The 55,744-nt window shown below is 69.1% G+C and carries 55 protein-coding genes and 1 pseudogene (1 of these 56 cut by a window edge); 29 read left to right on the top strand and 27 right to left on the bottom strand.

Features of this window, described 5'->3' with window-relative positions; genetic code table 11:
* The 4 genes in view from SK803_RS17075 to SK803_RS17060 are tightly spaced (at most 59 nt apart) and all read right to left on the bottom strand, a layout consistent with a single transcriptional unit that may run on beyond the window.
* A protein-coding gene (locus SK803_RS17075; protein ID WP_319966994.1) for a DUF1214 domain-containing protein crosses the window boundary here: on the bottom strand, positions 1-1,037 show its 5' portion. It extends 16 nt beyond the left edge of the window; the window shows 1,037 of its 1,053 coding nt (coding positions 1-1,037); its start codon is at positions 1,035-1,037; the stop codon falls past the left edge of the window.
* A 59-nt stretch (positions 1,038-1,096) separates the two neighbouring features.
* Entirely contained in the window at positions 1,097-2,872 is a 1,776-nt protein-coding gene (cysC, locus tag SK803_RS17070; protein ID WP_319966993.1) for an adenylyl-sulfate kinase, read from the bottom strand.
* Complete coding sequence (gene cysD, locus SK803_RS17065) at positions 2,872-3,768, bottom strand: sulfate adenylyltransferase subunit CysD (protein ID WP_319966992.1); 897 nt, start codon at positions 3,766-3,768, stop codon at positions 2,872-2,874. Before cysD ends, cysC begins: the two co-directional genes overlap by 1 nt.
* Positions 3,765-4,433 carry a 3'(2'),5'-bisphosphate nucleotidase CysQ gene (locus SK803_RS17060; RefSeq protein ID WP_319966991.1) on the bottom strand — a complete coding sequence of 223 codons (669 nt, stop codon included), beginning with the start codon at positions 4,431-4,433 and terminating at the stop codon, positions 3,765-3,767. The genes cysD and SK803_RS17060 overlap by 4 nt, the downstream gene beginning before the upstream one ends.
* 73 nt (positions 4,434-4,506) lie before the next feature.
* Between SK803_RS17060 and SK803_RS17055 the strand changes: the two genes are divergently transcribed.
* Positions 4,507-5,136, top strand: coding sequence for a TetR/AcrR family transcriptional regulator (locus SK803_RS17055; protein WP_319966990.1), 630 nt, complete (start codon positions 4,507-4,509; stop codon positions 5,134-5,136).
* On the opposite strand, the gene SK803_RS17050 is transcribed toward SK803_RS17055, so the two are convergent.
* From SK803_RS17050 to SK803_RS17020, 7 genes are all read right to left on the bottom strand, one after another.
* Entirely contained in the window at positions 5,123-5,764 is a 642-nt protein-coding gene (locus tag SK803_RS17050; protein ID WP_319966989.1) for a hypothetical protein, read from the bottom strand. The genes SK803_RS17055 and SK803_RS17050 overlap by 14 nt on opposite strands.
* A 78-nt stretch (positions 5,765-5,842) precedes the next feature.
* The gene (locus tag SK803_RS17045) at positions 5,843-6,370 is read right to left on the bottom strand and encodes a cysteine dioxygenase family protein (RefSeq protein ID WP_319966988.1); all 528 of its coding nucleotides are present in this window, start codon (positions 6,368-6,370) and stop codon (positions 5,843-5,845) included.
* 27 nt (positions 6,371-6,397) lie between these two features.
* Complete coding sequence (locus tag SK803_RS17040; RefSeq protein WP_319966987.1) at positions 6,398-7,393, bottom strand: YeiH family protein; 996 nt, start codon at positions 7,391-7,393, stop codon at positions 6,398-6,400.
* Between the two features lie 69 nt (positions 7,394-7,462).
* Positions 7,463-8,368: a LysR family transcriptional regulator gene (locus SK803_RS17035; protein ID WP_319966986.1), complete on the bottom strand. Its 906-nt coding sequence runs from the start codon at positions 8,366-8,368 to the stop codon at positions 7,463-7,465.
* A gap of 57 nt (positions 8,369-8,425) precedes the next feature.
* Positions 8,426-10,144, bottom strand: a complete 1,719-nt coding sequence (locus tag SK803_RS17030; protein ID WP_319966985.1) for a S8 family peptidase — start codon at positions 10,142-10,144, stop codon at positions 8,426-8,428.
* Positions 10,145-10,289: 145 nt separating this feature from the next.
* On the bottom strand, positions 10,290-11,369 hold the full coding sequence (locus SK803_RS17025) for an alpha/beta hydrolase (protein WP_319966984.1): 1,080 nt from the start codon (positions 11,367-11,369) through the stop codon (positions 10,290-10,292).
* Positions 11,370-11,472: 103 nt separating this feature from the next.
* Positions 11,473-13,212: an AfsR/SARP family transcriptional regulator gene (locus SK803_RS17020; protein WP_319966983.1), complete on the bottom strand. Its 1,740-nt coding sequence runs from the start codon at positions 13,210-13,212 to the stop codon at positions 11,473-11,475.
* 149 nt (positions 13,213-13,361) lie between these two features.
* Between SK803_RS17020 and SK803_RS17015 the strand changes: the two genes are divergently transcribed.
* The 5 genes from SK803_RS17015 to SK803_RS16995 all read left to right on the top strand — a co-directional run bounded on the left by SK803_RS17015 (position 13,362) and on the right by SK803_RS16995 (position 16,951).
* Positions 13,362-13,568 (top strand): hypothetical protein, encoded by a 207-nt coding sequence (locus tag SK803_RS17015; RefSeq protein ID WP_319966982.1) that lies wholly within the window; start codon positions 13,362-13,364, stop codon positions 13,566-13,568.
* A 71-nt stretch (positions 13,569-13,639) separates the two neighbouring features.
* Positions 13,640-14,164 carry a TlpA family protein disulfide reductase gene (locus SK803_RS17010; protein ID WP_319966981.1) on the top strand — a complete coding sequence of 175 codons (525 nt, stop codon included), beginning with the start codon at positions 13,640-13,642 and terminating at the stop codon, positions 14,162-14,164.
* Positions 14,161-15,993 carry an ABC transporter ATP-binding protein gene (locus tag SK803_RS17005; protein ID WP_319966980.1) on the top strand — a complete coding sequence of 611 codons (1,833 nt, stop codon included), beginning with the start codon at positions 14,161-14,163 and terminating at the stop codon, positions 15,991-15,993. Before SK803_RS17010 ends, SK803_RS17005 begins: the two co-directional genes overlap by 4 nt.
* Positions 15,990-16,412, top strand: coding sequence for a S26 family signal peptidase (locus SK803_RS17000; RefSeq protein ID WP_319966979.1), 423 nt, complete (start codon positions 15,990-15,992; stop codon positions 16,410-16,412). The genes SK803_RS17005 and SK803_RS17000 overlap by 4 nt, the downstream gene beginning before the upstream one ends.
* A 5-nt stretch (positions 16,413-16,417) precedes the next feature.
* On the top strand, positions 16,418-16,951 hold the full coding sequence (locus SK803_RS16995) for a MauE/DoxX family redox-associated membrane protein (protein WP_319966978.1): 534 nt from the start codon (positions 16,418-16,420) through the stop codon (positions 16,949-16,951).
* On the opposite strand, the gene SK803_RS16990 is transcribed toward SK803_RS16995, so the two are convergent.
* Positions 16,948-18,327, bottom strand: coding sequence for a hypothetical protein (locus SK803_RS16990; protein WP_319966977.1), 1,380 nt, complete (start codon positions 18,325-18,327; stop codon positions 16,948-16,950). The two genes, SK803_RS16995 and SK803_RS16990, sit on opposite strands and share 4 nt — an antisense overlap.
* Positions 18,328-18,636: 309 nt before the next feature.
* Here SK803_RS16990 and SK803_RS16985 point away from each other — a divergent pair, with 309 nt between their 5' ends.
* Positions 18,637-25,047 (top strand): RHS repeat-associated core domain-containing protein, encoded by a 6,411-nt coding sequence (locus SK803_RS16985; RefSeq protein ID WP_319966976.1) that lies wholly within the window; start codon positions 18,637-18,639, stop codon positions 25,045-25,047.
* Positions 25,047-25,304, top strand: coding sequence for a hypothetical protein (locus tag SK803_RS16980; RefSeq protein WP_319966975.1), 258 nt, complete (start codon positions 25,047-25,049; stop codon positions 25,302-25,304). Before SK803_RS16985 ends, SK803_RS16980 begins: the two co-directional genes overlap by 1 nt.
* A gap of 26 nt (positions 25,305-25,330) precedes the next feature.
* Here the strand turns inward: SK803_RS16980 and SK803_RS16975 are convergent, their stop codons facing one another.
* Complete coding sequence (locus SK803_RS16975) at positions 25,331-26,650, bottom strand: cytochrome P450 (protein WP_319966974.1); 1,320 nt, start codon at positions 26,648-26,650, stop codon at positions 25,331-25,333.
* A 100-nt stretch (positions 26,651-26,750) separates the two neighbouring features.
* Here SK803_RS16975 and SK803_RS16970 point away from each other — a divergent pair, with 100 nt between their 5' ends.
* Complete coding sequence (locus SK803_RS16970) at positions 26,751-27,887, top strand: HEAT repeat domain-containing protein (protein WP_319966973.1); 1,137 nt, start codon at positions 26,751-26,753, stop codon at positions 27,885-27,887.
* Here SK803_RS16970 and SK803_RS16965 read toward each other — a convergent pair.
* Entirely contained in the window at positions 27,884-28,624 is a 741-nt protein-coding gene (locus SK803_RS16965) for a DeoR/GlpR family DNA-binding transcription regulator (protein ID WP_319966972.1), read from the bottom strand. The two genes, SK803_RS16970 and SK803_RS16965, sit on opposite strands and share 4 nt — an antisense overlap.
* A 49-nt stretch (positions 28,625-28,673) precedes the next feature.
* On the opposite strand from SK803_RS16965, the gene SK803_RS16960 reads away from it, so the two are divergent.
* Positions 28,674-29,036: a DUF4406 domain-containing protein gene (locus SK803_RS16960; protein ID WP_319966971.1), complete on the top strand. Its 363-nt coding sequence runs from the start codon at positions 28,674-28,676 to the stop codon at positions 29,034-29,036.
* A 34-nt stretch (positions 29,037-29,070) separates the two neighbouring features.
* On the opposite strand, the gene SK803_RS16955 is transcribed toward SK803_RS16960, so the two are convergent.
* Positions 29,071-29,667: a phosphoribosylanthranilate isomerase gene (locus SK803_RS16955; RefSeq protein ID WP_319966970.1), complete on the bottom strand. Its 597-nt coding sequence runs from the start codon at positions 29,665-29,667 to the stop codon at positions 29,071-29,073.
* Positions 29,668-29,775: 108 nt separating this feature from the next.
* Here SK803_RS16955 and SK803_RS16950 point away from each other — a divergent pair, with 108 nt between their 5' ends.
* The gene (locus SK803_RS16950) at positions 29,776-31,500 is read left to right on the top strand and encodes an L-aspartate oxidase (RefSeq protein ID WP_319966969.1); all 1,725 of its coding nucleotides are present in this window, start codon (positions 29,776-29,778) and stop codon (positions 31,498-31,500) included.
* Positions 31,501-31,658: 158 nt separating this feature from the next.
* Here SK803_RS16950 and SK803_RS16945 read toward each other — a convergent pair whose 3' ends face one another.
* Positions 31,659-32,093, bottom strand: coding sequence for a cupin domain-containing protein (locus SK803_RS16945; RefSeq protein ID WP_319966968.1), 435 nt, complete (start codon positions 32,091-32,093; stop codon positions 31,659-31,661).
* A 47-nt stretch (positions 32,094-32,140) separates the two neighbouring features.
* On the bottom strand, positions 32,141-33,181 hold the full coding sequence (locus tag SK803_RS16940) for an acyltransferase family protein (RefSeq protein WP_319966967.1): 1,041 nt from the start codon (positions 33,179-33,181) through the stop codon (positions 32,141-32,143).
* Positions 33,182-33,286: 105 nt separating this feature from the next.
* Between SK803_RS16940 and SK803_RS16935 the strand changes: the two genes are divergently transcribed.
* On the top strand, positions 33,287-34,531 hold the full coding sequence (locus SK803_RS16935; protein ID WP_319967147.1) for a glycosyltransferase 87 family protein: 1,245 nt from the start codon (positions 33,287-33,289) through the stop codon (positions 34,529-34,531).
* Here SK803_RS16935 and SK803_RS16930 read toward each other — a convergent pair.
* Both SK803_RS16930 and SK803_RS16925 read right to left on the bottom strand, forming a co-directional pair.
* On the bottom strand, positions 34,518-35,114 hold the full coding sequence (locus tag SK803_RS16930; RefSeq protein ID WP_319966966.1) for a DUF4360 domain-containing protein: 597 nt from the start codon (positions 35,112-35,114) through the stop codon (positions 34,518-34,520). The two genes, SK803_RS16935 and SK803_RS16930, sit on opposite strands and share 14 nt — an antisense overlap.
* 113 nt (positions 35,115-35,227) lie before the next feature.
* Complete coding sequence (locus tag SK803_RS16925; protein ID WP_319966965.1) at positions 35,228-36,052, bottom strand: class II glutamine amidotransferase; 825 nt, start codon at positions 36,050-36,052, stop codon at positions 35,228-35,230.
* Positions 36,053-36,148: 96 nt separating this feature from the next.
* Here SK803_RS16925 and SK803_RS16920 point away from each other — a divergent pair, with 96 nt between their 5' ends.
* The 4 genes from SK803_RS16920 to SK803_RS16905 all read left to right on the top strand — a co-directional run bounded on the left by SK803_RS16920 (position 36,149) and on the right by SK803_RS16905 (position 39,171).
* Positions 36,149-36,736: a hypothetical protein gene (locus SK803_RS16920; protein WP_319966964.1), complete on the top strand. Its 588-nt coding sequence runs from the start codon at positions 36,149-36,151 to the stop codon at positions 36,734-36,736.
* Positions 36,737-36,915: 179 nt separating this feature from the next.
* Positions 36,916-37,332 carry a hypothetical protein gene (locus tag SK803_RS16915; RefSeq protein WP_319966963.1) on the top strand — a complete coding sequence of 139 codons (417 nt, stop codon included), beginning with the start codon at positions 36,916-36,918 and terminating at the stop codon, positions 37,330-37,332.
* Positions 37,332-38,165, top strand: coding sequence for a hypothetical protein (locus tag SK803_RS16910; RefSeq protein WP_319966962.1), 834 nt, complete (start codon positions 37,332-37,334; stop codon positions 38,163-38,165). Before SK803_RS16915 ends, SK803_RS16910 begins: the two co-directional genes overlap by 1 nt.
* Before the next feature lie 496 nt (positions 38,166-38,661).
* A complete protein-coding gene (locus SK803_RS16905) occupies positions 38,662-39,171 on the top strand; it encodes a hypothetical protein (protein ID WP_319966961.1) in 510 nt (169 codons plus the stop codon).
* Positions 39,172-39,224: 53 nt separating this feature from the next.
* Here SK803_RS16905 and SK803_RS16900 read toward each other — a convergent pair whose 3' ends face one another.
* Positions 39,225-39,713, bottom strand: a complete 489-nt coding sequence (locus SK803_RS16900) for a GlcG/HbpS family heme-binding protein (protein ID WP_319966960.1) — start codon at positions 39,711-39,713, stop codon at positions 39,225-39,227.
* A gap of 111 nt (positions 39,714-39,824) precedes the next feature.
* Between SK803_RS16900 and SK803_RS16895 the strand changes: the two genes are divergently transcribed.
* A complete protein-coding gene (locus SK803_RS16895; RefSeq protein WP_319966959.1) occupies positions 39,825-40,787 on the top strand; it encodes a sensor histidine kinase in 963 nt (320 codons plus the stop codon).
* A complete protein-coding gene (locus SK803_RS16890; protein WP_319966958.1) occupies positions 40,784-41,389 on the top strand; it encodes a response regulator transcription factor in 606 nt (201 codons plus the stop codon). Before SK803_RS16895 ends, SK803_RS16890 begins: the two co-directional genes overlap by 4 nt.
* On the opposite strand, the gene SK803_RS16885 is transcribed toward SK803_RS16890, so the two are convergent.
* On the bottom strand, positions 41,386-41,943 hold the full coding sequence (locus SK803_RS16885; RefSeq protein ID WP_319966957.1) for an ester cyclase: 558 nt from the start codon (positions 41,941-41,943) through the stop codon (positions 41,386-41,388). The genes SK803_RS16890 and SK803_RS16885 overlap by 4 nt on opposite strands.
* Before the next feature lie 215 nt (positions 41,944-42,158).
* Here SK803_RS16885 and SK803_RS16880 point away from each other — a divergent pair, with 215 nt between their 5' ends.
* From SK803_RS16880 to SK803_RS16860, 5 genes are all read left to right on the top strand, one after another.
* Entirely contained in the window at positions 42,159-42,812 is a 654-nt protein-coding gene (locus SK803_RS16880) for a TetR/AcrR family transcriptional regulator (RefSeq protein ID WP_319966956.1), read from the top strand.
* A gap of 44 nt (positions 42,813-42,856) precedes the next feature.
* Positions 42,857-43,687 carry a phosphatase PAP2 family protein gene (locus SK803_RS16875; protein WP_319966955.1) on the top strand — a complete coding sequence of 277 codons (831 nt, stop codon included), beginning with the start codon at positions 42,857-42,859 and terminating at the stop codon, positions 43,685-43,687.
* 75 nt (positions 43,688-43,762) lie between these two features.
* Positions 43,763-44,644: a class A beta-lactamase gene (bla, locus tag SK803_RS16870; RefSeq protein WP_319966954.1), complete on the top strand. Its 882-nt coding sequence runs from the start codon at positions 43,763-43,765 to the stop codon at positions 44,642-44,644.
* Positions 44,645-44,892: 248 nt separating this feature from the next.
* Entirely contained in the window at positions 44,893-46,590 is a 1,698-nt protein-coding gene (locus SK803_RS16865; protein ID WP_319966953.1) for a cellulase family glycosylhydrolase, read from the top strand.
* A 27-nt stretch (positions 46,591-46,617) separates the two neighbouring features.
* Entirely contained in the window at positions 46,618-47,484 is an 867-nt protein-coding gene (locus SK803_RS16860) for an NAD-dependent protein deacetylase (RefSeq protein ID WP_319966952.1), read from the top strand.
* On the opposite strand, the gene SK803_RS16855 is transcribed toward SK803_RS16860, so the two are convergent.
* On the bottom strand, positions 47,481-47,837 hold the full coding sequence (locus SK803_RS16855; RefSeq protein WP_319966951.1) for an RNA-binding S4 domain-containing protein: 357 nt from the start codon (positions 47,835-47,837) through the stop codon (positions 47,481-47,483). The genes SK803_RS16860 and SK803_RS16855 overlap by 4 nt on opposite strands.
* 107 nt (positions 47,838-47,944) lie before the next feature.
* Positions 47,945-48,268 carry an STAS domain-containing protein gene (locus tag SK803_RS16850; RefSeq protein ID WP_319966950.1) on the bottom strand — a complete coding sequence of 108 codons (324 nt, stop codon included), beginning with the start codon at positions 48,266-48,268 and terminating at the stop codon, positions 47,945-47,947.
* A 269-nt stretch (positions 48,269-48,537) separates the two neighbouring features.
* Here SK803_RS16850 and SK803_RS16845 point away from each other — a divergent pair, with 269 nt between their 5' ends.
* From SK803_RS16845 to SK803_RS16825, 5 genes are all read left to right on the top strand, one after another.
* Positions 48,538-48,957, top strand: coding sequence for a nucleotide disphospho-sugar-binding domain-containing protein (locus SK803_RS16845; protein ID WP_319966949.1), 420 nt, complete (start codon positions 48,538-48,540; stop codon positions 48,955-48,957).
* A gap of 132 nt (positions 48,958-49,089) precedes the next feature.
* Entirely contained in the window at positions 49,090-50,745 is a 1,656-nt protein-coding gene (locus SK803_RS16840; RefSeq protein WP_319966948.1) for a peroxidase family protein, read from the top strand.
* 58 nt (positions 50,746-50,803) lie between these two features.
* Positions 50,804-51,265 carry a DoxX family protein gene (locus tag SK803_RS16835; RefSeq protein WP_319966947.1) on the top strand — a complete coding sequence of 154 codons (462 nt, stop codon included), beginning with the start codon at positions 50,804-50,806 and terminating at the stop codon, positions 51,263-51,265.
* Between the two features lie 72 nt (positions 51,266-51,337).
* The gene (locus tag SK803_RS16830) at positions 51,338-52,567 is read left to right on the top strand and encodes an MFS transporter (protein ID WP_319966946.1); all 1,230 of its coding nucleotides are present in this window, start codon (positions 51,338-51,340) and stop codon (positions 52,565-52,567) included.
* Positions 52,568-52,600: 33 nt separating this feature from the next.
* Positions 52,601-53,194, top strand: coding sequence for a hypothetical protein (locus tag SK803_RS16825; RefSeq protein WP_319966945.1), 594 nt, complete (start codon positions 52,601-52,603; stop codon positions 53,192-53,194).
* A 9-nt stretch (positions 53,195-53,203) separates the two neighbouring features.
* On the opposite strand, the gene SK803_RS16820 is transcribed toward SK803_RS16825, so the two are convergent.
* Genes SK803_RS16820 through SK803_RS16810 form a run of 4 tightly spaced genes read right to left on the bottom strand, consistent with a single transcriptional unit; the run spans position 53,204 to position 55,219 of the window.
* Entirely contained in the window at positions 53,204-53,794 is a 591-nt protein-coding gene (locus SK803_RS16820) for a nitrile hydratase subunit alpha (protein ID WP_319966944.1), read from the bottom strand.
* Complete coding sequence (locus SK803_RS46545; protein WP_406601543.1) at positions 53,787-54,053, bottom strand: SH3-like domain-containing protein; 267 nt, start codon at positions 54,051-54,053, stop codon at positions 53,787-53,789. The genes SK803_RS16820 and SK803_RS46545 overlap by 8 nt, the downstream gene beginning before the upstream one ends.
* Positions 54,046-54,297 (bottom strand): hypothetical protein, encoded by a 252-nt coding sequence (locus SK803_RS46540; RefSeq protein WP_406601542.1) that lies wholly within the window; start codon positions 54,295-54,297, stop codon positions 54,046-54,048. The genes SK803_RS46545 and SK803_RS46540 overlap by 8 nt, the downstream gene beginning before the upstream one ends.
* A gap of 1 nt (position 54,298) precedes the next feature.
* Positions 54,299-55,219 (bottom strand): TIGR01777 family oxidoreductase, encoded by a 921-nt coding sequence (locus tag SK803_RS16810; RefSeq protein ID WP_319966943.1) that lies wholly within the window; start codon positions 55,217-55,219, stop codon positions 54,299-54,301.
* A 171-nt stretch (positions 55,220-55,390) separates the two neighbouring features.
* On the opposite strand from SK803_RS16810, the pseudogene SK803_RS16805 reads away from it, so the two are divergent.
* Positions 55,391-55,744, top strand: a pseudogene (locus tag SK803_RS16805) (DUF222 domain-containing protein); the annotation flags it as partial.

Raw genomic sequence — 55,744 nt, 5'->3', positions numbered from 1 at the left:
AGGGTTACCACGCGGCACTTGGGGATCGGGTGGTCGGCCGCGCCGAGCCAGCGCAGCAACGCGGTGCCGGAGCTGTGGCCGCAGGTGTCGATCCAGTTCCCGACGCCCGGATCGCGTTCTGCCACCACGATCGTGAGCCTGCCGTCGGCGTCCAGCACCGCCGTGTGCTTGTTGACGGTGATCTTGCGGCGGTGGTCGAGCGACTCCATCCACCAGTTGTCCAGCTGGAAGTTCCAGTACGGGCAGTCCGGCACCTCGGTCTCGATCACCCACGCCTCGCCCGGCCGCAGCGTCCAGTACCCGTGCAGGTAGAAGATCTCCGGATCGCCGCCCGCGCGCTGGAACATCTCCTGGCCGAAGTCGGGAAGTTCGTTGGGGCGTGCCATGAACGTGCGGGTCCAGTGCGCGAACGTGGCCGCGGTGCCGTGCACGGACAACGCCGCCCGCCCCAGCGCTTTGCTGAGGAACTCCGGGGTGAGCTCGGCGGGCTCGGCCGGGCCGCCGATCTGCTCGATGTGCCACTCACCGGGCACTTCGGCGGCCCGGTCGAGATAGGTCTGGCGGACGACGAGTCCGGTGGAGTCCGGCGCCAGCGGCAGCCAGTTCCCGCTCTGTTCGGCGGCACTCGCGATGATCTCCACCGTGCCGTCCGGCGCGACCACGAGATCCGCGTCGGTCAGCTCGCCGGTGGACGCCATGGTGCCGTCCTTGGCGTACCGGTTGGCCTTGGAACCGATGCTGAAGTACGCGATCGTGCCGCGGGTGCCAGTGATCCGGTAGGTCCGGTCGCCGCGGATGTTCGCGGACAGGTAGACGTTGTCCGGGTTGTCCGCGCCGATCTTCACCAGGTCGAGCTCGTGGAAGCGCGGGAAGTCGGGATCGGCGTTGTCCAGGCAGGAGTACAGCATCTCGCGGGTCAGCCGGGCGAGATAGCGGTAGCCCTCCGCGCGGTCCAGCGCGGTGTCCGGACCGGAGAAGACCACCTCGCCGGCCTTCTCCAACGCCCGGCAGAACCTCGACCACGCCTGATCCGGCACGACGGCCCTCCCGAATTTAGAACGTGTTCTAGCGGAACATACCCGATTCTGGACAACGTTCAACAGACGCCGAGCGTGCGAAGTCTCGCCACCACGACCTCGGCGGCGGCCTCCGGGCTCAGCGCCGTGGTGTCGAGCCTGACCTCGGGGTTCTCCGGTGTCTCGTAGGGCGAGTCGATGCCGGTGAAGTTCGCCAGCTCACCTCGCCTGGCCTTGCGGTACAGGCCTTTGGGGTCACGCTGCTCCGCGACCTCCAACGGCGTGTCCACGAAGACCTCGCAGAACTCGTTCTCACCGACCAGGTCGCGGGCCAGTGCCCGCTCGGCCCGGAACGGTGAGATGAACGAGACGAGCACGATCAGGCCCGCGTCGACCATCAGCGCGGCGACCTCGGCGATGCGCCGGATGTTCTCGACCCGGTCGGCGTCGGTGAAGCCGAGGTCGGAGTTCAGCCCGTGCCGGACGTTGTCGCCGTCCAGCAGGAACGTGTGCCGGCCGTCCGCGTGCAGCGCCTTCTCGACCAGGTCCGCGATGGTCGACTTGCCGGCGCCGGACAACCCGGTCAGCCACACCACGCACGGCCGATGCCCGTTGCGCGCGATCCTGGCCTGCTTGTCGACCGTCACGGCCTGCCACCGCAGGTTGGACGACGCGAGCGCGAAGTCGATCATCCCGGCGCCGACCGTGGCGTTGGTCAGCCGGTCGAGCACCACGAACGAGCCGAGATCGCGGTTCGTCCGGTAGCCCTCGAACGGCACGGGTGCGTCGAAGTGCACCTTGTCGACGCCGATCTCGTTGAGCTGCAACGCCTTCGTGGCGGTGAACCCGACGGTGCGGGCGCCGATCTTGGCCAGGTACTGCCGGCCGGGCAGCAGTCCTGTCTCGTTCAGCCAGACCAGATGCGCCTGGAAGGAGTCCGCGACTCCCGGCGGTTCGGCAGCGGCGGCCAGCACGTCGCCGCGGCTCGCGTCCACGTCGTCCGCCAGCACCACGGTGACCGACGACCCGGTCGGCGCCTCGGCCAGGTCGCCGCCCATGGTCACGATCCGGTCCACAGTGGAGGTTCGGCCCCCGGCGCACACCTCGTCACCCTGGCGCAACGTCCCGCGCAGCACCCGGCCGGAGAAGCCGCGGAACGTCGCGTCCGGCCGATTCACCCACTGCACGAGGAACCGGGACGGGCCGTGCCGCTGAGCCGCGACCTCCACCGTCTCCAGCCACTGCAACAGGGTCGGCCCGTCGTACCACGGAGTCAGCTCGCTGCGCCCGACCACGTTGACGCCCTCGGTCGCGGACATCGGCACGCAGGTGATCCCGGCGAAGTCCAGCTCCGCCGCGAACTCCGCGAACTCGGCACGGACATCGTCGAACACCTCCTGCGAATAGCCGAGGAGATCGAGCTTGTTCACGGCCAGCGCGATGTGCCGAATGCCGAGCAGTGAGGCGATGCGGGCATGCCGCCGGGTCTGGCTGAGCACGCCTTTCCCGGCGTCGAGCAGGATCACCGCGGCCTCTGCGGTGGACGCGCCGGTGACCATGTTGCGCGTGTACTGCTCGTGGCCGGGGGTGTCCGCGACGATGAACCGCCGCGCTTCCGTCGCGAAATAACGATAGGCGACGTCGATCGTGATGCCCTGCTCGCGTTCCGCCGCCAGCCCGTCCACCAGCAGCGCGAAGTCCAGCTCGCCGCCGCGGGTGCCGACCCGCCTGGAGTCCGCTTCGAGTGCGGCGAGGTGGTCCGCGTAGAGCAGTTTCGACTCGTACAGCAGCCGGCCGATCAGCGTGCTCTTGCCGTCGTCGACGCTGCCGCAGGTGATGAACCGCAGAAGCTCCATCAGAAGTACCCCTCCCGCTTCTTGCGCTCCATCGACCCGCTCTGGTCGTGGTCGATCAGCCGGCCCTGCCGCTCGGACGTGGTCGCGGCCCGCATCTCCTCGACGATCTCCGGCACCGTCCTGGCCTCACTGCGCACGGCACCGGTCAGCGGATAACAGCCCAACGTGCGGAACCGGACCAGCTCGGTGCGCGGTGGTTCGTGCAACGGCATCCGGTCGTCGTCGACCATGATCAGCATGCCGTCGCGGTCGACCACCGGCCGCGGGGCCGCGAAGTACAGCGGCACCACCGGAATCCGCTCACGCTCGACGTAACGCCACACGTCCAGCTCGGTCCAGTTCGACAGGGGGAACACCCGGATGCTCTCGCCGGGCGCGACCCGCGTGTTGTAGAGCCGCCACAACTCGGGGCGCTGGTTCTTCGGATCCCACTGGTGCTGCGCGGTGCGGAACGAGAAGACCCTTTCCTTGGCACGAGAGGCTTCCTCGTCCCGGCGCGCGCCACCGAACGCGAGGTCGAATCGGTGCTCGTCGAGCGCCTGCCGCAGTCCCTGGGTCTTCCACAGGTCGGTGTGCCGCGCGGAGCCGTGGTCGAACGGGTTGATGCCCAGCGCGACGCAGTCCGGGTTGCGGTGCACGATCAGGTCGAGGCCCAGTTCGGCGGCGGTCCGGTCGCGGAACTCGATCATCTCGCGGAACTTCCACGTGGTGTCGACGTGCAGCAACGGGAACGGCGGTTTCGACGGGTAGAAAGCCTTGCGCGCCAGGTGGAGCAGCACCGAGCTGTCCTTGCCGATCGAGTACAGCAGCACCGGACGATCGGACTCCGCGACGGCCTCGCGGAAGATGTCGATGCTGTCTGCTTCCAGCTGGTCGAGGTGGTCCAGGTGGTTCATGCGAGCACCCCCGCGAGCTCCGGGCGGCAGATCAGCAGGTCGGGCAGCCACGGATCGGGCTGGTTGTAGACCAGCGGCCGTCCGTCGGCGCGGGAGGCGTGCAACCCGGCCGCGCGGGCCACGAAGACCGGTGCGGCCGAGTCCCACTCGTACATGCCGCCCGCGTGCAGGTAGGCGTCGGCCTCGCCGCGCACCACGGCCATCGTCTTCGCGCCCGCGCTGCCCATGGGCACCAGCACGGCGTCGAGCGCTTCTGCCACCCGTTGCGCGAACGCGGGCGGGCGGGTGCGGCTGACCACGATCCTGATCCGGCGGTCGCGTCGTGCCCGCGGGGCGTGGCTCTGCGCGGGCACCGCGACCGCTCCGGCGACGAGGTCTCCTCGCTCCCACAGCGCCACGTGCACGGCCCAGTCGGTGCGGCCGGGCTCCGCGTACTCCCGGCTGCCGTCCAGCGGGTCGATGATCCACACCCGGTCCGCGGTGAGCCTGCTGGGGTCGTCGGGGGCCTCCTCGGACAGCACCGCGTCGTCCGGCCGGTGCTGTTTCAGTTGCGCGGCAAGGAAGATCTGCGCGGTCAGGTCGCCGTCACCCGGTCGCACCCTGACCAGCAACCGGCCCGTCTCGATGGCCAAGCGTCTTGCCAACTCGCCGTCGGTCTCCGCCATGGCACCGACTGTAGGACCAAACCGAACAACGTTCAATATGCGTTCTGAACGTTGTTCAAAGTAGGCTTGACGGGTGAGCACCGAGCAGGCGAATGCCAAGAACACGGCGTGGGGTGACGCGGAAGGCAGGCGGCGCGACATCCTGTCCTCCGCCGAGCTGATCCTCGAACAGCACGGCTACGCGGGTCTGACCATGCGCGCGATCGCGGTGGGGGCCGGCGTCAGTTCCGGCACCGTGTACCAGTACTTCGCCGGCAAGGAGGACGTGTTCGCGGCGCTGATGGAACGCCGGCTGGACGAGTTGCAGCGCACGCTCGCGCAGGTTGACCGTGGCCTCGGGATCGCGGGTGTGCTGCGCGAGATCGAGCCCCAGGTGACGGACCTGTGGCGGCGGTTCGGGCGGTCGGCCGCGCAGTGGGAGGCGAAGGTGCTCTCCGGTGGCCGCCGCGGCAAGGAGGTCGCCGGGTCCGCGCAGGACTACCGCAAGACGATCAAGGCACTAGCCAGGGCGTTGCACGAGACCGCGGAGGCCTCCGGGCAGGTGCTGATCGACGACCCGGCGCTGCCGCACTGGGTGTGGGACTCGCTGATCGGGCTGGCGGACGACCTGCTGCTGCAGGGCGCGCGGACCAACCGGGTCAAGCCCGCTGCGCTGATCGCGTTCGCGACCGGGGCGATCGAGCGGGGGATCATTTCCCGGTGACGAGTGAGTCCAGCGTGGCGTTGCCGTGTTCGCCGCAGTGCCGGCGCGACGCGTCGAGCGTGGCCGGTTTGTTCGCTTCGTCCGGTCTGCCGACCTGTCCGAACAGCCGTCTCAGCAGCTCGGCCTGTTCGTCCAGGCCGACCCGCAGGAAGTCGCTGCAGGTCGAACGCACGGTGAGCCGGTTGTCCTCCGGCATCAGGTCCACCGGGCCGAGGATGAAGAGCAGCGCGACGATGATCGCGAGGCCACCCGCGATGATGGCGCCGCTCGACGAGGTCCTGCGCGGCGCGAGCCACGCCTCCGCCTGTTCGATGAACGGCTCGACCGGCGTGAGGTCGTTGTCGACCCAGAACTCGAAGCTGTCGCTGCCCGTCACGTCGAACTGGGCGTGACCTGCGGCGATCAGGATGCGAACGACCTGTTTGCGCTCGTAGGACCCCGTCCAGAACGGGTCGGGCCGCACGAGCACGAGCCGGTCCGGCAACAGGAACACCACGTCGCGCTCGCCGCGAGCGAGGCGCTGGGTCTGTCCCGGCTGCACGACCATGCCGCCCAGCCGCGCCAGCACCTGGTCGCGTTCGTGCTCGCCGAGAGCCTGGGCGGCCGTCGACCACAGATCGGGTTCCACGTCACTGCTATCGCTGGAGCACCGGAGGTTGGTTAGCAACCTGAACCGATGTTCGTCCCAATGGCTCCGAACTGTTGTCTAAGACGCGACCGGAAGGTCGTAACGGCGCCGGATGCTGCTGCCGAGCAGGCCGATGTCGGCGCCGTAGACGTGGATCGAGATCGCGGCCGAGTTCGAGCTGTTGCACACCTTGTGGATGTCTCCCGGCGGCACCAGGTATGAGGCCACGCCCTGAGGCGTCCGGTTGGTGCGCAACTGGACCAGACGGTCGCCCACAAGCCGGTAGGTGGTCTCTTCTTCTTCGCCGACGTACGTGCCCACCACGCACCACGACACGTGGTCGTGGATGCACGTTTCCTGGCCCGGCAGCCACACGAGGGCAACGACCGAGAAGCTGCCGTCGGGCTCCACGTGCAGAACGTGCTGGCGGTAGGCGTTCGGGTCGGGCTCGCGGTGTTCGGCGTCCAGCAGCCGCGGATCGGAGAGATGCCTGGTCAGGGCTTTGGTCACGCGGGCGGCGACGGCGTGGTCGTCACCGCCGGCGGTCACCGCGGTGCGGATGGCGCCGACCAGGAGGGCGGCGGTCGGTGAGAGCAGACGAGGCATCGGTCACTCCTTCGCTCACGACGGGGATCACATGATCAACAAGGCTCCGGTCAGCGCGACCGCGGCGATCAGGACGGTGGAGAGCAGACCCAGCGTCAGCGCGGGCAGACCGGAACGGATGAGAGAACGCAGGCGCACGGCCGTGCCGAGCGCGAACATGCCGGCGGCCAGCAGCAGGTTGTCCACGAACGTCGCGGCCGACAGCACGACGTCCGGGAGGAGATCGGTGGCGCGCACGGCCGCCGCGACCAGGAAGCCGACGACGAACAACGGCACGATCGGCGGGCGCTTGCCTGCGGACGGGAACCTGCGGCGTTCGGCGATGCTCACCGCGGCGAGCATCGGGGCCAGCAGCACGACCCTGGTCAGCTTCACCGCGACCGCGATGGCGAGCGCGCCGGTGACCGGTCCGGCGGCGGCGACCACCTGGGCCACCTCGTGCACGCTGCCGCCCGCCCACACGCCGTAGGCGGCGGGGGACAGGCCGGTGAACGGGTACAGCGCCGGCAGGCTGAACATCGCGACGGTGCCGAAGAGCGTGACGAGCCCGAGCGCCCTGGCGACGTCCTCCTCGTCCTGCTCGCGCACGCCGTTCATCGCGGCGACGGCGGACGCGCCGCAGATCGAGAACCCGGTGGCGATCAGCAGCGACAGGCCTTCACCGACCCCCAGCTTCCGCCCGAGCCAGCGGGTCACGACGAACGTCACCACCACGGCGACCATCGCGAGCACCAGCACCTCGTAGCCGAGTGCCAGCACGTCCCGGAAAACCAGCTTCAGCCCGAGCAGCACGATGCCGATCCGCAGCAGACGGCGTCCGGCGAGCTTGATCCCGGGGGTGAGCGACGACGGGAGCGTGACGACGTTGGCCACCACGGCCCCGAGCAGGACCGCCGCCGTCAGCGCGCTGACCGAGGGCACCAGCCAGGCGACGATCATCGCGACGACGACACCGCCGCCGACCAGCGTCAGGCCGGGCACCGGTGAGTCGGTCGCGTGCGCGGTCGTCCTGATGCTGCCCATACCCGCAACCATGACCGGGCTCAGCTATGTGCAGAAGATGGCCATTGCTTGGTGGGGCATAAGCGGCGGTTATACGTTCCGCTGGGCCGCGGTGATCAGGGCGTCCACCGTGGCGCGCACGATCGGCAGCCGGATCAGGTCCGGCCACGTGTACAGCGCGGTCTGCCGGTGCGCGCACGCTTCCACGTCGACCGTGGTCAGGCCGGGGTGCCGCAGGAACGACAGCACCAGCCGCGGCACGAGCGCGACGCCCAGCCCGGCGCTGACCAGGCTCTGGATGGCCAGGTTGTCGTCGGTGGAACAGGTGATGTCGGGCGTGAAGCCGGCCTCGGCGCAGGCCTGGTCGAGGGCGTGCCGGCAGCGCGGACAGCCCGCGATCCAGCGTTCGTTCTCGGTCTCGGCCAGCGACACGCGCTCGCGGCCGGCCAGCCGGTGGCCGACGGGCACGAGCAACGCCATCGGCTCGCGCAACAGCGGCACGTGCAGCATTCCGGCGACGGCGGCCTCGTCCTGCGGCTCACCCTCGTAGCTGAAGCTGATCAGCAGGTCGGCGGCACCGCGCCGGAGCAGGCCGAACGAGTCGGGCGGTTCTTCCTCGACGAGCTCGAGCCGCAGGTGGGGGCGTTCCCCGGCCAGGATCGCGGCCGCCGCCGGCACGAGCGAGACCGTCGCGCTGGGGAAGGCGCAGATCCGGATGGTGCCGATGTCGTGCGTCGCGATCGCGCTGATCTGCTGATGGGTCGCCGCCAGCTCGTCCAGCAACGCCGTGCCGCGTTCGGCGAGGATGCGGCCGGCCTCGGTGAGGTGCAACCCGCGGCCGGTGCGCACGAACAACGGGCCGCCGACCTGCCGTTCCAGTGCCCGCATCTGCTGGCTGATCGCAGGCTGGGTGCAGTGCAACTCCCGCGCGGCGGCGCTGAACGACCCGGTCCTGGCCACGGTCGCGAACACCTCTAGCTGGCGGGTATCGAGCACTTCCGCACTGTATGCCTGATCGGCCGCCCGATCCGGGCGGCCGATCAGGTGTCACTTCTAGAAGGTCAGCTTCCAGGAGTTGATGTAACCGGTGTCCACCCGTGCGACGTCCTGGACCTTGAGGTTCCAGACGCCGTTCGCGACCTCGCTGGACGCGTTGACCGTGTAGGTCGTCACGATGTTGTCGGCGGAGTCGCCGCTGGAGGCCTTGAGCCGGTACGCCGTGCCGTCCGGGGCGATCAGGTCGATGACCAGGTCACCGCGGTAGGTGTGCACGATGTTGACGTCGACCTTCAACGTCGCCGGGGCGTTGCCGGTGACGCCGGAGACCGTGATCGGGCTGGTCACGGCCGCGCCGGCGTCCGGGATGGCGACGTCGGCGGTGTTCTCGAACGAGGGGCCGGGAGGGGTGCCGGTGTCGACTGCGGCGAACGCGTCGACGCGGCCCTCGCCGAAGAAGTTGTTCTTGGCCGTGGTGCCGCTGCACCGGCTGTCGGTGCAGTTCAGGTCGTCCGCCTGGGTGGCGAGCAGCTGACGCAGCTGGGCCGGGGTGGCGGTCGGGTTGACCGACTTGAGCAGCGCCGCCACACCCGCGACGTGCGGGGAGGCCATCGACGTGCCGTCCTTCCTGCCGTACCCGCCGCCGGGGACGGTCGAGTAGACCTGGTTGCCGGGCGCGGCGATGTGGACCTTGTCGGTGCCGTAGTTGGAGAACGCCGACTTGCCGTTCGCCGAGGTGATCGACGCGACGGTGACGACGCCGGCGACCTCGGTCGGCACGCTCAGGCACGCGTTGGTGATGTTGCGCTGCACTGCCGTGGAGTCGTTGGGGCTCTTGGTGTCCCGGGTCTTGTTCGCGAGGTTGTAGTTCTCGTTGCCCGCCGCGGCGACGTTCAGCACGCCCTTGCCCTCGGCGTAGGCCACGGCCCGCTTCACGCCCTCCAGGATGGCGTCCTGGTCGGCGTTGTCCGGGCAGTTGAACAGCCACGGGTCGGTGTAGTAGCTGTTGTTGGTCACCTCGAACCCGCGGTCACCGGCGAAGACCATCGCGCAGATGGTGTTCTCCGGGAAGAACAAGGTGGTCACCGGCTCCGCGATGCGCACAGAGGCGATCTTCACCCCCGGCGCCACGCCGATCGCGCCACGCCCGTTCTTGGCTGCCGCGACCGTGCCCGCGACGTGCGTGCCGTGGGTGTCGACGTCCCGCCACGAGCCGGCGCGCGTGTCGAGCTTGCCGTAGGCGCAGGAGGCGGAGTTGGCCGCGTCGAAGTTCGCCTTGAGGTCGTCGTGCAGGTCGTCGACCCCGGTGTCGAGCACGCCGACGGTCACGTTCGGCGAGCCGGGGTTGACCGCCCACGCCCTGTCGGCGCCGATCTGGGTCATGTCCGTCTGCAACGGCTCTGACGTGGCGGGCGGCGTCGTCTGTGGCTTCGCGTCCGGGATCGCCGGGTTGGCCGCGGCCGCCGGGACGTCCGACGTGCGGGTGGCGCCGACCTTCTGCACGCCGGAGACGGTGCGCATCTTGCTCGCGAAGTCAGCGGCACCCGAGTGGGCGACGATGACGCCGATCGCGTCGTAGCTGCTGAACACCGTTCCGGCGTTGCTGCCCACCGCCGTCTTCGCCGCGGCGGTGTCGCCGGGCGCGGTGATGACCAGATATGCGCGCGTACCTGCGGCAGGTGCCGCTGCGGCGGGGGTGGCCGCCGTCAGCACACCGGCGCCCACGGCCGCGGCGATGACCGCGGTGCGCAGGCGTGCTCGTGAACCCAGGAACACGATTCCTCCAAAACTCCCTAGCGGGCGATGCCCACGCGAGTCGCGCGGGTGCAGGGGCCCGTCAAACGCACTAGAGGAGGTCAGGACGGGTTCGGGACGCGCCGTTCCAGAAATGCCCCGTTCGGCTCACGCCGAACGTCGCACGTCAGGCGTGCTGCAGCCGTTGCGTTATCAGCCCGACGAAGTGGTTCATGTCCGCCTGCACGCAGGGTTCGTCGGCGTGCTTGCCGGTGCAGCCCGGCGCCCACCCGCTGCCGTCGCCGTAGTCGGAGAAGTGGAACGGGATGCCCGCGGCGGTGAGGTTCGCGGCGGTCACCAGGTTCGTCTCCCTGGCCCGGTGCTCGAGCACCGCCTGGATCGGGTTGACGGTCAGGTCGCCACCGTTGCCGGTGTACAGGGCGACGCCCATGCCTCGCAGCGACCCGACGTGGTGGGCGGGGCTCTGCGCGTTCCAGACGCCGTCGAACGGCCAGACCGGCGGTCCGAAGATCGCGTCGACGCCCACGGTCGGACTGCCGGAACCGGGGTTGACCTCACTGGCCACCACCGCCGCGCGCACCTCGGAGTTGCGCAGGTCGAGGCCGCCGGAGAAGCTGCCGGCGTAGCTGAACAGGTCTGGTCGGTGCTCGGCGTAGTGCAGCGCCCCGAAGCCGCCCATCGAGTGCCCGACGATCGCGCGACCGGCCCTGGTCGCGATGGTGCCCAGGTTCGCGTCGACGAACGGGATCACCTGCTCCAGGTGGAACGTCTCCCAGTTCTGCGGCCCGGCCGCCCCGGGATTGACCCAGTTCGAGTACCAGCCGCGCCCGCTGCCGTTGGGCTGCACGGTGATCAGCGGCACGCCCCTGGTCGCGTTCTCGACGACGCGCTGACCCCACTGCGCGTCGGGACGGTCGGGGTGGCCGTGCAGGTAGTACTGCACCGGGTAGCGGGCCGCGGTGTCGTAGTCCTCTGGCAGCGTGACGACGATGGCGTGCCTGCCGGGTTCCTGGCCGGGCAGCAGCGTCGGCGTGGGCACCTGGTTCGTGGAGACGCTGAAGACGAACGTGCGGTGGTTGTCGTCGACCCACCTCGGCTGGCTCGTCACCACCAGACCGAACCCGTCGGTGAACTGGGGCGGCGACTCGGCGGCTTTCGCCTGCGGGCTCGACAACGTCGTCGCGGCGGTCAGGGCGGCGATCAGGCAGGCTCCGCGTTGTCGCGCGGTGCGGAATCGGCTCGTCATGGAAGTCCCCCTCGGTTGCGGTGACCTGATCATGGCGTCGCGCCAGGTCCGGGAGCCAGGCCACCCGACCGGCCATCGGTGGCCGGGTGGCCTCACCAGCGGGTTACCGGAACACCACGGCGTGCGCGACCGGGTTCTGGTCGGCGGCGAACAGGCGCATCAGTCCCGGCAACCGGTAGGTGTCGCCGTCGCCCCACTCCGCGAGACCGAGGTCGACCAGCCGGTCCAGCGCCGCCTCGGTCTCCAGCACGTCCGCGCCCAGCAGGGTCGCCGCGGCGGTGACGTCGCACAGCTCGTGCCCGCCGAGGAGCCGGAACGCCGCGGCCGTCAGCGGGTCGGTGACGGCGCTGACGGCGGTGGCGCACGCCGCGCGCACCGACTCGCCGCCGAAACTCAGCTCGTCCAGCCTGCGCTGCCGCGGTGCGAGCCGGCGGGCGAGCCACGACAGCGGGCGCGCCGGGCGGTGCGCGAGGATCGTGCCGGCGATGTGCAGCGCGAGCGGAATCCCGTGGCAGCACTGGACGATCTGGCCCGCGGCGGCGGGTTCGGACTCCGCTCTCGGTGCCAGCCGGGTCAGCAGTTCGAGGCCGTCCGCGTCGGACAGCGGGCCGAGCCGGAGGTGTTCCGCGCCGTCCAGCAGCAGCGGCGCCCGGCTGGTGATCAGCACCGCGCACGGGCCGGTCGCGGGCAACAGGTCGCGCAACGGCGCGGGGTCGGTTGCTCCGTCGAGCACCATGAGCACCGCGCGGTCCGCCAGCCGGGACCGCAGCAGCGCGGCCGCCTCGTCCACCGCGTGCGGCACCTCGGAGACGCCGAGGTGCCGCAGCAGCCGGTGCGGGACGCGCGTCGCCTGACGGAGGTCGACGTAGAGCTGGCCGTCGGGGAACACCGGGGCGGCGCGATGTGCGGCCTCCAAGGCCAGCGCGCTCTTGCCGACGCCGCACGGTCCGTGCACCACGGCCACGGCGGGCGCGTCCCTGGCGAGCAGGGCCTGCAGCCGCGCCACCTCGGATCCGCGGCCGGAGAACGACCGGCAGGGCGCCGGGAGCTCTCTGGGCGCGGGCACCGAGGAGACGCGCACGGCGACGGCCGCGGTCAGCTTCGGGTCTCGGTCCAGCACGGCCTGGTGCAGTTCGACGAGCTTCGGTGAGGGCTCCAGGCCGAGCCGGTCGGCGATCACCCTGCGGTAGTCGGTGTAGACGGCGAGGGCTCCTGCCAGGTCGCCCGCGCGGTACAGCGCGGTCACCAGGTGCGCCCGCGGCCGTTCCCGCAACGGGTGATCGGAGACGAACTCACGCAGTGGAGCGATCAGCTCGTGGTGCTCACCGAGTCCCAGCCGGGCGTCGAAGTGGTCCTCGGACACCGCCAGCCGCAGCTCCTCGACCGGCGCGATGGACGCGGCCAGCGCGGCGCAGCCGGCCAGGTCCTCCAGCACCGCGCCCCGGCACGTGGAGAGCGCCTCGCCGAGGTGCCGTGCGGCGGTGGCGTGATCACCGCGGGACAACGCCGCCCGGCCCGCGTCGGCGCGTTCGGTGAACAGGTGCAGGTCCAGTTCGCCCGGCCGCAACGTGAGCTCGTAGCCCGCCTGCCGTCCGACGATGCGCTGCCCACCGCCGGGCAGCACCTGGCGCAGGCGGTTGACGTAGGTGCGCAGGTTCGCCACTGCGGACATCGGCGGTTCGTCGGCCCACAGCGCGCGGACCAGCCTGCGGATCGGCACCGTCCGGCCGGGGTTGAGCAGCAACGTGGCGAGCAGGAGGCGTTGTTTGAGCGAGCCCAGCGCGACATTCGTGCCGCGGGCGCGCACCTCGATCCTCCCGAGAACCCTGAACTCGACTGACACGCCGCCGATCCTGGCTGTGGCCGCTGACACACCGCCGACACGGCCTACACGCGGCCGTGTACGCGCGCTGGCTCTCTCCGTGTACCTGCCGTTTCTACGTTGGCGCCATCGACGCCACCCGGCGTGGAGGAAGTGAGGGAGCGCGACACATGCGCAAGACGTTGGAACTGCTCAGCGACAAGCTGCTCGGCGTGTTCGTGGCCAAGGTCGACGTGGGCGCGGCCTGCCCGCCGGACCCGTTCTACAAGCACTGCTACTGCCGTGAGCGCAGTGACTTCCGCCAGCGCTGTTCGTACAACGGCGCTTGCCGGGTCACCTGTGGCCCCTGCACGGCCTTCCGGATCTGCGGCTCGTGATCTGACGCCGTGAGTGGCGGGCGCGTCCGCCACTCACGGCTCCCGTTCCCCTCTAGCTTCGGAGACTTGCCATGTCAGTGCTGACCGCCGCGGTCGTGGTCGTCGGAATCCTGTGCGTGCTGGACCTGCTGCTGAGCTTCGGCATCATCCGGCGGTTGCGCGCGCAGAACGAGGCGCTGCGCGACCTGCGGGAGAAGCAGGCGGCGACCGAACCGGACATCATGGCGCCGGCCGGTTCCGCGATCTCACTGTCCGATGTGGACGCTGCGGACCCTGTGGACGTTTCGGGCGCGCTGGTCGGCTTCTTCTCGCCGAACTGCGAGCCGTGCAAGGAACGCGTGCCCCAGTTCATCGAGTACGCGACCGGCCACCGCGGCAAGGTGATCGCGATCGCGGCCGGAGATCCCGACGAGGTCGCCGACATGGTCGTGCGCCTCGGGGAGGTGGCCGAGGTCGTCGTCGAGGAGATGGGCGGCCCGCTGCACACCGCGTTCGGCACCACCGGCTACCCGGCGGTGTGCCTGGTCGACGGCGACTCCACGGTGGTGGCGAGCGGCTGGGAGATGTCCGCGCTGCCGGTTCCCGCGTCCCGGTGACCACCGATCTCGGCGCCCGCCGGGTGCTGTCGCTCCTGGTCAGCGCTTTCCGCCTGACTCGGGCGGCCGCGCCGGCGGGCACACCTCTGTACGCAGTGCTCTGCCTGCTCGCCGGTGTGGTGCCGCTCGCGGCGGCGTGGTGCACCAAGATCCTGCTGGACGGCCTGGCGGCTGGTGGCGGCTGGGCGACGCTGGTGCCGTGGGCGGTCGCACTGGCGGTGACGGGCCTGGTCAGCGGCCTGCTCCCGGTGGCGTCGGAGTACCTCAAACAACGGCTGGACCGTGCCGTCGCGGTGCTGACGATGGACCGCCTCTACCAGGCCATGGGCCGCCTCACCGGCCTGGCGCGGATGGAGGACCCGCGGTTCCGCGACAAGCTCCAGCTGGCGCAGCAGACCGGCCGCAGCGGCCCCGGCCAGCTCGTCGACGACGGGCTGGGCGCGGTGCAGGCAGCGGTGACGACGGGCGGGTTCCTGGCGACGTTGCTCCTGCTCGACGTGGGCATGGCCGTGGTCGTGCTGCTCGCGGCCGTCCCGGCGTTGATCGCTCACCTGCGGCTCAGCCGGGCCAGGGCCGAGGTGCTGTGGTCGATCACCCCGGCCGAGCGGCGCGAGGTGTTCTACGCGGAACTGCTGTCGAGCCTCGACGCGGCGAAGGAGCTGCGGCTGCTCGGCCTCGGCGACCTGTTCCGTCGCCGCATGCTCGTGGAGCTGACCGCCGCGCACGCCGTCGTGGAGGGCCAGGACCGCCGCGACGCGCGCGTCCGCGGCCTGCTCGCCGGTCTGACCGCGCTGGTGTCGGCTGCCGGGCTGGTCTGGTCGGTGTGGCTCGCCGCCAAGGGATCGCTGTCGATCGGTGACGTCGCGATGTTCGTGGCCGCCGTCGCCGGGGTGCAGGGCGCGTCGCAGGGCCTGGTGCACAACCTCGCCTCCGCGCACCACTCGGTGTTGTTGTTCCACCACTACCAGGAGATCGAGTCACAACCACCGGACCTGCCTCTCGCCGTTGCTCCTTCGGCGGTTCCGCCGCTGCGCCGGGGAATCGAGCTGCGCGACGTGTGGTTCCGCTACGCCGAGGACCAGCCGTGGGTGTTGTGCGGCGTGAACCTGACCATCCCGCACGGCCGTTCACTCGCCCTGGTCGGCTTGAACGGCGCGGGAAAGTCGACGATCGTCAAGCTGCTGTGCCGCTTCTACGACCCCTGCCGCGGCGCGATCCTGTGGGACGGCGTCGACCTGCGGTCGTTCGCGCCCGAGGACCTGCGCGCCCGCGTCGGCGCGGTGTTCCAGGACTACATGCGCTACGACCTCAGCGCCGCCGAGAACATCGGCCTGGGCGACGTGTCCTCAATGGACGATCGCGCCCGCGTGGTGGCGGCAGCGCAACGCGCGGGCGCCCACGACGTGGTGACGGCGCTGCCCCGCGGCTACGACACGTTGCTGTCCCGCATGTTCTTCGACGAGGCCGACCGCGAGGACCCGGAAACCGGGGTGCTGCTCTCCGGCGGCCAGTGGCAGCGACTTGCGCTGGCCCGGGCGTTCCTGCGCGACCGCAGGGACCTGATGATCCTGGACGAGCCGAGCTCCGGCCTGGACGCACAGGCCGAGCACGAAGTGCACAACAGCCTGCGCCGGCACCGCGGCGAGGCGACGAGCGTGCTGATCTCGCACCGCCTCGGCGCGGTCCGCGACGCGGGTGTGATCGCGGTGCTCACGGGTGGCCAGGTCGCGGAGCTCGGCACGCACGACGAACTCCTGTCGCTGGACGGCGACTACGCGCGGCTTTTCCGTCTGCAAGCTTCGGGCTACGACGAGGTGGTGACCAGATGACATGGGTGCTGACGGCGATCGTGATCGTCGCGCTGGCGGCCTGGATCCTAGTGCTGCGCAACCGTTTGCTGGTGGTGACGGTCCACGGCGTGAGCATGGAACCGACCTACGTGTCCGGCGACCGGCTGCTCGTCCGCCGCGCCCGGCTGAATCGCGTCCGCGCGGGCCAGGTCGTGGTGGTGCGGGTCGACGGCGCCGCGCCGGACGATCCCACGGGCGGCCGCATGGTGAAGCGCGCGGTGGCGGTGCCGGGAGATCCCGTACCGCCGCGGATCCCCGTGCCCGGCCCGCGCGTGCCCGTGGACAGCCTGCTGGTGCTCGGGGACAACCCGGCTCGCAGCAACGACTCCCGCCGGCTGGGCTATCTCCCCGCGGACGCGCTGATCGGCGTGGTGCTCCGCCCGATCGGCCGGAGGTGACTTCGATGGTGCTGAGCGTTGTCGCGTCTGCCCTTTGTGGACTTGTGCTGCTGGTCTCCGCCCTGAGCAAGGTGCGCGGCAAGACGGACTACGCGGACTTCGTCGCGACGGTGCCCGCGTTCGGGATCCCGGCGCGCTGGACGTCCTTCTTCGCCGTCGCGACGGTCGTGGCGGAGTTCGGGATCGCCCTGGTGCTGCTCGGGTCCGTGCTCGCCGGACGCTGGTTCGCCGTGGCCGGCCTGGTGCTGGCCGTCGGCCTGTTCGGCGTGCTGACCGCGGCGGTGTGGCGAGCGGTGGCCAGAGGATCCGGCGCGGTGTGCCGGTGCTTCGGGCGCACCCGCACCACGTTGACGCGCTGGCACGTCGTGCGCAACGCCTCGCTGTTCGGGGTCGCCGTGCTGGGCCTGATCTCCGCGGGGGTCGCGGATGTCGAGGCCGGGCCTGCCGCTGTGTCGCTGGCGGTGGTCGTCGGGACGGTGGGTGCGGTGCTGGTGGTGCGGTTCGACGACCTCGCGGACCTGGTCGCGGGTCCGGCCTAGTCCTCCTCCCCGGAGTTCTCGGAGCGGACGGTGCGGCCGCGCAGGTCTTTGGTCTGGATCGCCCAGTACACCGCGAACTCCGTGATCAGCAAGGTCTCGATGATGAGGATCAGGTGGGGGAGCTTGAAGATGAGGTGAGCGGCCACGCAGACGATCAAGGTGCCTGCCATGACGGCCGCCACCCAGCCGTAGACGTTCTTCCGCTCCGTCACTGACGAGTCGTCCTTGCGGCCGATGTGGTTGATCACCACGACGGCGATGATGCAGACGAACAACGTGGTCGCCGCGATCCCGTGCGCCCTCTGCACGAACTGGCCGTTGAGGAACAGCAGGGCGGCGAGGACGACGAGCTGCGCGCCCAGGCCCGCACCTATGCGCCGCACCTCCAGGCGGGGGTGAGGTGCGGACTTGTCCTTCTTGAGGCGAACGCCGAACGCGATGAACGTGGCCATGAACGCGACCAGGAGCAACGGCAGGACGTTCCTCCACACCAGGAATGACTGTTCGACGCCGAGCCCGACGTACCCCTTGCCCGTGCAGACGGACTTGGGGTCCGCCGTGGGGACGAAGGCGACGATGAACGCCATGAAGCCGGCGATGTCGAGCAGGAGGTTCTCCAGGTAGGTGGTGCCCTGGTAGACGATGAGGCAGATGCCGATCGCCACGAGCACGCCCACGAACATCGGCTGCAGCGGCGAGTAGTAGAAGGCGCTGATGGAGTGCATCGCGCACCACTCCCGCACGCCCTGGATCGCCAGCGCGACCAGGAGCATCACGACGATCAGCGTCAACGTCAGCCGGAGCGAGAAGTAGGTCTGCTCGACGCTTTCTCCTTCTTGGTACTTCACCGGCTCGCTCCTCCACAGTCGGATGCCTGCCAGGACCACCAGCGCGCCGACCGCGATGGCGAGGAACACGTACTTGAAGATTCCGGCACAGTGCGCGACGAGCAGTGCGGCACGGGACGGGTCCGGGGAACCGAGCGCGATCAGGATCGCGATGTCCTCCACCGCGTCCGAGGCACCGGTGATCACCGGCAGCAGCGCCAGTTTCCGAACCTTCTGGAGAACGTTCGGAGGCTCGGTCAGCGCGCGGATCGCCATGGCCAGCACGACCGTGTACAGGCCCATGAACAGGAAGTCGAGCAGCTCGAAGCTCCGGTAGGCCTGCCGCGCGGGCTCCTCGAGGCCCTGCAACAGGGTCTCGGCGGCGTTGACGTCGAACGCGAACTGCGTGTCGAGCACCTCGAAGCGGTGAACGTTCTGGATGGACGGTGCGCTGAAGTCGAGGAACGGCGCGACACCGATCAGGACACCCACGACGGCGAGCAGTCCGGTCAGCACCGCGAGTGGGATCAGCTCTGGTCTTCGCTGCATGTCCACGACCTCCCGTCTGCCTTCATCGACAGCGTTCGACCCTGGATCGCAGCCCATGAGCCCGCGTTGTGGCCGTGGCAAAATCGTTGCCCGCCGAACCGCGTGGACCAGCCGGAAATCACCCTTACGGACCAACGGGTATTCCATGCGACGGCGTTCCCTTACCGCTGATCGTCGGCAAGGCTCGGCCAACCGGCGGCCGAGACCCTCCCCCACTTCACGCAAATCAAACGTTTGGGGTGGTGCCGCGTCCTGACCCGGAGTACGCCTTATGGCAACGGGGGTTCAAGCCTGACCAATGGGGGAGTCATGGCTGATCATGCGTCTTTTCGTCGTGGAATTCGGCGGGTGTCGTTGCTGTGCGCCGGCACCTTGGTGGCGTCACTGCTGCAACCCGTCGTGGTTCCCTACACCGCGATGGGGGATCCACCGGCCGTCCAATCGGGACAGGGGCCGGTCGATCGGCCGATGCCGGATTCGGTGCGGCCCAACGAGGCCTTCAAGCCGGACAAGCGGCCGCCGGTCGTGCCGCCGGGTGTCAAGGCCGGTGCGCAGCCGCAGAAGTTGAGCGCTGAGCGGTGGGCCCAGGTGCCCAAGCCCGGTGCCGCCAGACAGCAGCAGGAAGAGGTCTTCACGGAACTGTTGCTACGGCCCGGTTTCGTGCTCGGTGACACCTCGCTGGTGACGTACTTCAACATCCTTGACGACCAGAAGTCGTTCGACAGCTGGAAAGTGACGCTGTTCGACGCGGCCACCGGTACCGAACAGACGTCGACGTCGTTGTCGAAGGACGAGCTTGAACGGGCGGTGTGCGGTGCGCCGCGCAAGTACTGCCGGTCGTTCGGGGCGGCGGACGGCTGGGTGCTCGACCCGGCCAAGGAGTACTTCGTCACGATCACCGCGGTGTTCGCGGACGGGCGTGAGGTCGTGTCGGCGGCGTCGGAGAAGGCCAAGCCGCGCACCACGATCGTGCCGCCGGCGATTCCCGGCAAGCAGGCGGCGGGCTGCACGTGCGCCAACGCGCTGGGGATGCTGGCCACGCCACAGGCCGTGCGGGGCTCGGGTGTGAACACCGGCACCGGTGCGTACAGCCGCACCGAGCAGGACCTGTCGATGGCGAGTTTCGGAGTGCCGTTCATGTCGGCGCGCACGTACTCGTCGAACGGGCCGATCTCCGGGCCGTTCGGGCCTGGCTGGTCGTGGATCTACGGCATGCGCGTCACCGCGTCCGACGAAGGCGCCGTGGTGCGGGCGGAGGACGGGTCCGAGGCGCTGTACAAGCTGGTCGACGGCGCGTTCCAGCGGCCTCCCGGCGTGCGGTCGACGTTGACGAAGACCGCGGACGGCTGGGCGTTGCGCACGCCCAACCAGCTCACCTACAGCTTCGACGCGCAGGGCCGGTTGACCGCGATCACCAACGCCCGCAACGCGGGTGTGCGGCTGGCCTACGCGGGCGCGCAGACCGGTGACGCGCCCGAGATGACGATCACCGACGCGTCCGGGCGGGTGGTCAGGGTCCAGATCGAGAAGGACCTCGTCCGGGAGATCTCGCTGCCCGACGGCCGCCGGGTGAAGTTCCACTACGAGAACTCGCGGCTCGCCGTGGTCAAGGACGCGCGCGACAACGCGTGGAAGTACGGCTACGACGCCGCCGGTCTGCTCACCGAGGTCAAGACCCCCAAGGGTTTCGCCGAGGTGCTCAACACCTACGACGCGAACGGCCGGGTCACGAGCCAGAAGGACGCGATCGGCAAGGAGACCCGGTTCGAGTGGAACGCCGCCGAGCAGGAGGCGAAGACCACCGACGCCGACGGTGTGGTGATCTTCGACGGCTACCGGGGCAACGTGCTGATCCACACCCAGCGCGGCAACGGTGACGCGATCAACCACCGCTACGACCCGGGGCTGAACCGCAACCTCGTCGTCAACGGCAAACAGAACCAGCACCAGAGCCAGTTCGACGCCGCCGGCAACCCGGTCGAGCGCACCGCCCCCGCGCCGTTCGCCTTCGGGGACAAGACGAAGTACGACGAGCGCAACAACCCGATCGAGCACGTCGACACCAGGGGCAACCTCTGGAAGGACGTCTACAACGAGTTCAACGAGCTGGTCGAGAGCACCGACGCCGAGGGTCACAAGATCCGCTACACCTACGACGAGCGCGGCCTGCTGGTCTCCAGCACCGACCAGCGCGGCAAGGTGTCGCGGTTCGAGTACGTGCCCGCCGGCAAGGAGAACTCGGGCATGCCGACGGCGACGATCTCGCCGGAGGGCAGGCGCACCGCGTACGACTACGACAAGACCGGCCGCCGCACCGAGATCGTCGACCCGCGCGGCACGGTTCCCGGCGCGCACAGGGACAAGTTCACCACCCGCTACCGCTATGACGCCCAGGACCGCGTCGTCGACGTGAAGCAGCCGGGCAAGGAGGGCACCTGGCGGACGTTCTACGACGAGCTCGGCAGGGCGAAGTCGAAGTTCAGTCCGGAGTGGACGAAGCTGGAGTTCACCTACCTGGACAACGGCCTGCTCAGCCGTGCGGAGGACGCGCGCAAGCGGACGCTGTTCACCTACACCGACGCGGGCCGGCGCAAGACCGTCTCGGTGGACATGCACAAAGAGCCGGACATCACCACCAGCTACACCTACAACGCCAAGGGCCTGGTCAGCACGGTCACCTCGCCGCGCGGCAACCTGCCAGGCGCGAACCCCGCCGACTTCACGGCCACCTACCACTACGACGCCAACGACAACCCGATCAGGATCTCCCGCCCGTACCCCGGTGGCCGGATCGTGAGCCGTGACATCAAGGTCGACGCGCTCGACCGCACGACGTCCAAAGTGGACGAACTGGGCAAGACGGCGTCGTTCGACCGCGACAACGCGGGCAACGTCACCGCCACCACGGACAGCCTCAACCGCACCACGCGGATGGACTACGACCGCAACAACCGGCAGACCGGGATCAACGAGGCCCGTGGCGGTGGCACGAAGTTCACCTACGACGAGGCCGGCCACAAGATCAAGGCCGTCAGCGCCACCGGTGGTGTCACGACCTGGACCTACACCGACGACGGCCTGCTGGCCGACGCCACCGAACCGCGCGGCAACGTCGACGGCGCGGACCGGGAGCGGTTCACCACGCACCGCGAGTACGACCTCGCCGGCAACCCGAGCAAGATCATCGACCCGCTCGACAACGTCACGTCGTACACCTACGACGCCAACCGCAGGCTGAAGTCCGTCACGGACGCCAAGGGCCGCGCGACCCGGTACACCTACGACGAGGACGACCGGATCCGCGCGATCAACACCCCTGACGCGCCGTACGACGAGGACGACCCGTTCGACCACGCCACGGTCTACGAGTACGCGGCGGACGGCCAGGTGAAGTCCGTGCGCGACCCGTACGGCAACCGCACCGAGCTCGGTTACGACGAGGCCGCCCGACTGGTCTCCAGCACCGACCCGCTGGGCCGGCGCACCGAGGTCGGCTACGACGCCGACGGCAACCGGACGACGACGATCACGTTGCGGCAGGGGGAGAAGCCGAGCGCCGCGGAACGCGCGAAGCGCACCACCACCGACCACTACGACATCGTGGGCCGCCGCGAGAAGCGCACGCTGGGCACGGAAGGCCCGGTCTACGCGTGGGGTTACGACGCCAAGGACCGGATCAGCTCCTACGGCGACCCGGCCGGCGTGCGGGAGATGACCTACGACGACGAGGACCAGATCAAGGAGGTCAACCGCGTCGAGCAGGGTGGTCTGCGGGAGAAGTTCGCCTACGGCTACGACGTCAGCGGCAACATCACCTCGCGGGACTACCCGGACGGCACGAAGATCACCGCCGAGTACGACAAGGACAGCCGGATCACCTCGCAGACCGTGAGCGGGGGTTCGGCGGGCTCCGCCGCGTCGACCTGGCAGTTCGGTTACGACGTCGCGGGACGGCGGACCAGCACCACGCTGCCCGCCGCGACCGGCCTGATCGAGAACCGCGTCTACGACGACGCGGGCCGGTTGACCGGCATCGGCACCGCCCGCGTGCCGTCGCAGCAGCAAACCGTTGCTCCACAAGCAACCGCGAGCACAGGTGCGCCGAGCGAACCACGTGAGGTGAGCGCGCAGCCCGGAGCCGGGCTCGCGGTCGTCTCGTGGAAACAGCCTGCCTCGTCCGGTGGTTCGGCGATCAGCGGGTACGTCGTCACGGCCCAGCCCGGCGGCAAGACCGTCGCGGCCACGCCGGGTGCCACCAGCGCGGTCGTGACCGGGCTCGATCCGGGCACCGCGTACACGTTCACCGTCACCGCGCAGAACCAGTCCGCGTCCGGTGCCGCGTCGGCGCCGACCGCCCCGGTGACGCCGCTGCCGGTGCCGCAGGACCCGGTGTCGGGCTTCCAGCTGGAACTCGACCAGGTCGGCAACCCGACCAAGGTCGTCACCACCCGCGGTGGCGTCTCGGAGTCCGTCGCCTACACCTACGACAAGGCCGACCGCGTCACCACGGCCTGCTACGGCGTGGCCTCCTGCAAGGACAAGGGCCTCGGGCGGATCGAGTACGAGTACGACCTGCTCGGCAACCGCATGAGCGAGAAGCGGTCCGGCAACGTCGGCACCGAGGACACCAGATACGAGTACGACGCCGCGAGCCAGCTGCGCAAGGCGGTCAGCCGCAACGGCGGGCACACCACCGCGGTCGACTACGACTACGACGAGCGCGGCAACCAGACCGGTTCCGGCAAGGACAAGTTCACCTACAACCTCGACAACACCCTTGCCAGCGCGACGGTTCAGGGCCGCACGACGACGTACGCCTACGACGCCACCGGCCTGCGCCAGACGGCGAAGACCGGTGACACCACGCAACGCTGGTCGTGGGACGTCAGCGGTTCGTTGCCGCAGATCGCCGTCGACACGGTGACCGACAACAGCGGTGCGGTGCGGGAGAAGCGCGGCTTCACCTACGGCCCGGACGACGAGCCGCTGGCGTTGCTCGACCCGGCTTCGGGCGCGCACCCGTACACGCACGACTGGCAGGGCGGCGTCGCGAACATGCTGTCGCCGACGGGACAACCGGAATGGGCCTACGACTACGACCCGTTCGGCAACCCGCGTGTGGGCGAGACGCTGAAGCAGCCGTCCGCGCAGGCCGCGCCAGGAAACCCGTTGCAGTACACGGGCGCGTACCAGGACTCGTCGAGCGGTAGCGGCAACTACTTCCTGCGGGCCCGCAACTACAACCCGGGCACCGGCCGGTTCACCACGACCGACCCGATGCCCCGCGGCGGCGCGGCCGTCTCGCCGTACGCCTACGCGGACAACAACCCGCTGGCGTTCACCGACCCGACCGGCATGATGCCCGAGGGCGCGGACGCGGGCACGGCACCGGATCCGGGGCCCAGCCCCGAGGACGTGGCCAAGGCCAACCAGCTGCAGAGCAAGAGCGTCCTCGACATCGTGCTCGAGGCCGGCGGCCAGATCCTGATGGAGATCCTCGGGATCAACGACCTGATGGCGTGCCTGAAGGGTGACATCGGCGCCTGCGTGATGACCGTGATCGGCGCACTGCCGTGGGGCAAGATCTTCAAGGCCAAGAAGATCGCGGAAGCCCTATGGCGCGCGGGCAAGGCCGTGTTCACCTTCTTCAAGGAACTCGAGTGGGCCCGCGCGATCCTGCGCGGTGCCGAACGTGCCGCCGAAGCCGCCAAGGCCGCCGCGGCAGCGGCAGCCAAGGCAGCGGCGGAGAAGGCCGCCGCCGTGAAGGCAGCCGCCGAAGCCGCGGCCAAGAAAGCGGCGGAGGAGGCCGCCGCGCGGGCCAGAGCCCTGGCGGCCAAGGCGAAAGCGGCGACCAAGAAGGGCGCCGGGTCGTGCAAGCACAGCTTCCCGCCGGGAACGCTGGTGCTGATGGCCGACGGCTCGACCAAGCCGATCGAGCAGGTGCGGCCGGGCGAGACCGTGCGGTCGTCGTTCGCACAGGGCAAGGGCGCCGAACTGGTCACGCACACCATCCGCACCGACGACGACAAGCACTTCGTCACGATCGTGCTGGCCGACGGCGGCAAGGTCGACGCGACCGAGAACCACCCGTTCTGGTCGGTGACGCGCAAGAAGTGGGTCGAAGCGGGCTCACTGGCCCCCGGCGAACTGCTGCGCACGTCCGCCGGCACCTACGTCCAGATCAGCGCGGTCCGCAAGTACGAAGGGGCACAACGGACCTACGACCTCACGGTCGGCACCGTCCACGCCTACTTCGTGCTGGCGGGTGCCACCCCGGTACTCGTCCACAACTCCGACACCCCGTGCAAACCGCAGGCCGACAACATCGTCGAATGGGTCGACGAGGGCGGCGACCTGCGCGCGGGCAAGGGACCCGGCATGAGGCAGGACGCGTACGACTACCAGTCCAGCGCGCCAGGAGCCCGTTCCAACGCCGTCACAGGCCGGGGCCAGGCCCCGTACCTGGAGTTCGCCGACGACGCGGGCAACAAGATCGGCGCCAAGTTCGACGGTGTCAGCGGCAACGAAGTGATCGACCGCAAGCTCAACGTCGTGTGGAGCAACAAGTCCGCCGACCAGGCCACCCGCCAGGCCGCGACGGCCGCGCACTATGGTCTGAAAGCCGTCTGGGAACTGCCGACCGCGGCGGCGGCAGGAGGCGCGACTCGCTTCCTGGCCGACAGGGGCATCACCGGCATCTTGGTGAGGGTGGCTTCTTGATGAACGTAGAACCCCTGGTTCGCGCGATCGTCTCCGCGTTCATGTTCCTCGAGCACTCCGGTGCGGACGAGATCAACCCCGACGCCGCGGCGCAGGGCGAGGAGAACATCGGTGACGAGCTCGCGCTGCTGAACGGCGCGGACCGGGTGGAGTTCCGGCGGGTGCTGGAGGAGATCGCTGCCTCCTCCAGCGACCCCGGCTACGCGGAGTTCGTGCGCGGGATGCCGCTCATGCTGTGGGGGCCGGACGAGAACTAGCGCGGTGACACGCATGGCCTCCACGGTCACCCGCCGAGCTTGGTGAGGCTGGCAGGCAGGCGTTCGAAGCCGCGCAGGATCCGGGTGGGGCGGCGCCGGGCGCCGGGCAGCGGGCTCAGGTCGGGGAAGCGGGTGAAGATCGTGCGCAGGCCGATCTCTCCCTCCATCCTGGCGAGCTGGGCGCCCAGGCAGTAGTGGCGGCCGGCGCCGAACGACACGTGGTCGCGGGCGTTCGGGCGGGTGACGTCGAAGGCCGAGGGGTTCTCGAAGACGGACGGGTCGCGGTTGGCGGCCGCCAGCACGGTGGTGACGAGCTGGCCGCGGCGCACCGGGAGGCCGGCGATCGTCGTGTCGGCAACGCACATGCGGCCCGTCATCAGGACCGGCGGGTCGACGCGGAGGACCTCGTCGACGGCGTTGCCCCACAGCTCTGGTTGCTGTCGAACCGTTTCGAGCTGGTCCGGATTCTTGGTGAGCAGCGCGATGCCGTTGCCGAGGAGGTTGACGGTGGTCTCGAAACCCGCTGCCAGCACGAGCCCGGCGGTGGCCTTGAGCTCGCGTTCGGTGAGGCCCACGCCGTCCTCGCGGGCGGTGATCAGGCGGCTGAGCAGGTTGTCGCCGGGGTTGGCGCGCAGGGTGCCGAGGTGGCGGGTGAGCCAGGCGTCGAACGAGGTGAGCGTCGTTTCGACGTTGCGGAACACGCGCCACGACAGGCCCAGGTCGAGGCTCGGGGCGGCGGCCGCGCCGAGTGCGAGGACGGTCGCGCGTTCCTGTGGCGGGACACCGAGGATCTCGCTGATGACGGTGACCGGCAGGAGTCCGCAGTAGGTCTCGATCAGGTCGACCGGGTTGTCCGGGTCGAGGCCGTCGAGCAGCTCGTCGGCGATCTGCGGGGTGCGGTCGCGCAGCTGTTCGACGGCGCGGGCGGTGAACACGCGGGTCACGAGCTTGCGGTAGCGGGTGTGCGCCGGTGGTTCGGTGACCAGCAACGACGGTGGCTGCACGGGATGCATCACCTGCGTGGCGGACCACGCGGCGAGCTTGCCGAGGATGCCCGCGCCGTACCGCGGGCGGGTCGTGACCAGGGCGTCGTTGGTGAGGACTTCCTTGACCACGGCGTGCTGGGCGGTGGTGTGGCCGACCTTCGTGACGGCGAGCGGGCCGCGGGCGCGGATCTCGTCGAACAGTCCGGTCAGGTCGGCGCCGCTGGAGGCCTCGACGGTGATGCGGCCCTGCAGGTCGCCGCGCCGGGCCGCCAGGCGCAGCACCGCCCGTGGCAGCGCGTGGCCGATGCCCCACCGCACTGCCGGTTTGACGTGCTCCTCAGCCAGGTTTGAGCTACTCATCTCCTTCCGCAGCTAAGCCGAGCGGACGGCAGCACGTCAAGGGTAGGCCGTCCGGCGGAATCGCAAGTCCACAATGGAGCAACGAGTATCGTGCCGCGCCATGGAAATCCGGGCGCTGCTCGACCGCATGACGCACGAGGACAACCGGCGCGAGGCCGGGGACTTCGTGGCCGAGCACGGCATCACGTCGTTCGACGAAATAGCGAACGTGATCGCCACCTCCGACGACGGTCAGGTCATCCGGTCGGCGTGCCGGGCGTTCACCATGCTGAACGCGGGGGACGCGGTCTACCTCGAAGCGACCCGGCACCCGCACGCGACGGTGCGCCGGATGGCCGCGAGCATGTTCCGCGGCGAGCAGGCGTTGCGGCACGCTCGCGAACTGCTGCCCGTGCTGGCCGACGAGGACTACCACGTGCGGCAGGAAGCGTTGTGGGCGTTCGGGACCATGGGGCCGGAAGTGCTGCCGTTGCTGCAAGAAACACGCCGGACGGCCAAGGGCGCGGTGCGCAGGGGAGCGCTGGCGGGCATCGTCGAGGTCGCCGGACCGGACGCGATGTCGGCGGACGACCGCAAGATGATCGAGCGGTACATCCGGTTCAAGATCGAAGAAGAGATGTACGGCAGCGAGCAGATGCACCTCTGCGGCGGCTGGTTCGCGATCCGGACCGAGGATCAGAACGCCGTGCTCGGCGTGTGCGGCCTGGAGGACCCGACGCCGGTCACCAAGATCCTCGGCGGCGCGGCCTGGAACAACGACCACCACGCGTGGGCCAAGGACGAGGAACACGTCCGGTGCGCCAGGGTCTACGTCACGGGCTCGTGGGACGGCTGGACGCTTGTGTTCGGCGAGCCGTTCGCGCACGCCGAGAGGCCCGTGACGGAGATCTGCGCGGTGCTGAGCAAGGTGTTCGGCGAGGCGCACTACTACGGCATGAGCTGCGGCGACGGCTGGACGGCGTGGTGCATCGCGGAGGACGGCGATATCGTCCGCTACTACGACGCCTTCAACGCCGAGGAACAGATCGGCGAACTCGACGTCGAGGACGGCAGGGGACTGCCGCACGACTGGAGCGACGAGAACGACGATCTCGACGACATCTGGGCCACCGAGATCGCAGAGGAACTGTCGGTCGACCCCACCTACTTCGAGGGAGACGTGGAAGGCCACGGCGTGCTCGCGCTGACGCAGTGCGGCCGAACCTACGGCTCTCCCAAGGGTTTCCTGGAGATCTAGGCCTGGATCACCGGCACCTCCAACGCTTTGACGACGTCGTTGTCCGCATCCGTGACGACGCCCGCGACCTCGCTGAACGGCAGCACGCCGAACCGCGACGCCGTGCCGATCTTCTCCGAGCTGGCCAGCACGTAGGTGTCCGCGGCCTGATGGGCGAGTGCGCGTTTCATCGCGGCCTCATCGGCGTCACCGGTCGTGAGGCCTGCTTCGGGGTGCACGCCCGTGACGCCGAGCAGGAACACATCAGCGTGCACGCCCCGTGCGGCCTCCACGGCAGCAGCGCCACACGCGACCATCGAGTGCTTGAAGAGCCGCCCGCCGATCACATAGACGTCCACGTGCTCGTGCTCCTCCAACGCGCTCGCGATCGTCGGACTGTGCGTGACGACCGTGGCGTGCAGGTCCAGCGGTAGCGCACGCACGACGGCGAGGGTGGTCGTACCGCCGTCGAGGATCACCGTGGCGTTGGGCTCGATCAACGCCGCTGCCGCCCGCGCGACTCGCTGCTTGCCGTCGATCTGCACGTTTTGCCGCGTTGTGTAGTCGGCGATCGCCGGCGACACGGGCAGAGCACCGCCGTACACGCGTTGGCAGAGTCCCGCTGCCGCGAGATCGCGCAGGTCACGGCGGATCGTGTCCTCGGAGATGCCGACCTCGGCGGCGAGGTCCTTGGCGACGATCCGGCCGTCGCTGCGCAGGCGTTCGAGCAGCAGATCACGGCGTTGGGCGGCCAGCATGCACGTTTCTCCTTGTTTTTGCCGAGTCTTGCACATTATGGTCGATCACATGCTGATTCTGATCGCAGGCCCCTACCGCTCGGGCACCGGGGACGACCCCGCCCTGATGGCACGCAACCTCGAACGGCTGGAAGAGGCCGCGTGGCCGATCTTCCGCGGTGGCCACGTGCCGATGATCGGCGAGTGGGTGGCGTTGCCGGTGCTGCGCGGCGCCGGTGGTTCGTCGCCGCTGGACCCGATCGCGTCGGAAATCATGTACCCGACCGCGGAACGGTTGCTGCGGCACTGCGACGCGGTGCTGCGGCTGCCCGGCGAGTCGACCGGGGCGGACGAGGACGTGCGGATCGCGCGGGAACGCGGTCTGCCCGTCTACGAACGGGTCGAGGACATTCCTGGCTGTTCCGCCGCCTAGTCCGAGGGCTCATGGGGGCCGGACAGCGCGTGGTCTAACCGCGGGCCGCGGCCACGAACTCGCGCATCCGGCCGTGGTCCTTGACACCACGGCTCGACTCGATGCCGCTGGACACGTCCACGCCCCACGGCCGGGCAACGCTGATCGCCCCGGCGACCGTGTCCGGCGCCAGCCCGCCCGCCAGCACCCACTTGCCTTCGGGGCGCTTCTCGTCGAGCCGCGTGATGTCCCACTGCTCACCGGACCCGGCGACCGGCGAGTCGATCAGCAGCAACTCCTCGCCGAACGCGCCGGTGCGCACATCGGTGTCCGGCCCCAGCGCGGTCGCCCGGACCAGCTGGAACGGCAGGCCCGCCAGTTCGTCGAACGCTTCCCTCGGGTAGTCGCCGTGCAGCTGCAACGCCCGCACGCCTGTCTTCAACGCCATCTCACCGGCTTCGGCGGCGGTGATGCCGCGCACAACGGCGACGGTGAGGACGTGGTCCGGCACCTGCGCGACGAGCCTGCTCGCCAGGTCGACGTCGATCTGGCGAGGGCTGGTGGTCAGCACGAAACCGACGGCGTCGGCGCCGGTGTCGACCGCGACGGCGACGTCGGACTCGGTGCGCAGACCGCAGAGCTTCACGAACACAGCACCGATCCTAGTGCCGTGACCCACGGCACCAGTGTTGCGGCTAACAGTCACACATTTCGGCGCCATTTGGTCCTACTAATGGAGATACGGGCAATGGAGGCCGCGATGACAGAACATCAGATTGCTACTTCGGTGCTGGTGATCGGCAGCGGTGGTGCGGGGTTGCGCGCCGCCATCGAGCTGGCCGAGCGCGGGGTCGACGTGCTGGTCGTCGGCAAGCGCCCGAAGGCCGACGCGCACACCGCGCTCGCCGCCGGTGGCATCAACGCGGCCCTCGGCACCATGGACGCCGACGACACGTGGCAGCAGCACGCGGCGGACACCATCAAGGAGAGCTACCTGCTCGCCAACCCGGACATCGTCCGCGTCGTGGCCGAGCAGGGGCCGCGCGGCATCGAGGACCTCGAACGCTGGGGCATGCCGTTCGCGCGTGAGGCCGACGGCCGCATCTCGCAACGGTTCTTCGGCGCGCACACGTTCCGCCGCACGTCGTTCGCCGGCGACTACACCGGGCTGGAGATCCAGCGCACGCTGGTGAACCGGGCCACGCAGCTCGACATCCCGATCCACGACACGTGCTACATCACGCAGATCCTGGTGCGGGACAACGTGGTTTTCGGCGCGTACGGGTTCGACCTCAACACCGGCACGCGGTACGTGTTCCACGCGGACGTGGTGATCCTCGCGGCGGGCGGGCACACCCGGATCTGGCGCCGCACGTCGTCGCGCCGCGACGAGAACACCGGTGACTCGTTCCGGCTGGCCGTGCAGGCGGGCGGCCGGATCCGCGACCCCGAGCTGGTCCAGTTCCACCCGTCCGGTCTGCTCGAACCGGAGAACGCGGCCGGAACCCTGGTGTCCGAGGCGGCGCGCGGCGAGGGCGGCATCCTCACCAACGCGCTGGGGGAGCGGTTCATGGCCCGCTACGACGCCAAGCGGATGGAACTGTCCACTCGGGACAGGGTGGCGCTGGCCGCGTACACCGAGATCAAGGAAGGCCGCGGCACCCCGAACGGCGGCGTGTGGCTGGACGTGTCACACCTGCCGCGCGAGCAGATCATGCGCCGGCTGCCCAGGGTGTACCAGACGTTGCTCGAACTGCAGATGAAGGACATCACCCGCGAGGCGATGGAAATCGCGCCGACCGCGCACTACTCGATGGGCGGCGTGTGGGTGTCGCCCGCCGACCACTCGACGGGCGTGGAAGGCCTGTACGCCATCGGCGAGGCGTCCAGCGGCCTGCACGGCGCGAACCGGCTGGGCGGCAACTCGCTCATCGAACTGCTGGTGTACGGCCGGATCGTCGGCGAGGCGGCCGCCGAGTACTCGGCTTCCCTGAGCGCGCAACGACGTTCGCGAATCGTGCTCGGCGAGGCACGCGCCGAGGTGGACGACCTGCTGAACGCCGACGGGCCGGAGAACGTCCGTGCCCTGCAACGCTCCCTGCGCAACACGATGACCGAGCACGCGGGCGTCGTGCGCGACGAGACGGGCCTGCGCAAGGGACTCGCCGAGCTGGACGAACTGGAGGAACGCATCGGCAACGTCGGCGTGCACCCCGACCTGGCCGGCTACCAGGACCTGGCCCACGCCTTCGACCTGAAGTCCTCGGCGCTCGCCGCCCGCGCGACCCTCGAGTGCGCCCTGGAACGCCGCGAGACGCGCGGCTGCCACAACCGGTCGGACTTCCCGGACCTGGATCCCGCGCAGCAGGTGAACCTGGTCTGGTCCGGCCCCGGCTGGATCGACCGGGAGGAGATCCCCGCGGTGCCGGACGAGATCGCGTCGCTGATGAGGGAGGTCGACACAGCGGGCAAGCTGGTCGAGTGAGGCTGGGCGGGTGACAGCGGACAGGGGCGGGCGCACCGGGCATAGGCCCGCCCCTGTCCTCCAGCGCCTCCACCCGATGCCTGTTGCCCGGCAACGTCAGCAGGTAGGCGCACACGCCAACGCGAGATGGTTGTGTGCCAACGCGGTCAACGACGTCTTCACGGCCGCGGCGCCCGCAGGTGCTTGCGTGCTTCCAGCTCCGCCGGCTCCACCACGGTCAGCATCGGCTGGCCGGGCGCGCAGAACATCGTGACCACGAAAGCGGATTCCTCGTCACTGAGGTGGTTGCCGTCCTGGTAGTGGATGACGTCACCGCCCGGCTCCCAGAACGTCCCGCCCGCGCGCACGACCCGTTCCGGCTCGCCTTCGAGCTCGAAGACGATGGCGCCCTTCACGACGTAGCCGTAGGCGGGCCCGGAGTGCCGGTGGGGCGGCGCGCCGGGGCTGTTCGGCGGCAGCGTCACGAAGATGGTCATGGCCTCGGCGCCGTCCGGGATCTGCGGCGCTCCCGGCACGGTGCCGATGACGTCGATCTTCGGCGGCGGGCCGCTCTTGTCGGGGTTGTCCAGCTGGTGCGTGTGTTCGTGGCTCATGTCAGCTCAGACCGGACAGACCACCGATCTGTGACACGCCCAGGAACTCATCGGCCGATCGGCGCTGTCGCATTCCCGGCTGAACGGTGTGACCTGCCTCGCTCGATCATCGGCAGCTCCACGAACCGGTGGCAGAGGTCCGCGATCCCGATCGCCACGATCGACGTCAACAGCGCCATGACCAGGCCTGATGCGCCGGACAGCAGCACGACGGAGTGCGCGATCGACTGCACCAGGTAGATCGAGTACGACCGCTCACCGAGCCACACCATGGGGCGAGCCGACAGCAGCCGCCGCACCCACCCCGGCGTCAGCAGCGCGGGCAGCATCAGCCCCACCGCGGCCGCGTAGATCGGCACCACCGACACGAATCCGGGGATCACGCCGTCCAGAGAGCCGGAGATGACCGGAACCAGCAGGTGCACGCCGAGGAACGGCAGGATCGACCACGGCGTCATGAGCGGCTTGATCAACGCGAACCCGCGCCGGTTGTTCATGAGCAACGCCAGCGCACACCCGGCCAGCACCGTGAAGTAGTGCACGGACCAGCCCTTGGGATCGGACGAAACGGTGAACGGCACAACGGCCAACGCGAGCGCCATGAGCCCGGCGGTCATCATCGGCCGCCACCGAGGCAGCAGTGCGAACGCCAGCAACGGCCACACCAGGTAGAACTTCTGTTCCACGCCAAGCGACCACGACTGGCCGTACGCGCCGCCGTGCCCGAACTCGTTGAAGAGCACCAGGTACAACGGGAATTCGCGGCCCAGCGGGTTCTGCCAGAACTGCCCCGCGATCAACAGTGCCGCCGCCGTGACGAACAGGACCACGAAGTAGACCGGCAGGATGCGGAAAGCCCTGCGGCGGTAGAAGTTCGCGAGGCTGATCCGTCCGGTGCGCGCGTGCTCGCGCAGCAGCAACGTGGTGATCAGGAACCCGGACAGCACGAAGAAGATCTGCACCCCGAGCCATCCCTGCAACCACTCGGGGCCGCCGTAGTGGAAGAACACCACCATCAACGCGGCGATCGCGCGCACGCCGTCCAACGCGCGAAAGCGTTTCAGCGCAAGGAATTCCTCGTGGTTCATGTTCCCTCTTGGTCGATGCCCGTCTCGGCGTTCCCATGAGGACTGTCACATTCCCTTTGCTGAAACGCGGATGCGCCCAACGACCAGGTACCTGACGTGAACGAGATGCTGTTGATCAGCCGGCTCGCCGACGAGGTACCGCCGATGTCGGCCGACGCGTTCGAGTCCGGCAGGAGGCGACTGCTCACCCGGCACCGCTGGGTGAAGGCGCGCGGAGTCGCCCGCGTGCTGTGGTTCGTGGCGCTGGCAGTGCTGCCGATCGCCTTCGCCGCCTTGGGTGTCCACCACCTCGACCTGCAGGTGTATCGCACAGGCGGGTTCGCCTGGCTGCAGGGAGTTCCGCTGTACGTCGACTTTCCCGGCGCGCTGGACGGGCCGCGGTTGCCGTTCACCTATCCGCCGATCGCCGCGGTGATCTTCAGCGGGCTCACGTTCCTGCCGGTGTGGGCGGCGAACGCGCTGGTGGTGCTCATCGGCTTCCTGTCGCTCTCGGCGGTCTGCCTGCTGGTCACCGGAAGGTTCACGCAGCGGCCGAGCGTCGTGTGGACCGTGGCTCCGGCCGTCGCGATCGCCGCTGTGGCACTGGAACCGGTGATCTCGACGTTCCTCTTCGGACAGATCAACCTGGTGCTGATGGCGCTCGTGGTGGTGGACGTCCTGGCGGTCCGCGATCCCCGGTGGCGTGGTGTGCTGGTCGGACTGGCCGCCGCGATCAAGCTGACACCGCTGATCTTCCTGCTGTACTTCCTGGTGCGCAAGGACCACCGGGCCGCGCTCACGTCCGCGGTGACCTTCGTCGTGCTGGCGCTGGCCGGATTCCTGTTCGCCGCCGAGGACTCCGCCGAGTACTGGTTCCACGCGCTGCTCGACCCGAGCCGCGCCGGCGGACTCGCGTACATGGCCAATCAGTCGTTGCGCGGTGTGCTGCACCGGATCAACCCCGGCGAGCACGCGGAAACGCTGCTGTGGGTGGGTTTGTCGGTGCTCGTGGTGGCGCTTGCCGTGGTGGCGGCGCGCAAGGCGGCCAACGACGTCGTGGCGCTGGTCGCGATCGCGACGGCGGGCCTGCTCGTCTCGCCGGTCTCGTGGTCCCACCACTGGGTTTGGTGCGTGCCGGTGTTCCTCGCGCTCGGTTTCGTGCGCGGGAACTGGGCGCGGCTGACGCTCGCGGCGTTGCTGGTGGTGTTCCTGGTCCAGCCCTTCACGTACCTGCCGAGCACCGGGGACAGGGAGATGACGTGGACCTGGTGGCAGCACGTCTACGGCGACGCCTACACGTGGGTCGCGATCGGCCTGCTCGTCGTGCTGGCCACCAGGTCCAGGTCCAGGGCGAGGATCAGCAGCGCCTGACCCGCACGGTGCCGCGGCTCGACTCCACGATCGCGAAGTTCAGCCGGTCCGGGTCCGCCGAACCCAGCGTCACGCGCACCTCGGCGTTGATGTTGATGTTGCGCGGCGACCCGCACGGCGACCACTGGATCTCGGTCGAGTTCGGGCGGTAGTGGGTCTGCCAGTCGTCGCTGAACGGCCCGGTGAACGGGTGGTTCACCGTCGCGGTGGGCGACGTGCCCTGCAGGTAGGTGCTGATCCGGTTCAGGCCGGTCGCGCCTTCCTGGAGGTGCGTGTAGCCCTCGTAGGACGTCCGCGCGAGGCCGTAGGTGTAGCCCTCCGGCACGTTCACGCGGATGTTGATCTGGCAGTTCTTGCGCTGGTCGAGGGGCGACGAGCCGCCGCCCGCCCGTGCCAGGAACGTGTGGTAGCCGACTGTGAACGTTCTGTCGTTCGTCTTCACGTCGGCGTCGCCGGCCGGGCATCCCGAGCCGTTGACGGTCACGACCTCCAGGACGGGGGCGACTTCCGCTGGTTCTTCGGTCGCGTCGGCCGGGGCCAGGGCGGATAGGGCGATGAGTGCTGCCGCTGCCGTGCTGAGCATGAGGAACCTCTCCGAGGGGTCCGTGGGCGGCGGCAGCACCAGACGCTAGTGACGAAAGCGCGCCTCTACCTGACGGTTGCCTGACGATTTCCCGGTTCGGTGCACGGTTTCGCTCACGGCTTGAACGGCAGCAGTTCCTCTTGCACTCCGGGCCGGACGACGACGCAGGTCGACTCCGGGACCTCCTGCCAGGCCCCGACCAGGTCACCGAGCGGTTCGGACACGACGAGCCGCGAGTCGTCGGCGAGGTCGTGCAGCGCAGGGTTGTCCGGGTACTGGCGGCGCAGCGTCGTCACGTCGGTGCTGTGGAACAGGGTCCGCGACTTGCCGCGGCTCGAGTAGCGGAACGCCCAGGTCGTGGAGCCGTCCGTGGTCGCGACGGTCATCTGGATCGGATACTCGACGCCCGCGCGCCTGCCGACGTCCTCGACGAACTCGACCATCCGCGCCACGGCGGCGGGCGGGTCCTGCTCCAGCCCGAAGCTGACCGCGAGGTAGAACATGATCTCGGAGTCCGTCGAGCCCTCGATCAGCGGGAACAGCACGGGATCGATCGCCAGCATCAGCTCGCGCCGCACCAGCGAGTACTTCGGGATCAGGCCGTTGTGCATCCACAACCAGTTGTTCCAGCGGAACGGGTGGCAGTTCGACCGCTGCACCGCGCCGCCGGTCGACGCCCGCACGTGCGCGAACACCCGGTCGACGGTGATCTGCGCGGACAGTTCCCGCAGGTTGCGGTCGTTCCACGCGGGTTCGGTGCTGAGGAACAGGCCGGGCGTGCTCGCGCTGCCGTACCAGCCGATGCCGAACCCGTCGCCGTTCACCGCGGTCGCGCCCAGCCGGGCGTGCTTGGACTGCATGACGAGCGAGTTCTCCGGCGCGTAGAGCAGTTCCTCCAACAGCACCGGCGAACCGGAATACGCGAGCCACCGGCACATGACGAACCTCCCTTTACCCAGCGCTACATGGGAACATGTGCCGCACGGGAAACGCGAGGTTTGCGGCGGCGCGCCTTCCTCAGGCAGCATGCAGGTGTGTCTGTCCCTCCCGGCGTGCGGCCCCCGCCTTACGAACAGCGCGGGAACTTCGAGACGATCGAGGTGTACGCGCCGGTCCAGCAGGTGCAACAGGTCGAGGCGGTCGAACCACCGGAGCCGGCCGAACCCCGCGACGAACGCACGGACATCGCCGTCATCGGCCCGATCGCCGCTCTCGTGCTCGCCCTGACCATCAGCACGCTGATCCTGGAACACCCCGCCGCGCGTGCCGTCGCCGCCGGCCTCGCCACTCTCGGCCTGATCGCGGCCGTGGTCCTGATGCTGATGGGCAAGCGGCCGCAGCCCGGCCGGCACGTGGCACGGCACGCGATCGACCCGGCGGCTGAGGGACAGGACGCCGCTGACCAGCAGGGCACCGTGCGCATCGCCTCGCACCGCAACACGCCCGATCGCAATGCCGCCGCGCCATACGCCGCCCGGCCCACCGCCGCAGCGCCCCCACGTCCCGCGAACGCCCCTGGGGCAAATGCCCCTGTGTGGACTGCTCCGGGCTGGAGCACGACCGACCCCCGCGGCGTTGACCCACGCACCACAGACCCGCGCGCCACCGACTGGCGCCGGTGACCGGAGGCTGGCACCCCCGGCCACCACAACTGCCTCCCGACGCACGTCCAGAGTCACCAGTCCGGCAGTTCGGGCCGGCACGGCGAACCGCACCGGGCGCCACAGTATTCGTCCCCGCTCACACCGCCAATTGGACGCTCCTGACCAGCCCGTCCACGGCGTCCATGACAATCGCGTGGATGATTGTGAACGGCCGTGTACGGCAGCTGGCTGTCCGTATTCGTCCGCGACTGTCCACAGTCACCGCGACACGCCCGTTCTCGCTGGCACGGCTCAGTTTTCTCGGTGCAGCATTGGTGAGCACGCTCCGTGCAACCGATCATCACAAGCGGCTGGCACCGCAGGGTGATCGCACGGGGCGGTTCCAGAGTCGCCGAAAGATTGGGAATCCCATGCAGTTCGAGTTCACCCTGCCCTTTTTGCGGAAGGTGACGGCGATGCCGCACACCAACCCGATGCTGGGCAACATCACCCTGATCTGGGCGATGACCGAACGTGGGCACAGCGCGGGCCTGGTTCTGGAGACCGTCGTGATCGTCAACGCGATCGTGGTCGGCCTGGGCGTGCTCTCCCAGCTCGGCAAGCAGCCGCGCTGATGTCCGCCGAGACACCCGAGGCCGCAGCCAGCCTCGCGGCGGCTCTGCGGGCCGACGTCATCCGCCGTTGGAATCTCGCGGGCAGACCCAGTCCCGGCCAGCTCGCCGCCAGCAGCGGGCGAGAGACAGGGCTGTTCCAGGACTTTCTGGAAGGGCAACAGGGCTTCAATCCGCACCTTCAGTGGCTCGCGATGAACGACGCCCTGCCCGCGCCCGGCGACCACGACCAGAAGTTCAAGGCCGCCGTGTGGCGGTGGGTGACCACGGTCAGCGGACCGCCTACCCAGCCGTCGCTGCGGCCGGTGCGGGCCAAGCCTTCCGCGAAATCCCCGACCCCGTTGCAGGGGCCGGATCCCCTCGTCGTGGCGCGGCGGGTGAACTCGGCGCAGCAGTTCAACCACCAGCTGCGGCGGCTGATGATCCAGACCAAGACGTCGTTCACGGACATCGGCCGCCGCAGCGAGAACCTGCCGCGCAGCACCGCGCACCACCTCGTCAACCACGACCGATTACCAGTGCGCGAGGAGCAGATCCGCGCGTTCGTGCAAGCCTGCGGTATTCACGACGAGGTGCAGGACGAGTGGGTGGCGGCGTGGCGTGAGGCGCGGACCCGGCTGACCGGTGCCAGACCCGCTGTTGCGTCGCAACCGGCCGCGCCGCATCGCCGACGCTGCGACAAGGTGCTGTTCACCGTCACGATCACCACGTCCAGACGCGGCAGAGCGTGCACGGTGACAAGGGCGCGCGCGGGTCGTGCCGCATTGATCACATTCGTTGCGGTGCTTTGTTTGATCACCGTGTTGTGGCCGTTGACGGCCGTGCGGTTCGGGTAATCGATTTACCCTTTTGTTGCCGTGCCCACCAAATTGTCTTCTTGGTGGGCAGGGGCAGACCCTGTTCCCGCAGGGTCTGCCCCCGATGTCCCGTGCCGCGTCCGGATCCTTTGCAGAAGATGCAGGCCTGGCCGGGGTTCGTGGGCCGTGAGCGAATTCGCTCATTGCCGCCCGGACGTTACACGCCTGCGCGGCCGTTTCGGGTTAGTTGGGTGTCAAACGAGCGCTTACGACCGCTCTACCTGCGGAGTCTATGGATTCCGTACCGGATCGAGTGATGGGCGGCGACGTCGTCGCATTGTTGAGCTACTGATCAGTGTTCACGGAGCGTTGAAGCGCCTGTGGCTTTCTGTGTGGAGGGCGCGTCGATTTCTTCGGCCGCTGCTTCACGTGTAAGGTCACGATCCTCTCGCGGGCAGTTGGTATTCCCGTGCCACTCCCATGCAGGTGCGAGAGGTCGCGTTCGGATCCTTTGCAGAATGTGGAGCAATTCTTCATGGATAGGAATTCGAGGGGTGCTGACGCGCACCCCGCGGCCTGGCCGGACCCGGCCGGCATGCGGACCACCGCGGAGTTTCTCTGCGGCCTCAAGAAGGTGAGGACGCGGTCCGGCAGGTCGTTCACCGAGCTCGCGGAGCACAGCAGGGAGCTCGGTTACCCGCTGGCCCGCAGCACGCTGCACAAGCTGTGCAGTGAGGAGAACAGGAAGCTGCCCGCGACGTTCGTGCGGGTTGAGCACTTCCTGCTGACCTGCGGCGTGCCGGCTGGGCAGGTCGAGTCGTGGCGGCAGACTTACCACCGCCTGAGCGAGACAGCGCAAGCCCTTGTGCCGGACGCTGTCGTCAAGGGAGTGGGCGTGATGCCAGTCGGCGAGGTCGGTGACTACGTGCCGGACTTCACCGCCTTCGACCGGCCCGCCGGAGTGCGCCCGTCCCTGACCTGGCTCGTGCCGACGTTCCTGGTGGGAACGGCGGTCGGCGGTGCGCTGATGGCCTGGCTGGGATGAACTCTGGTGAGGCCGTCCGCTCCCTTGCGTGGACGGCCTCCAACCCTGTTGCGTCACCGCAGGGTCGCGAGACCGGCCTTCGCGTACTTCTCGTCCAGGTCACCGCTCGGCGCCCCGCCGACCCCGATGCCCGCGACCGACGTGCCGTCGACCGCCACCGGCACGCCGCCGCCCAGGAACAACGTGCCGGGGATGTCCCGCAGCGTCGCGCCCTGGCCCGTGACGCGGCCGGCGAGTTCCGAGGTCGGGGCGTTGAACGACACCGCGGTGAACGCCTTGCGCCGCGCGGACTCCTCGGTCTGCGGGCCGGCGCCGTCACCCGCCAGCAGCACGACGAGGTCGCCGCTGCGGTCGACCACGGCCACCGTGACGCGCTGGTTCTCCTTCTCCGCGGCGTCGAGGGTGGCCTGAGCGGCCTTGACGGCGGCGTCGATGGTCAGCACCTTCTCCGTGCGGGTGGTGGTGTGCTGGTCGGCTGCCGCGTAGCCGCCGCCGACGGTCAGCACGGCGAGGGTGGCGATTGCGATCTTCTTGATGTCCATGGCCACCACGGTGTCGTGGTTCGCGCCCGGAAACCTGGTGGTGACGGTTGAACCTCGGTTCAACCCATCGGTTGACCCGCGCGACCTGCGCGTTCGCCTACAGTCGCCGACGTGTGGCTGCACCGGGCGATGCACGCGGGCTTCTACGTGCTGTTGACGGCGTCGGCGGCGCGGTACGTCGCGTACCACGGCGCCGACCTCGTGGTGCTCGGCCTGGCTCTCGCGCTCGGGCTCGTCTATCCCGCCGGGGTGCGGTGGACGCGGGCGTTGCCGGCCGGACTCGCCGTGTGGCTGGTGCTGGTGTGGCTGGCGCCGAGCTTCGGGTGGTGCGCGATCCCGTTGTTCTTCCAGTGTCTGCGGCAGCTCAGGCCGCGGGTGGCGTTGCCGATCGCGGCGGTGCTGACGTTCGCGGTGGTGCTGGCGCAGATCCGGCTGGCTTCGGCGTTCGACTTCTCCCTGGTGCTGGGTCCGGTCGGGGTCGCGGTGCTGATGGCGGCGGTGTTCTTCGACCGCGCGCGGCTGTTGCACGAGGCCGGGGTGCTGGAGGAACGCCAACGTCTCGCGCGCGAGATCCACGACACGCTCGCGCAGGGCTTTTCCAGCATCAACCTGCTTCTGGAGCTCGGCGAGACGGACCGTGCCGCGTCGGTCGCGCGGGAGAACCTCGCTGAGGCACGGCGGTTCGTGCGCGATCTGTCGCCGATCCGCGGCACGCTGGTCGACGCGCTGCACCGGATGTGCTCGCACGTCGAGGTGGACGGCGAGCCGTATCCGCTGAGCGTGCAGACCGAGGTGGCATTGCTGCGGGTCGCGCAGGGTGCCGTCGCCAACGCTTCCGAGCACGCGGCGGCCTCACGAGTCGCGATCACGTTGTCCTACTTGGGAGACGCGGTGACGCTGGACGTCGTCGACGACGGCCGCGGCTTCGACCCGGCGGGTGTCGCGCCGGTGGAGGGCCGCGGGTACGGGCTGGCGTCGATCCGCGGGCGCATCGCGGAACTCGGTGGCACTGTGTCGGTCGAGAGCGCGCCGGGGGAGGGAACCGCTGTGGCTGTCACAGTGCCAACGCCATGAAGGTGCTGGTGGTCGACGATCACCCGGTGGTCCGGTTCGGGCTGGCCGGGTTGCTGTCGCGCGACTTCGACGTGGTGGAGGCGGCGACCGGCGAGGAGTCGGTCCAACTGGCGTCCACTGTGGATGTCGTGCTGATGGATCTCCAGCTGGGCAAGGGAATCGACGGTGTCGAGGCCACCAGGAGGATCCGCGCGCTGGAGAGTCCGCCGCAGGTCGTGGTGCTCACGACGTACGACTCGGACGCCGACATCGTGCGCGCGGTCGAGGCGGGCGCGATCGGCTATCTGCTCAAGGACTGCGCACCTGAGGAGCTGGCCAAGGCCGTGCGGACGGCGTCGACCGGTCAGACCGTGCTGTCCCCGGACATCGCGCAACGGTTGCTGCGCCAGGTTCGCGGCCCCGCGCCGAAGCTGAGCAGGCGCGAGGTGCAGATCCTCGAGAACCTCGCCAAGGGCTTGTCGAACCGGGAGATCGCCAAGGCGCTGTTCATCAGCGAGGCCACCGTGAAGACACACCTGGTGCGGATCTTCGCGAAGCTGGGCGTGGAGACCCGCACGGCGGCCGTGACGACCGCCGTGGAACGCAAGCTGATCCGTCTTTAGAACGCGGGCGGAGTCGTGTTGGTGAGGCGCGGATCGGCCTGGTTGCCGGACATCGCGAGCATGCCGCGCAACACCTGCAGCAACTTCCGCAGCCCGCTCGGTCGCTTCCGGTCGATCCCGCCGATCACCTGCTTGAGCACGGTCAGCTGGTCGAAGTAGATCCGCTCGGTCACGAGGTTCTCGTCCGCGTCGAAGATGAAGTACGCGTTCATCCGCGTGCGGTGCTTGCCGCCGGTGGCCGGGATCTTGCCCAACGGCCCGAGGTGCGTGCCGAGCAGCCAGAACTCGACGATCACCGCGTCCACGCTGTGCCGGAACGAGATCAGCTCGTGGTGCTGGTCGGGGAACGCCACCCGCGTGTCGGTGTAGTACTGCCGGACCGCGTCGTCACCGTCGTGCACGACCATCTGCGCGATGATCTCGTAGTGGGGGTGCGGGAACGTCGACAGCGTGGCGTCCCAGTCGTGCGCCACCTCGTCGCGGAAGTGGTCGAGCACGAGCTTCTCGCGGGCCTGCAAGACCTCTTTGGCGGGCAAGGTGAACCGGTCGGACATCATGCTCCTCAGTGGACAGACCTCGGTGAATGACACTGCGATGGCTGAACGTGGGCCTGGTGCCGGGGTTCGTCCAGGCGCCGGTGAGTTCGCTGGAGGGGAAGAACCGCACGAACCGCGAGTCCGGGCAACTTCATCATCCCTCCAATACCCACACCGTGGGTTAATTCGAGGCTAAACCCACACCGTGGGCATTCGCAAGGCACAATGGCCGGGTGACTGAACCCCGCCGAGGCCGCCCGCGCACACCGCTGCTGTCCCGCGACTCGATCGTCGCGGCAACGCTGCAGGTCATCGACGCGGACGGGGTGGGCGCGGTGGGCATGCGGTCAGTCGCACGTGCCTTGGGCGTGGACGCGAAGAGCCTCTACAACCACGTCGACGGCAAGGACGGCCTGCTCGACGCCGTCGCCGAACAACTCCTGGGCGGCCTGGTCCTGCCCGCAGCCACCGGCGACCCACGCCGCGACCTGCACGCCATCGCCGGCAGCTTCCGCACGGCCGCGTTGGCGCACCCGCAGGCCGCGCCACTGGTGCTGACCCGTCAACTCGCGTCGCTGGAAGGCCTCGCACCGGTGGACGCGGTGTTGTCGGTGCTGCTCGGAGCGGGGGCCTCGCCAGAGGGCGCGGTGCACCTGCTGCGGATGCTCCTCGCGACGTTGATCGGCACGCTGCTGCGCGAGGTGTCGGCGGCTCCGGCGTTCGGAAGCGACGACGGGGTGCGCCGGGCCGCGCTGGAGGCGTCCGGGTTGCCCGCGGTGGCGACTACGGCGGCGCACCTCGCGGAGTTCGACCGCGGTGCCGAGTTCGAGTACACGGTGGACCTGGCGATCACCGCGGTGCTGGACCGGATCAATCTTCAGAGGTGATCTTCGAGCGGCGCGCTGGGCCGAACGGCGGCAGACTGCGCGGCGTGGACTTCCGACGGTGGCCCGTGGTCGCGGCATCAGGCTTCGTGTTCGCGGCGATCGTGTACGTGCTCGCGGTGCTGACCAAGGCCGGGCAGACGATCGAGAACGCGGCCCTGCGTGGCGCGGACCAGGACAACGTGTCCGAAACGGACGCCGCCTGGACCGCGCTGGGCCAGATCACCGTCTACTCGCTGGCGGCCGCGGTCGTCGTGGTGGCTCTCGTCGGTGTGCTCAGAAAACGCTGGGACCTCACCATCGCGGCCGTCGGCGTGATCGTCGCCGGTCAGCTCGTCGTGCAGGCGCTCAAGCGGTTCGTCCTGCCGCGGCCGGGCCTGGTCGAGGTCACCGGCGACTACGCGCACAACAGCCTCCCCAGTGGACACACGACGATCGCGATCACCGTGCTGTTCGCGGCGATCATCGTGGTGCCGTGGAAGTGGCGCGGCGTGATGTTGTTCTTCGTGCTGCCGTGGGCCACCGCGATCGGGCAGTACACGCTGACCGCGAAGTGGCACCGGCTCAGCGACACCCTCGCCGCCGACGGCATCGCGCTGGCCGTCGCGGCACTGGCGTCCTGGTGGCTGCAACGAAAAGGATCTCTCCAGCCCTACACCGGACCGCGCCGCGTCGGCAGGGTCGTGCTGGTGGTGTTCTGGTCACTTGTCGCCGTCGCAACGCTGGCCCTGGGCGGGATCCTGTGGGGCTTTTCGCTGGCCCAGGAGGGTCTCGACGCGGACGAGTGGGTGATCTACCTGGGTGCCGGCACGTTCGCGTCAGCCGGTTCGCTGCTGGCGGCGCTCACCTTCCTGGCGTGCTGGCGCAGAGTCCACTGAGGCATTCCCTGGCAACCAGTTGATCTCCCGTGCGTCCTGACTTGTGGAGAGGTTTCCAAAGAAGGGGACAGGACGTTGAGTGTTAACCGACGTGCGGTGCTGGCACTGGGTGCCGGTGCGGCGCTGGCCGTGGCCGTGCCCGCCGTGGCACAGGCTTCACCGCTCACCGGCAAGCTGCGCGACCTCGAACAGCAGCACAACGCGCGCCTCGGCGTGTTCGCCACCGACACCGGCACCGGCCGCACGGTGCTGCACAGGGCGGACGAGCTCTTCCCGATGTGCTCGACCTTCAAGACCATCGCGGCCGCGGCGATCCTGCGCCGCGACCAGGACGGTTCGTTGCTGAACAAGGTGATCCGCTACACGCAGGAGGACGTCACCAAGTCCGGCTACGGCCCGATCACCGGCAAGCCGGAGAACCTCGCGAACGGCATGACGGTCTCGGCCCTGTGCGAAGCGACCATCACCTACAGCGACAACTGCGCGGCCAACCTGCTGCTCCGCGAACTCGGCGGCCCCACGGCGATCACCCGGTTCAGCCGCTCGATCGGCGACCCGGTCACGCGCCTGGACCGCTGGGAACCGGAACTGAACTCGGCGGAACCGGGGCGCACCACCGACACCACCTCGCCGCGCGCCATCGGCCAGAGCTACGCGCGACTCACCCTGGGCCACGCCCTCAACCGCGCCGACGCCGGCCAGCTGACGAACTGGTTGCTGGCCAACACGACCGGCGGCAACCGCGTCCGCGCCGGGCTGCCCGCGGCGTGGCGGTGGGGCGACAAGACCGGTACCGGCAAGTACAGCACCACCAACGACGTCGGCATCGCGTTCCCGCCCGGCCGCGCGCCGATCGTGATCTCGGTGCTGTCGACGAAGAAGGACACGCCGGAAGGTGGGGCCGACGAGCCGCTGGTGGTCAAGACCGCCGAGCTGATCGTGTCGGCACTCAGCTGATCGGCACCCCGAGTTCCACGACGGTGTGCCGGCGGTAGAACTCGACGAGCGGCCTGGAGGAGCCCCAGGGCCCAAGGCTTTGAGCTCCTCCATGGCCGGCCCGATCCGCCAGTGCGACTCCGGCGCGGTCGATCACGGCAGCCACGCGTTCCCCTTCGCCAGTCGAACGCTGGTCGAACGCGGATTCGTCAGCTAGCGTGCAACGCGAATCTCGTTCACGTTCCTGACAGCGGCGACAGGTGGCGGCGATGCGGCGAGCTGTTCTTCTCGCAGTCCTGATCTTCTTCTCCTCGATGATCACTCCGGCGCGGGCCGAGTCGTTCGACGGCTCCGAGCTCCGGGTGTCCGGCGGGGTGTTCCGCGACGAGCACGGGCGCGAGGTCGTGTTGCGCGGCTTCAACGTCTCGGGCACGGCGAAACTCGCCGAGTACCGCGGCCTGCCGTTCGCGAACACGGCCGACGCGCGCAAGTCGGCACAGGCGATGAAACAGCTGACCGGCGCGAACGCCGTTCGGTTCCTGCTGACGTGGGCGTGGATCGAACCGCAACGCGGCCAGATCGACCACGCCTACCTCGACGGCGTCACGAACCAGCTGCGGGCGTTCACCGACCTCGGGATCCGCGTCTACCTCGACTTCCACCAGGACCTGTACTCGCGGTACCTGTTCAACAAGGACAGCTGGTACACCGGCGACGGCGCACCGGCGTGGGCGGCCAGCGGTTACCCCAAGGAGTCGTGCGGCGTCTGCTTCCACTGGGGCCAGAACATGAAGAACAACAACGCCGTCATCGCCGCCACCTACGACTTCTGGCACAACCGCAACGGCGTGCAGGACTCGTTCGTCAACGCGGCCGGCGAGGCGCTCAAGCACGTCAAGGAAGCCTTGCCCGCCAACGAGTTCAAGCTCGTCGTCGGCGTCGACCCGCTCAACGAGCCCTACGCGGGCAAGTACGACAGCGGTCAGACGTCGCAGATGTGGGAGCGCGACCTCCTGATGCCGTTCTACCAGCGGTTCCGCACGGAGATGGATGAAGTCGGCTGGACGGCGAAGCCCGCGTTCGTCGAGCCTTTGGTGTTCTGGAACCAGAACGTGGACTTCTTCGCCGAACCCGGTGGCCTCGCGCTGGTGCCGTCGCTGGGGGAGCGGTTCGTGTTCAACGCGCACTTCTACGACGGCAAAGCACAGTCCGGTGTCCTCATGCCGGGCAAGGCGGGCGACGGGCAGTACACCCAGGCGTTCGGCACGATCCGCGACCGCGCCAGGGCGCTCGGCACCACCTCGATCGTCTCCGAGTTCGGGCATCCGGTCTCGGGCTTCACCTCCGACAAGACCCCGTCGGTGCTCAAGGCGATCTACCAGGGCCTCGACTCCACCGCGCCGGGCGCGCGCTGGTGGTCGGCGCCGCGTGGCAGCGTGATCTCGGGCAGCCAGTGGCACTGGGACACCAACTACGGCCGTCACCGCGAGCTGATGAACGACAACCCCGGCAAGGTCAAGACCGACGGCGACGCGATGAACGACGAGCACTTCTCGGCGGTGAAGCTCGACGACGCCGGCAACGCGGTGCTCACCGTCGACCGCGCGCTCGTCGACCGCGTCTATCCGCAGGCCGTCGCGGGCACCACGCTCGCCTTCGCCTACGAGGACCGCGCCTACCAGACCTGGCAGCAGATCCCGTTGCCGAACGTCCGCACGCTGGTCGGCTCGGCACCGTTCGCCGTGCTCGTCTGGGACTCCACCGGTGGCACCGCGCCGACCGAGGTGCACCTGCCCGCGTCGCTGCGCTCGCCGCTGGTCGTGAGCTCGGCACCGGCAACGGTGGACGGCGACAAGCTGCTGCTGCGCGGAGGGGCCGGCAGGCAGTTCGCACTGGTCACGGCCGCATCGGGAGGGAACACGGTGGCGGCGGAGGCAGAGCTGCGGCAGTGGTACCAGAGCTGGTGACTTGCAGGTGAAACGTAAAGTGGCACTGTGCGAACAAGGCCCACTCTGACCTGGTTGAACTCAGGCCCGTCGCTGCCGCGCACCTCCACCCTGACCGACGTCGTCCCGATCGTCGCCGACGGCGGGGTGCTGGTGCTCAGCGGCGCGGGCCTGTCCACGGAGTCCGGCATCCCGGACTACCGGGGCGTTGGCGGCTCCCTGCGCAAGCACACCCCGATGACCTACGAGGAGTTCACGACCAGCCAGGCCGGCAGGCAGCGCTACTGGGCCCGCAGCCACGTCGGCTGGCGCACCATCGCCCGCGCGCACCCCAACGCGGGCCATCACGCCGTCACCCGGCTCACTTCGAAGCTGTCCGGCGTCATCACCCAGAACGTCGACGGCCTGCACCAGGCCGCCGGGACGATGGACGTCGTCGAGCTGCACGGCGGCCTGGACCGCGTGATCTGCCTGGACTGCAAGCTGCTCTCGCCCCGCGTCGACCTGGACCGCCGCCTGCGCGAGGCCAACCCGGACTTCGCCGCGACCACCACCGAGATCAACCCGGACGGCGACGTGTTCCTGCCGGAGGACCAGGTCCGCGGCTTCGAGGTCGTCGGCTGCGTCGAGTGCGGCGGTGTGCTGAAACCGGACGTCGTGTTCTTCGGCGAGAACGTCCCGCGCCCGCGCGTCGAGCAGTGCTACTCACTCGTCGACAACGCCCGTGCGCTGCTGGTCCTCGGCTCCTCGCTGACGGTCATGTCCGGCCTGAGGTTCGTGCGACGCGCTTCGACGGCCGGCCTGCCGGTCGTGATCATCAACCGCGGTGAGACGCGAGGCGACCCGTACGCGTCCCACCGGGTCGATCTGCCGCTCGGCACATCGCTCACGGAACTGGCGGACGCCGTTCTCTAGTTCTGCGACCGGAACTGGTCCAGCACGCGCCGCTCGCGCTTCGTCGGCCGCCCGGCCCCGCGGTCGCGCCGGGCGATCGGAGCCTCCACCGGTGGCGGGGGAGTGCGGTCGATGAAACAGGTGGCCGCGTCCGCCGCGCCCACCCGTTTCTGGATCACCCGGACCACTTCGACGATGCGGGTCTTGTCGCCCACCCGAGCCCTGACCTGGTCGCCGGGCACGACCGTCGCCGAGGCCTTCGCGGGCTTGTCGTTGATGCGCACGTGGCCGCCCTTGCACGCCTGAGAGGCGTCCGGGCGGGTCTTCGTCAGCCGGACCGCCCACAGCCAGCGGTCGATGCGCGTGGACTCCACCCCGCCATCATCGCACTGTCGCAGATCATGAGGATCCTGGCGGTCTCCACGTTCGGTTGCACGAGAACGCGCCGGCCGATGCGATGCGAACGATCTGTTCCGGAGGCTCAAAGCTCCACTGTGGACTGAAGGCCGAGCATCCGTGCCAGCCCTGATAGTTCGAGCACCCGTGTCACCTGAGGAGACGCTGCGGACAACCGCAGCCTGCCCGCCGCGGCCGAGGCGCGGGCATGTCCGCGCACCAGGGCGCTGATCCCGCTGGAATCGCAGAACGTGACGCCGGTGAGGTCCAGCACGACGTAGCGGTGGCCTTTGTCGAGGAGGCGGTCGAGCCGTGTGAGCAGGCGTTCCGAGCCGGTTCCGGCGAGTTCACCGGTGACGGTGAGAAGGGTGGAGGCAGGCGACGACTCGGTCACCGTGACTTCGAGCATTTCGCAGTGGTACCCAGTCGGCGCCGCCCGGAAACGCGGTCCGCTGACCGGATTGGAAGTTGTCCGGCCGGTCGGGCCAGGAGTTCTCTCGCAGCAAGCCGCGAAAGGGGACCCACGTGCGCGTTCTGCTGACCTCGTTGCCCATTGCGCGAGACCAACGAGTACGGCGGCCAGATCGCCGCCGAGGTGCTCGGCATCCCGCACGCGCTGGTCGACATCGCCCCGTCGCACCGCTGGAGATCCCGCTCCTCGACGAACGCAAGGACAAGGTGCGCGCCAAGTTCGGGGGTGTGCGCGACCGAACCGTGCTTCACCGCCGGTCTCACCCCGGCGTTGTGGCACCCGGCCCAGCACTACCCGAGATCCCGCAACAGGAACTGCTCAACACGGCCAAGGTGTTCGTGACGCACGCCGGATACAGCAGCGTGCGGGAGGCGTTGACCGCCGGGGTGCCGATGGTGTGCCTGCCGTTGTTCGCCGACCAGCGGCGCAACGCCGCGCGAATTCAAGATCTGAAAGCGGGAATCCAGGTGGAAGTGAAAGATCTCACCGCCGCCGTTCTCGCCGAACGCGTCCACCACGTGCTGGATACCAGGACTTACTGTGATGCGGCTGAGAGTTTCGCCGCGGAGATGGCCGAGCTGCCGGTTTTCACGAATATTCCGGACCACCTCGTATCCGCTGCGTGACGACGTTTTGGCTGTGGCCAAAAGCTTCGACGGTAATTTCGTCCGTATGGAGACTGGCGGTGGGGCAGGTACTTGTTGGGGAGAACAGGTTGCCTGATACAGGGGAATACAGGGGGATATATGAAGAGGCACGTGCGCGACAGTTTCTTCGTCGTGGGCGAAGGTGTGCTGGAATTCGACGGCAGAGGTGAGGCCACCACGCGTCAGCCCTCCACGACGGAGGAGTTGCGCAGGTTCCGGTTCTCGCGACTGGGGCCGAAGGGCCCGCGAACGGACGAGGCGTTGCGAGAGGCGCTCGCGCTGGCCATGACGCCGTCCGGCTCGCAGCCCGACTCGGAGAACCCGGCCGTCCCGGCGGGCTTCACCTACCTCGGCCAGTTCGTCGACCACGACCTGACGATGGACCGCACCGAGTCGCAGCTCGGCCAGGACGTCAACGTGGACGAGCTGATGCAGGGCCGCTCGCCGGCGCTGGACCTCGACTCGGTCTACGGCCGCGGCCCGCGCGACAAGGACGACCAGGTCTTCTACGCCGAGGACGGCGTGAAGCTCAAGATGGGCACCACCTCGCCGCTGGGGCCGGAGTTCCCTCCGTTCGAGGGCTTCGACCTGCCTCGCCGCGGTGGGACCGCGGGCACTGCGGCGGATCGCCGCGCGCCGCTGATCCCGGACGCGCGCAACGACGAGAACCTGGCGATCGCCCAGACACACCTGGCGTTCATCCGCTTCCACAACCGCGTGGTCGACGAGCTCGCGCTCACCGGCCTCACGGGTGACCGGCTGTTCCGCGCCGCCAAGGAACTCGTGGTGCGGCACTACCAGTGGATGCTGAGGACGGACTTCCTGCCGCGCATCATCGATCCGGCGATCGTGGACGACGTCTTCACCAACGGCCGCAGGTTCTTCGAGGTGCCCGGCGACTGCCACGGCCGGGACAACACCCCGACGATGCCGATCGAGTTCTCGGTCGCGTCCTACCGGCTCGGCCACAGCATGATCCGCGAGGCCTACCAGTGGAACCGCGTGTTCAACACGACCCAGGGCATCGCGGGAACGCTGTTCCTGCTGTTCGTGTTCACCGGTACCGCGGGCAACTTCGATCCCAGCTCCGCCGTGCCCGACCTGGACGACGTGAACAGGGGCAACACCTTCACGTTGCCCAGCAACTGGATCGCGGACTTCCGCCGCCTCTACGACTTCACCGAGGCGGACCGGGACGACCTGGTGCCCCCGGCGGAGTTCGGCGGCGGCAACCTCACCAAGCGGATCGACTCGCTGCTGGTGGACCCGCTGCGGCAGCTGCCTGCCGGCACGTTCGGCGGCCGCGGCACGCAGTTCCCCGAGATCCAGCGCAACCTCGCGTTCCGCAACCTGACCAGGGCGAACATGATGGAACTCGCCACCGGTCAGCAGATGGCGGAGCTCTTCGGGGTCGAGCCGCTCACCGCCGAGCAGATCCTGACCGGCAACGGTGGCGCGAACCTGGACGCGCTGACCGAGGACCAGAAGGCGCAGCTGGTCGAGGCGACGCCGTTGTGGTTCTACGTCCTGCGCGAGGCGGAGGTCGGCAACGGTCTGATGGGCCCGGTCGGTGGCCGGCTCACCGCCGAGGTGTTCCACCGGGCCATCGAGGGCAGCCGGATCTCGATCGTGCGCTCGCCGTACTGGCGGCCCACGCTCGGCCCGGACTCCAGCACGTTCCGCATGGTCGACCTGCTGCTGTTCGCCTTCGAGGGCAAGGCCGACCTGCTGAACCCGCTCGGGGACCCGGCACAGCCGAGCAGCTGATCTTCCTCGCTCGTCCTGTCTGGCTGGGTGGTGGCAGCCAGACAGGAGAGGGAGATCGATGTTGCGTCCAGAAACCACACGCCGCGAGAGCACGGAGGAACGCGTCACCCGTTTCGCGAGTGACGCCGGAATTCCGCTGCTGCGCATTGGACTGGGGGTCGTGTACCTCTGGTTCGGCGTGCTGAAGCTCTTTCCCGGTGGCAGCCCTGCCCAGGATCTCGTCGAACGCACGGTATCCGCGCTGACGTTCGGGATCATCCACGGGGATTTGGCCAGGCTGAGTTCCGCGATCACCGAGATCGGGATCGCACTGGTTCTGCTGAGCTTTCGCGCACCACGGTTGTGCGCGGTCCTGCTGATCGGTCACGTCGTGCTGGTGTCGACACCGCTGGTGTTGTTCCCGGGCGAGATGTGGGCCGGTCCGCTGCAGGCGTCGTTCGAAGCCCAGTACATCCTGAAGAACCTGGTGACCGTCGCCGCCGCGGTGGTCATCGCCTCATCGCACCCGAGGGTGCGGTGAGCGGGAGCCGCTCGATCCCCAGGTCGGGCGGCTCCCGGCAATTCAATTGGCCTCGGCGGTACGGTGCGATCCATGGGGGGATCACTCGCGCCGTTGGCGCGTCCGGCTTTCCGCTGGCTGCTCGCGGCCAGGGTGACGACCATGGCCGGCAACGCGATGGCGCAGATCGCGCTGGTGTTCGCCGTGCGGGACGTGACGGAGTCGGTGACCACGCTCGGCATCGTCGTGGCGACGCGCTCGATCACGAACCTGCTGTTCCTGTTGTGGGGCGGGGTCGTGGCGGACCGCCTGCCCCGCCAGCTCGTGCTCGTGGGGTCGTCCACGGTGTCGGCCCTCAGCCAGGGACTGCTCGCCGTGCTGGTGCTCACCGGGTCGGTGTCCATCCCGGCGTTCGTGGTGCTGGCGGCGGTGAACGGCATGTCAAGCGCGTTCTCGTTCCCCGCCTCCGCCGCCCTCGCTCCGCAGACCGTGCCCGCCGAGCTCCGGCAGCGCGCCAACGCGTTGCTGCGCCTCGGCCTGAACTCGTCGATGATCGCGGGCGCGTCGCTCGGCGGCCTGCTGATCGCCTTCGCCGGCCCTGGCTGGGGACTGGCGGTCGACGCGCTGTCGTTCGCGCTGGCGGGCCTGTGCTTCGCGTTCGTGCGCGTGCCCGCGGCCAGAATCGCCGCCGAGCACAAACCGGGCGTGCTGTCCGAGCTGCGGGTCGGCTGGACCGAGTTCGTGTCACGGCCCTGGGTGTGGATCGTGGTGGTGGCCTTCGTTCTCGTCAACGCGGCCTACGCCGGCGGCACGATGGTGCTCGGCCCAGTGCTCGCGGACACCGTGATCGGGCGCGAGACCTGGGGTTTCGTGCTGGCCGCGCAGACGGCGGGCATGGTCGCCGGTGCGTTCGTGGCACTGCGGCTCAAGGTGCGCCGGCTGCTGTTGTTCGGCTGCGCGTGCGTGGTGGCGTTCGTGGGCCTGCCCCTGGCTCTCGCCCTGCACCCCGAACCGTGGTTGCTCATGGCCACGGCCTTCGTGTGCGGACTGTGCATGGAGCAGTTCGGCGTGGCGTGGGAGACGTCGCTGCAACATCACGTGCCGGCGGACCGGCTCGCGCGGGTCTACTCCTACGACATGCTCGGGTCGATGGCGGCCGTTCCGCTCGCCCAGCTGGTGATCGGTCCGGTGTCGGGCGCCGCGGGGATCACCGCGACCCTGCTGGGCTGCGCGGCGATCCAGGTGGCCGCGACCCTGTTCATGGTCGCTTCGCGGTCCGTGCGGTCGGTCGAGAACGTTCCCTCGGTTCAACCGGTTCACTGACCTTCAGCGCTTCGTTGTGCCAGAGTGGTTCGCATGGGGAGAGTGCTGGGGGCACTGATCGTGATGCTGCTGTGCGCGGCGTGCGGCCGGGCGGACCTGAAGACGGCGGACGGGTTGCCGTCAGTCCTGCCGACCGGAACGCCGACGGAAACACCGCCGCCGACCGTGCCGACGAGCCTGTCGCCCGCTGGGCCGTGCCAGGTCGAGGAGAAGGTGCCGGAGCCGGTGGTGCAGACGGTACCTCCGGCGCAGCCCACGGGTGGGGCGACTCCGGACGTGGCCCCGCACAACGCCGAGAACAGCCGCTGGAAGCAGCGCAAGCCGTTGAACGCCAAGGGTGTCCAAACAGGACGCGACACGATCGCGCGGGTCCGGCCGGTCCTGGAGCGGGTGTGCGGGTCGGGCGACTTCTCGGTGGACGCCACGAAGAAGGCGCTGAGCGGGTACGAGGCGTACGTGATCCGGCCGTACGAGCGGGAGACGTTCGTCGGGTTCACGATCACGGTGTCGAACGGGCCGACCGAACGCGTGACGTGCCTGATCGGTGACCTGAAGCCCGGTCTGGTGCGGATCTTCGTCGACGGCACCACCGGCGAAGGTGACTGCTACGAACCGAAATCGCACTGACGCTGTGGATCACACCGCAGCGGTACCGATCAGTCCGTTGCGCGTCACCCGAGTCGCGAGCTCTTCCTCCGTCAGGTGCTCGGTGTTCTCGGGCCTGCGAGGCAGCACCATGTACCGCGTCTCGGCGTTCGCGTCCCACACCCGGATCTCGGTGTCGTCCGGCAGCGTGAACCCGAACTGTTCGAGCACCTCGCGCGGGTGGCTGACGACCTTCGAGCGGTAGGCCGTGCTCTTGTACCAGGTCGGCGACGGTCCGAGCAACGCGATCGGGTAGCAGCTGCAGAGCGTGCAGACGATCACGTTGTGGACCTGCGGGGTGTTCTCGACGACCAGCAGCCGTTGCACCTGAAGTCCGCCGCCCATCGACAACCCGATCGCGGGCAACGCCTCGTTCGCGTCGTCGAGCAGCCGTGCCCTGAACTCGGGATCGACCCAGGCGCGCGCCACCACCCGGAACCCGTTGGCGGGCGTGGCCTTGTGCGCGAACGCCTCCAGTGCGCGGTCCAGTTCGGCCGCGTCCAGCAGCCCCTTCTCCTCGAGGATCGCTTCCAGTTCCCGGACGCGCGCGGCGATGGGGGAGTCGTCGTGGTCGTCACTCATCGCTGAGGTAGTCCTCCCAGAGGGACAGCGTCACGTTGTGATCGCCCTGTCCGAACAGTTCCCGTGCGGTGAACCGCACCAGGTAAACCGGCTGTGGCCGCTCGATTCCGCGCGATCGCAGGTCCGCCAGTGGATGCACGCCGTCGCTGCCGACCACCACGCCCACCCGTCCGCGCGCATAGCCCGGCAGCCGCGTGTGATGATCCGGGTCCACAGTGGACGTCCGCACGCGGTCGCCTTCGGTGTATCGCTCAGACATGGCCCTTCTCCCGCAGCAACGTCTGGATCCCGCGCAACCAGTTCTCGTAGTACGACGACTCGTGCGACATCGTCCGCTCGACCGCGTCGCGGAACTCGTCGAGGTTGTAGACGCCTCGTCCGATCAGCGCCCGGTTCATCGCGAAGACGTGTGCCTCCCAGTCCGCGTGGAACATCGGCTCGTCCAGCTCCTCGAGCACCGGCCCGAACCCGTCCTGCCCGCCGACGTCGTTGATCCTCGGCATCTCACCTCCTGCGCTCAGCCAGATTCTGCGCTGCTTCCCGCCAGTTCGGGAAGTGGAACTCGAAACCGGCCTCCCGCAACCGTCCCGGCACGACCCGGCGGCTCTTGAGCAGCAACTCGGTGTCGCTCCTGATCGCGAACGCCCCGATCTCGGCCATCCACGACGTCGCGGGCAGCCCTGCCGGGATCCGCCAGGCCTTCCGCAGCTCACGCATGAAGTCTTTCTGCGGCACCGGGTTCGGCGCTGCGAGATTCACCGCGCCCTCGATCGGTTCCCTGATCAGCAGCGCGATCGCCCGCACGAAGTCGTCGTCGTGGATCCACGACACGTACTGCCGCCCGCCCGCGATCGGTCCGCCGAGTCCCAGTCGCGTGAGCCACGACAGGTAGTCGAACACGCCGCCCTTGTCCGGGCTCATCACCATCGCCGCCCGCAGTGCGACCTTGCGGGTCTGCGGTGTGTCGGCCTCGTTCAGCTCTGCTTCCCACCGCTTGGCGATCTCGACGCTGTACGCCCAGTAACCCGGCACGTCCTTCTCGCGGCCGCCGATGATCCCGGTTTCCTCGTCGTTCGGTGCGTCGAACCGGTGTGCGTAGATGGTCGCGGTGCTCATCTGCAGCCAGACGCTGGGTGGCTTTGCGGCTTTCGAGATCGCCTGGCCGACCACTCGTGCGGAGTCCACTCGTGAGCGCATCATCTGTTGCAGGTTCTCGGCGGTGTACCGGCAGCTCACGCTTCTGCCGGCCAGGTTGATCACTACGTCGGCGCCGTCGATCTCGCTCGCCCAGTCGCCCAGGGTGCTGCCGTCCCAGCGCACGCCGGTGCTTCGGCTGATGATCACTACCTCGTGGCCTGCCGCTGTCAGGGTCCGGTGCAGCACGGTGCCCACTTGGCCGGTGCCGCCTGGGATCACGATCTTCATGTTGCTCGACGTTAGTCCTGGCTTGCTGAGAACCACGGCTGGCGCCGACCCGGCACATGCCCTCCTTCGTCGGGCGTGCCGGAACGAATTTCTGTGGTTGGAAGAATTTGTCACTCGATCGTGTGTCGCTCAGCCCCCTTTGGCGTTTTTGATCACGAATAGAATGGCAGCATGGAAGCGGTCGAGGTTCTCGATGCTCTCGCCTATCATCAGAAACAAGTTGCTTATCATCAGGCGCAGGCTATTCGTGTGCTCGCTGAGTACGCTGTCGTGTGCGCGGGTGATGAGTTCTTCGACGCTGAGATCGCGGCGGCGATGCACTGGACGTCGCGGTGGACGACTGACCAGGTTCACCTGGCGGTGGAGTTGGCGAGCAAGTTGCCGCAGACGCTGGACGCGTTGGAGAAGGGTGAGATCGACCTCTACAAGGCCCGCGTGCTGTACGAGCGGACGTTGCCGTTGACGGCGGATCTGGCCGCCGAGGTCGAGGAGCGGGTGCTGGTCAAGGCGCCCGAGCAGACCGGC

This window comes from Lentzea miocenica, assembly GCF_033949945.1.
Lineage (GTDB): Bacteria > Actinomycetota > Actinomycetes > Mycobacteriales > Pseudonocardiaceae > Lentzea > Lentzea miocenica.
Note: the sequence above shows the minus strand (reverse complement) of the source record. Positions and strands in the feature narration are given on the sequence as shown.

What these genes read in the sequence shown, in the direction of transcription:
- SK803_RS16980 (WP_319966975.1), top strand. Translation starts at nt 25,047, where the DNA reads ATGAACGTAGAACCCCTGGTTCGCGCGATCGTCTCCGCGTTCATGTTC.
- SK803_RS17025 (WP_319966984.1), bottom strand. Translation starts at nt 11,369, where the DNA reads ATGACGAGCCGATTCCGCACCGCGCGACAACGCGGAGCCTGCCTGATC.
- SK803_RS16900 (WP_319966960.1), bottom strand. Translation starts at nt 39,713, where the DNA reads ATGGACATCAAGAAGATCGCAATCGCCACCCTCGCCGTGCTGACCGTC.
- SK803_RS16835 (WP_319966947.1), top strand. Translation starts at nt 50,804, where the DNA reads ATGTTGCGTCCAGAAACCACACGCCGCGAGAGCACGGAGGAACGCGTC.
- SK803_RS16905 (WP_319966961.1), top strand. Translation starts at nt 38,662, where the DNA reads ATGGATAGGAATTCGAGGGGTGCTGACGCGCACCCCGCGGCCTGGCCG.
- SK803_RS16890 (WP_319966958.1), top strand. Translation starts at nt 40,784, where the DNA reads ATGAAGGTGCTGGTGGTCGACGATCACCCGGTGGTCCGGTTCGGGCTG.
- SK803_RS16930 (WP_319966966.1), bottom strand. Translation starts at nt 35,114, where the DNA reads ATGCTCAGCACGGCAGCGGCAGCACTCATCGCCCTATCCGCCCTGGCC.
- SK803_RS16865 (WP_319966953.1), top strand. Translation starts at nt 44,893, where the DNA reads ATGCGGCGAGCTGTTCTTCTCGCAGTCCTGATCTTCTTCTCCTCGATG.
- SK803_RS16915 (WP_319966963.1), top strand. Translation starts at nt 36,916, where the DNA reads ATGATTGTGAACGGCCGTGTACGGCAGCTGGCTGTCCGTATTCGTCCG.
- SK803_RS16830 (WP_319966946.1), top strand. Translation starts at nt 51,338, where the DNA reads ATGGGGGGATCACTCGCGCCGTTGGCGCGTCCGGCTTTCCGCTGGCTG.
- SK803_RS46540 (WP_406601542.1), bottom strand. Translation starts at nt 54,297, where the DNA reads ATGCCGAGGATCAACGACGTCGGCGGGCAGGACGGGTTCGGGCCGGTG.
- SK803_RS46545 (WP_406601543.1), bottom strand. Translation starts at nt 54,053, where the DNA reads ATGTCTGAGCGATACACCGAAGGCGACCGCGTGCGGACGTCCACTGTG.
- SK803_RS16965 (WP_319966972.1), bottom strand. Translation starts at nt 28,624, where the DNA reads ATGCTGGCCGCCCAACGCCGTGATCTGCTGCTCGAACGCCTGCGCAGC.
- SK803_RS16850 (WP_319966950.1), bottom strand. Translation starts at nt 48,268, where the DNA reads ATGCTCGAAGTCACGGTGACCGAGTCGTCGCCTGCCTCCACCCTTCTC.
- SK803_RS16995 (WP_319966978.1), top strand. Translation starts at nt 16,418, where the DNA reads ATGGTGCTGAGCGTTGTCGCGTCTGCCCTTTGTGGACTTGTGCTGCTG.
- SK803_RS16960 (WP_319966971.1), top strand. Translation starts at nt 28,674, where the DNA reads ATGCTGATTCTGATCGCAGGCCCCTACCGCTCGGGCACCGGGGACGAC.
- SK803_RS16950 (WP_319966969.1), top strand. Translation starts at nt 29,776, where the DNA reads ATGACAGAACATCAGATTGCTACTTCGGTGCTGGTGATCGGCAGCGGT.
- SK803_RS16985 (WP_319966976.1), top strand. Translation starts at nt 18,637, where the DNA reads ATGGCTGATCATGCGTCTTTTCGTCGTGGAATTCGGCGGGTGTCGTTG.
- SK803_RS17060 (WP_319966991.1), bottom strand. Translation starts at nt 4,433, where the DNA reads ATGGCGGAGACCGACGGCGAGTTGGCAAGACGCTTGGCCATCGAGACG.
- SK803_RS16825 (WP_319966945.1), top strand. Translation starts at nt 52,601, where the DNA reads ATGGGGAGAGTGCTGGGGGCACTGATCGTGATGCTGCTGTGCGCGGCG.
- SK803_RS16975 (WP_319966974.1), bottom strand. Translation starts at nt 26,650, where the DNA reads ATGAGTAGCTCAAACCTGGCTGAGGAGCACGTCAAACCGGCAGTGCGG.
- SK803_RS16940 (WP_319966967.1), bottom strand. Translation starts at nt 33,181, where the DNA reads ATGAACCACGAGGAATTCCTTGCGCTGAAACGCTTTCGCGCGTTGGAC.
- SK803_RS16810 (WP_319966943.1), bottom strand. Translation starts at nt 55,219, where the DNA reads ATGAAGATCGTGATCCCAGGCGGCACCGGCCAAGTGGGCACCGTGCTG.
- SK803_RS16910 (WP_319966962.1), top strand. Translation starts at nt 37,332, where the DNA reads ATGTCCGCCGAGACACCCGAGGCCGCAGCCAGCCTCGCGGCGGCTCTG.
- SK803_RS16945 (WP_319966968.1), bottom strand. Translation starts at nt 32,093, where the DNA reads ATGAGCCACGAACACACGCACCAGCTGGACAACCCCGACAAGAGCGGC.
- SK803_RS17045 (WP_319966988.1), bottom strand. Translation starts at nt 6,370, where the DNA reads ATGCCTCGTCTGCTCTCACCGACCGCCGCCCTCCTGGTCGGCGCCATC.
- SK803_RS16935 (WP_319967147.1), top strand. Translation starts at nt 33,287, where the DNA reads ATGCTGTTGATCAGCCGGCTCGCCGACGAGGTACCGCCGATGTCGGCC.
- SK803_RS17040 (WP_319966987.1), bottom strand. Translation starts at nt 7,393, where the DNA reads ATGGGCAGCATCAGGACGACCGCGCACGCGACCGACTCACCGGTGCCC.
- SK803_RS16885 (WP_319966957.1), bottom strand. Translation starts at nt 41,943, where the DNA reads ATGTCCGACCGGTTCACCTTGCCCGCCAAAGAGGTCTTGCAGGCCCGC.
- cysC (WP_319966993.1), bottom strand. Translation starts at nt 2,872, where the DNA reads ATGGAGCTTCTGCGGTTCATCACCTGCGGCAGCGTCGACGACGGCAAG.
- SK803_RS16925 (WP_319966965.1), bottom strand. Translation starts at nt 36,052, where the DNA reads ATGTGCCGGTGGCTCGCGTATTCCGGTTCGCCGGTGCTGTTGGAGGAA.
- SK803_RS16820 (WP_319966944.1), bottom strand. Translation starts at nt 53,794, where the DNA reads ATGAGTGACGACCACGACGACTCCCCCATCGCCGCGCGCGTCCGGGAA.
- SK803_RS17015 (WP_319966982.1), top strand. Translation starts at nt 13,362, where the DNA reads ATGCGCAAGACGTTGGAACTGCTCAGCGACAAGCTGCTCGGCGTGTTC.
- cysD (WP_319966992.1), bottom strand. Translation starts at nt 3,768, where the DNA reads ATGAACCACCTGGACCACCTCGACCAGCTGGAAGCAGACAGCATCGAC.
- SK803_RS16970 (WP_319966973.1), top strand. Translation starts at nt 26,751, where the DNA reads ATGGAAATCCGGGCGCTGCTCGACCGCATGACGCACGAGGACAACCGG.
- SK803_RS17000 (WP_319966979.1), top strand. Translation starts at nt 15,990, where the DNA reads ATGACATGGGTGCTGACGGCGATCGTGATCGTCGCGCTGGCGGCCTGG.
- SK803_RS17010 (WP_319966981.1), top strand. Translation starts at nt 13,640, where the DNA reads ATGTCAGTGCTGACCGCCGCGGTCGTGGTCGTCGGAATCCTGTGCGTG.
- SK803_RS16990 (WP_319966977.1), bottom strand. Translation starts at nt 18,327, where the DNA reads ATGCAGCGAAGACCAGAGCTGATCCCACTCGCGGTGCTGACCGGACTG.